The sequence below is a fragment of the Actinokineospora terrae genome (assembly GCF_900111175.1).
GTDB lineage: Bacteria > Actinomycetota > Actinomycetes > Mycobacteriales > Pseudonocardiaceae > Actinokineospora > Actinokineospora terrae.
Genome location: NZ_FOGI01000010.1, coordinates 56,776 through 114,446 on the forward strand (window position 1 = coordinate 56,776; position 57,671 = coordinate 114,446).

A 57,671-nucleotide genomic window follows, 5' to 3' on the forward strand; every position below is an offset into this window, starting at 1 on the left:
GGACTCCGGGGCCTGTGGGCCAGGATCCTTGGCCTGGGTCTCCTGGCCCTCAGACCTCCCCGGTCCGGGAAGCACCGGGTCGACCGGTTGCTCATACCCGGCGTCGGCCAACGCTGCCTTGGCGGCAGCGCGCACCATGTTGCTGTCGTCCAAGGACAGGCTCTCCAGCGTGAGACGAGCAGCGAGCGCCATTCCCCGGTGCTCGCCCGCGAGGAGTTCGCGCACTTCGTGGACGCCCGCGACTGGGACGTTGACGAACCTGCTCTGGAGCAGCTCCAGGATCTCGTCGGGCAACGTCGCCGGTCTCACCGCGGGGTTGCGCGCGACGTGGAACTCGCCCTCCAGCTGGGAGGCCCACCAGCTCGGTGTCTGGCTCGGCGAGCGGCTGCGGACGTGCTCGAACACGTAGTCGTACAGCTCGACCAGGCTGACCAGCCCGTCCCGGTTCTGGTCGGCGTCGCCGGTGCTCAACCCCTCGACGAGGGCGTGGGTGAACACCGAGGGGCTCGGGGTGTCGCCATCGGCCAGGGTGCCCGCCTCGAAGGCGTACTCGAGTGCGCTGGACGCGGTGATGACCGCCCGACCCCGGCCCTGGAAGTCGCCGCGCATGTCGATCGCGCCGCCCGCCCGCGCGGTCATGTTCCTGCCGAACGCACCGGAATAGCAGCAGTCGAGCAACAGCACGACCTGACGGGCCCGGGTTCGGTTCATCAGCTGGTTGACGGTGTGGGCCGGGACGGCCGTGCCCGCCAGCCTGCGCAGTTTCGTGGAGGACGAGGCGAAGTAGAGGTCGCCGTTCTCGTCCTTGATGCCGTGGCACGAGAAGTAGAGCAGGAGCACGTCGGTGGAGAGCCGGTCGTCGAAGAACTCCTCGACCGCCTCCATGACCTCCGGGGAATCTCCGTCCAGGATGGTGCGGACGTCGAACCCGCCGATCCGGGGATCGCGCAGCACCGCCGCGAGTTGCTCGGCGTCCTGCGCGGGCGCGTGGAGTTGGCTGAGACCGGTCTGGTTGTAGGTCGAGTTGGCCACGATCAACGCGTACCTGGTGCGGGTTGCGGGTGTCGCGGTGGCCGATCCCAGGGTGTTCGCCGTGCTCATCGACTACCGGTCTCCTCGGGCATTGTCGGCGCGCGGTTGTGGAAAGTGAAATGCTTTCGCCGCGGGAACCGCAGTCTACCGAGTTGTCCGCGATGACCAGGACTGATTGTCGAAAGGTCGCCTCGCCGTACGAGGAAGCACGTCGTTCGTGCCGGGTTTCGCGTTACTCGCCATCGCGCGTCCATTTGAGTGAAGGTGTCGGATAGCGCGGGCGGGTATGGATGCCGCCAGGTCACGATTGGTCCGAAGGGTGCTTGCGGCGAAGGTCAGGCCGGTACTCTGCGCCGATGGCTGACGATAGCGACAGACGGCGGAAACGAAACCCGGGCGCACTCCTCGGCGAGTTGCTCTGGGCAGGACCCGCGCTCGGCCTGGTGGCCGTCCTGGTGGTCGTCGGGTTCACCCTCTCGAACTCGGGTAGCCGATTGGCGGCCGTGGGAATCGCGGTCACCGGCTTTTGTTCGATCGTCTTCATCGCGGCCTACCGGGTGCGACTGGCGCACGAGGTGGGTGCCGCCTCGATCGCCCGCTGGCGGTGGCCTTCCCTCGGGGTGACCGTGGCCCTCGTGGTCGCGGGCGTCTTCGTGCCCCAGGCCATCGCGGTCGACTCCCCGCCGCACGAGGAGTCCCGCCCAGCAGGCCCGGTCATCGTCAGTTCGGGCGACGACGGCGCGGCGTCCTACCTCGCCGCGGACAAGACGGTCGTGATCGGGATCAACGGACGCCTCCCCGGGTGGAGTTTCAAGGAGTCGAACGGTACGTACACCGGGTTCGACGTGGACCTGGCGGAGTTCCTCCGGGACAAGTACGGATTTACCTTGAGGTTCAAGGAGCTATTTCAGAATAGTCGGGAAACCCAATGGGATGGCAAGACTGTCGATCCGGCTGACCTGGTCATCTCGGCATTCTCGATCACCGAGAAACGGCGTTCCGAGGTTGGCATGGCAGGGCCCTACTATATCGATATGTCGACGATGTGGATCAACGGCGGCAAGGAGGAACGGTACGGGGCGAAGGTGGCGGGCTGTGCGGTGCCGGGTACTTCGGGTTCGGACGAGATGAACAACGTGAAGAACCAGCGAGAGAAGGATTTTCAGGATCCATTTGAAGTCACGACTGAGATGGATTTGGCGGGTTGCCTCGCGCGATACTTTTCCGCTGACGACAAGACGGGCCTCGTGTTCTCCGACTGGAGCATCATTCGAGCGAGCAAGCCCAAGATCCCGCTGGTCAGGTATTCAGACAAGGCGCCGCTCGATGATCTCGGTCCACCGTCGCCGGGTTCGTCGACCGAGAGGTACGGCATCGCGTTTCGGCCAGGGCATCCTCGACTGTGCCGGGATCTCACGAAGGCGATCGACGAGTTCATCGCCAATGAGGGCAAGAGTGCCTGGACGGATGCCTTCACCGCCAACCTGGCAGGGCGTTCCGTCAGCAATACGAGAGAGTGGCATCGTCCTGCCAAGGCTGAGGAAGGCTACTGCGGCCCGGGTGGCTCGGACTAGCGGGCTCGCACATCCCCCCGCAGAACAGCCGCGAGGTCGTAGTTCGCAGGCTCCTCCAACTGGTCATACGTACAGGACTCCGGGGTCCGGTCCGGGCGCCAGCGCACGAACTGGGCGGTGTGGCGGAAGCGGCTCGGGTATCCGCCCTCCGTGTGTTCGTAAGCGACCTCCACCACCCGTTCCAGCCGCAGCGGTACCCACGGCTGTTCGGTGGTCCGCCACCGGGAAATGGCGCCCGGGACCCGGGCCTGGTCGACCTGTTCGCCGCTGATCCACGGGTGGTTGGCCGTGCCCCCGACCATCAGTTCCGCGAGTTCGACCGCGAGCGCGCGCCGGTTGGCGGCCGTGAAGGAGCCCACGACGCCGACGTGGTTGAGGTTGCCGGTGCGGTCGTAGATGCCGAGCATGAGGGAGCCGATGGCCTCGCCGGGGGTGGTGCCCTTGTGCCAGCGAATGCCGGAGACGACGCAGTCGGCGGTGCGGGAGTGCTTGAACTTGAGCATGGTGCGCTTGTTCGGGGTGTACGGGCCGCCCGCGGGTTTGCCCATGACGCCGTCGAGGCCCGCGCCCTCGAAGAGGGTGAACCACTGCCTGGCGAGGTCGGCGTCCATGGTGGCCGGGGTGAGGTGGACCCGGTCGGTCGGGGTGATGGCGTTCTCCAGGAGCCTGCGGCGGTCGTAGCCGGGGGCGTCCATGAAGAGGTCGTCGTCGAGGGCGAGCAGGTCGAAGGCGATGAACCGGGACGGGGTCTTCTCCGACAGCATGGTCACGCGGCTCGCGGCCGGGTGGATGCGCTCGGCGAGAGCGTCGAAGTCGAGCCTGCCGTCGATGTCGACGACCAGTTCCCCGTCGACCACCACCCGGTCCGGCAGCGCCTCCCGCAGCGCCACCAGCGCCTCCGGGAAGTACCGGTTGAGCGGTTTGCCCGACCGCGACTGGAGGGTGACCTCCGGCCCGTCGCGGAACACCAGGCAGCGGAAGCCGTCCCACTTGGGCTCGAACACCAGGCCCTCGCCGTCGGGGATCGACTTCGACGGCTTGGCCAGCATCGGTTGGACCGGCGGGGTCAGCGGTAGCGCCACGGGGCCATCTTGCCTCGTCAGCGCCCGTCGCGCTGCCCCTCGCGGCGGTAGCGCAGCATCAGGAACCCCTCATCGGTCAGCACCGACGCCAGAGATAGCGCTACCGGCACCGTCTCTGGCCCCGTAGCGGCCCGCCCTGAAGAGCCACCGGCCAGCACCGGTGACACGGTCAGACACATCTGGTCCACCAGGTCGGCCGCGATCAGCGACCCCAACAGGCGGGGTCCACCCTCGCAGTTGACCCTACGCAGCCCACGCGCCGACAGCTCCGCTAGCGCTACCCCCAGGTCGACCTCGGTCTCACCCGCCACGATCACGTCGACCCCCGCGTCGACCAGCGCGGCACGACGGTCAGCCGGTGCCTGCAAGGTCGTGATCACCAGAGGCGGCACAACCGTGTCCCGGACCAGGTGCGAGTCCGGTTCTACCGACCCGCGCGCGGTAACCACAGCTATCGGCGGTAGCGCACTCAGCCCCAGTCGAGCCCGCCGCGTCGCGCGCACCTCCGTCGCCTTCACGCCTCGGTAGCGCTCCGCGCGCGCGGTGCCCCACCCGACCAGGATGACGTCGGCCAGGTCCCGGCCAAGAGCGAGGATGCGCTTGTCACCCGGGCTCGACAGCCCTGCCGATCGCCCATCGACCGACACCGCGCCGTCTGTGCTGGTGACGAAGTTGCTCTGCACCCACGCGCGGTCGAGGGCGGGCGGGTAGTCGTAGATCCGCTCCAGCTCGGTGTCGTCCACCACATCGGGTGAAGCCTGACCTGGGGAAACGGGGGTGGGGGGCCACAGCCTGTGCACGGCACCATCAGAGCACGCCGTTACGCTCGCCCGCATGTCCGCTCACCTGGTCGACCGGGAGCCCGTGGTCGGCGCCGAGGAACTGGTCGCCGAGCTGGTGCCGCCGCCGCGCTTCGGCGTGGTCCGGTTCGACACCTACCTGCCCGACCCGCAGGAGCCGTCCCAGGCGGCGGCCGTCACCGCGTGCGCGGCCTTCGCCGACCGGGTGACGGGGGCGGACAAGGGCCGGTCGCTGCTGCGCCGGGTCTTCGGCGGCGGCAAGCCCGACGGCAAGCCCGGCCTCTACCTCGACGGCGGCTTCGGCGTCGGCAAGACGCACCTGCTCGCCTCGGTGTGGCACGCGGTCCCGGGCCCGAAGGCGTACGGCACCTTCGTCGAGCTGACGAACCTGGTGGGAGCGCTGGGTTTCCGGGAGGCCGTTGCCCGCCTCAGCGACCACCGGCTGCTGGCCATCGACGAGTTCGAACTCGACGACCCCGGTGACACGATGCTGGTGACCCGGCTGCTGGCCGAGCTGACCGACGCGGGCGTCTCGGTCGCGGCGACCTCCAACACGCTGCCGGACAAGCTCGGCGAGGGCCGCTTCGCAGCCGACGAGTTCCTGCGGGAGATCCAGGCGCTCTCCGCCCGCTTCACCGTGGTGCGGGTGGACGGTCCCGACTACCGCCACCGCGGCCTGCCCGACGCGCCGCCCCCGGTGTCCGACGCGGAGTTGGCCGCGCGCGCCGAGGCCACCGCGGAGTCCACTGTGGACGATTTTGGGGCGTTGTGCGCGCACCTGGCCCGGCTGCACCCGTCCCGCTACGGCAAGCTCGTCGACGGCGTTCGCGCGGTGCACCTGCGGGGCGTGCGCCCGCTGTCCGGGCAGGACGTGGCGCTGCGCGTGGTGGCCCTCGCCGACCGGCTCTACGACCGCGCGATCCCGGTGGTGGTGTCCGGCGCGCCGGTGTCGGAGCTGTTCACCCCGGACATGCTGCGCGGCGGCTACCGCAAGAAGTACCTGCGCGCGGTGAGCAGGCTCGTGGCGCTCTCCCGCGACGCGGCGACCCTGACCGGCTGAGGTTCGAGCAGCCGCAGGTGAGGTCTCAAGAACTCAAGAACGGCGGCGACCGCCACCGCTGGGCTTCTCCGGCGGGCGGTGCTCGTCGATCAGCGCCCAGACCGAGACGCCGGTGCCGGACTCCGGCTGGCCGCGCTTGCCGCCCTGCGGTGGGGGTTCCTCGGCCTTGGCGCGCAGTTCCTGGCGTATCTGGTCGTAGATGGGTGTGTCGGTCACCGCCATCCTTTCCGTTCGCACGAGGGCACTGCCAGGTTACGCACGGTACGCCTGTTCGCGTCGCAGGCGAAGCGCCGGGTGTCGGCCGGGCAGCAGGTCGAGGACCGCGGCGACGGTGATCACCGCGCCGATGGCCCAGCAGAAACCACCGACCGTGTCAGTGAGGTAGTGGTACCGCAGGCCCACAATCGCGCTCACCGCGGCGCCGGTCAGCACCAGGCACACCGCCGCCGTGCCGGTGGTGGCGCGCAGCCGCCGCCCCGGGGCCGCGTTCGACGCCGTGACCAGCGTGAACACCGTGAGGATCGAGACAAGGGCAGTGGTGTGCCCACTGGGGTAGGCCAGGTACCCGTCGAGTTCGCGGCCGACAACCGGCTTGAGCACCCAGGCGTTGAAGGTGACCGCGGCCGTCGGACCGAACACGGCCAGTAGCGCGACCCGGGGTCGTCTCACCCGATAGGCCACAATCGCCATGAGCATGATCACACCGATCATCGCGACCGGGTGGGTGGCGTAAGAGAGCGGTTCCGCGATACCGGGCACGGCGGTGAACACCCGGTCGGCGGCGGCGAACCCCAGTGAGTCGACCTCGGGCACCGGGCCGCTCACCTCACGACCCACCAAGCCGACGACGCCGAAGCACGCGGTCGCCACCCCCACCGCGGGCAGCACCATGAACCTGGGCATCAACCGGTGCGCTTCCACGCCCTCCACTATGCCCGGCGGCCGCTCTTGCCTGACCGGCTGCCGAAAGTCACTCGCCGCCGCGTCTCGGAGTGAGCGACTATGCACACCGTGGGTCATCTTGAGGCGAACGGACTGTCTTACACCTTGCCGGACGGGCGGGTGCTCTTCCGCGACGCCGGACTCAAGGTCAACGCCAACCAGGTTGTCGCGCTGGTAGGTGAGAACGGCGCGGGTAAGACGACCATGTTGCGCATCATCTCCGGTGAGCTCACCGCGCCTGACGGGTCTGTCTCCGCGCGTGGCGGTATGGCCGTCATGCCGCAGTTCGTGGGTTCCGTCCGCGATGACCGTTCCGTCCGCGACCTGCTCCTCGCCGTCGCACCGGCCCCACTGCGCAAGGCAGCGCAAGAGTTGGACGACGTCGAGTTGGCGCTTATGGAGACTGACGACGAGCCCACCCAACTCCGCTACGCCGCCGCGCTGGTGGACTACGACGAAGCCGGGGGATACACAGCCGAAGTCCTCTGGGACACGGTCACCACCGCCGCTCTGGGCATGCCTTACGACAAGGCCCGGTTCCGCGAGGTTCGCACGCTCTCCGGCGGTGAGCAGAAACGCTTGGTCCTGGAGGCGCTGCTAAGGGGGCGCGAACAGGTCCTCTTGCTCGACGAGCCGGACAACTACCTAGACGTACCGGGCAAGCGTTGGCTGGAAGAGCGACTGGCCGAGACAGACAAGGCCGTTCTGCTCATCAGCCACGACCGCGAACTGCTCAACGCCGTGGCCACCCACGTCGTCACCGTGGAGGCGGGTACCGCGTGGACACACGCGGGCAAGTTCGCGACCTGGGCCGACGCGCGCGAGGCCCGGTGGGACCGGATCGCCGAGCAGCAGCGGCGGTGGGACGAGGAGCACGAGAAGCTCAAGGAGTTGGTCCGCTCGTTGCAGCGCGCGGCCACCATGAGCGACGGCATGGCCAGCCGCTACCGCGCGGCGCAGACCCGGTTGCGCAAGTTCGAGGAAGCCGGTCCGCCGCCGGTGCCGCCGCGCCCGCAACGGGTAACCCCACGGCTCACCGGTGGCCGTACCGGAGTAAGGGTCATTACCTGCGAGCAGTTGGAGCTGACCGGGCTGATGAAGCCGTTCGACATAGAGGTTTTCTATGGCGACCGGCTCGCGGTGCTGGGCTCCAACGGTTCCGGTAAGAGCCACTTCCTGCGGCTGCTCTCCGAAGAGGACTCGGTAGCGCACACCGGTGTGTGCAGGCTCGGCGCCAGGGTCAGTCCCGGGCTGTTCGCGCAGACTCACCAGCACCCCGAATGGGTCGGCCGCACCCTCGTCGACATCCTGTGGCACGGCGACGACACCCGCCCCGGCCTCGACCGCGGCGCCGCAGCCTCCGCCCTGAGCCGCTACGGCCTGGCCGCGGCGGGCGAGCAGCGGTTCGAGACGCTGTCGGGCGGCCAGCAGGCCAGGCTGCAGATCCTGCTGCTCGAACTGTCCGGCGCGACCCTGCTGCTGCTCGACGAGCCGACCGACAACCTCGACCTGCACTCGGCCGAGGCGCTGCAGGACGCGCTGACCGCGTACTCCGGCACCGTCGTCGCGGTCACCCACGACCGCTGGTTCGCCCGCTCGTTCGACCGGTTCCTGGTGTTCCGCTCGGACGGTCGGGTGTCCGAAGTGGACCGCCCGGTGTGGGACGAGCGCCGGGTGGTCCGGGAACGCCGATGACCGGGTGGGGCGGCTCCTGCCACCGCCCCACCCGGCTCCCCACCCCTGACCAGCGCGGGCCGACGCGCTGTCAGACCTTCGTCCGGCCAGTGCCTCCCCCGGCGCACCGTCCGCGCCGGGAGAACCCGGGGAACACGGGCGAGTCGCCCGTGTGAGGGCTCCCGGGTCCGGCCCGGTAGCCGTGCGGTGGGGTGCCTACCACCGCACGGCTACCGCTGATCGTCAGGACTATCAGCGGCGGGCGCAGGTACCGACGCGCTGCCAGTTGTCGCCGTAGCACGCGGTCTGGCTGGTTGTGCTGTAGACGCAGAGCTCGGTGGAGGCGTTGAAGCCCGCCGAGCACATGTTGTCCGGGTTGATGCGGGTGTCGAGCTGCTTGAGCGTGGTCGACGCGCCACCACACCCCTGCTGCGGGCAGGTCTGACCGAAGCCGATGAGCCTGGTCGACGCCTGCGCCGCGGGGGAGGAGTCGTTGATGCTGATCGGCGCCTGCGACACGGTGCTGGACAGCTTGAACAAGGCGGTTCGGAGGGCGGCGGTGCCGCCAGCGCGCTGGGCATGGCCACGGCCGCGGCGGCGAGAACCGCCGGGATGAGGGCAGCCCGCAGCAAGGTGCGGATCTTCATGAGGAGGTTTCCTGTGACGCAGGGAGAAACTCGTCCGCCCGGTACCGGGGTGGCCGGGCGTGGAACCCACTATGTGCGGCGCGTGAACTACCGAAACAATCCCAACGTTGCATAGGGTCCGCCTATGGACATGGAACTGCGCCAGCTGCGTGCCGTTCTCGCCATCGCCGAGGCGGGCACCCTCACCGCGGCGGCGACCAGGCTCGGCGTGACCCAGCCGTCGGTCAGCGAGTCGTTACGCCGCGCCGAACGCGTCGCGGGCGGCGCGTTGTTCCAGCGCGGCCCGGCAGGCGCGGTGCCGACCGCGCTCGGCGAGGTCGTCGTGGCGCACGCGATGGCGGTGCTGGAGGCGATGGACCGCTTCACCGCCACCGCCGAACGCCACCACCCGGCCCAGTTGCCCGCCGCGGTCCGCTTCGCCTGCTCACCGCTCGCCCACCTGCCAGAAGCCCCCATCTCCGCCCTGGCGGGCGAGACCTGGTGCGTCGGCGAGTCCCACGACGACGGCCTCGCCGAGAACCTCGCCGCCGCCTTCGGACCGACGACGGCCCTCTCGACCCCCCACATCAACCGCCTCTCGCTCGAACTCGTCCGAGCCCAACACGAGGTCGTCGAACAAACCCCCGCCCACCGCCAGTGGCTCACCCGCCACCCCGAGTGGACCACCACCCCCGCCGACCACTCGTAACGGCCGTCAGGAGCCGAGCCAGCCGGGGTTGGCGGACCACCAGCCGGGGAGGCGGCCTTGGGTGGGGATCATGGCTCGGTAGGTCTCGACGAGTTTGTCGCGGATGTGGGTGGCGTGGTCGGCGACGACGCCGTTGGTGGGCCACAGGAGTAGGTGGCGCACGCGCAGGGGGGAGCCGCGCAGGGGGCGGACGACGCCGGGGAGGGTGACGCCGCTGCTGATGGCCTGGACGGGGAAGGCGACGGGGTCGCCGCGGCGGATGAGTTGGGCGGCGACGAGTTGGTCGAACTCGCGGACGGTCACCCGGCCCGCCCCCGCGCGGTCGCACTCGGCGATCAGGTGCCGGTTCATCTCGTCGTCGCCACTGGCCCACAGCAGCCAGGTGACACCGGCCAGGTCCAGCAGGTCCACTTCGGACTTACCGGCGGCCGGGTGCGTCTCGGGCAGCAGCACGAAGATCGACTCGGTCCCGACGACCGTCATCCGCGTGCCCGGCGGCGGGACCGTCTCCCGGCCGGGGAAGTCGACGTGCAGCACCAGGTCGACCAGGCCGTTGGCCAGCGCGCTCAGGCAGGGCGCCTGCCGGTCCAGCACGGTCAGGTCGATCAGCCGGTCGCCGAAGACCTCGCCGACCACCTCGCAGAACCGCGACGCCAGCACCGTGGGGCGGGTACCGAGGCGCAGCATCGGGGTGCTCGGCCCGTCGTGGGCGCGGCGCACCGCGGTGGTCAGCGCGTCGAGCGCGGCCAGCACCTCGCGGGCGTGCGGCAGCAGCACCCGGCCCAGCGTGGTCGGCCGCGCGCCGTGCCTGCCCCGGTCGAACACCGGGCTGCCGAGCACCTGCTCGATGCGGCGCAGCTGCGCGGTCAGCGACGGCTGCGACAGCCCGGGCGCCACCGCCGCCTGGGTCACGCTGCCCGCGGTGCCCACGGCGTCGATGTAGCGCAGGTGGCGCACCTCGAGCTCCGTCCGGACCACTATGCCGTGGCGCTCGGACTACTGGAAGCGGCGCAGCAGGAATCCGTGCTCGACGAGGTCGTCGAGGCCGAACTTCTCGACCATCCGGTGCTCGGGGCGCGGCTCGGCCAGCAGGTGGTCGATCTCGAACCGCTCGCCGAAGTAGGCCTCGACGTCGGCGGGGCCCACCGAGAACGGCGGTGACGGCAGCGCGGGCCGGTACTCCAGGGTGTTGATGAAGTACCAGGCGCCCGGCGCGGTCAGCGCCGTCACCGCCTCGACGTAGCGGTGGCGCATGTCCTCGGGGAAGGCGATCAGCGACGCGCGGTCGTAGACCAGGTCGACCGGCCCGATGTCTTCGGGCGCGAGGTCGAACAGGTCGCGGTTGAGGATCGTCAGGTTGCCCGCGGTGAACACGCCCGGCCTGGGCTGCCGCGGGCTCAGGCCGTTCTCGGCGATGAACTCGTCGATGGCCTGGGCGACGAGTTCCACCCCCACCACGCTGCGCGCGTGGGCGGCGAAGAACAGCAGGTCGGCGGTCTTGCCGCAGAGCGGGACCAGGACGGTGGCGTCGTCGAGCAGGCCCCGGTCGGCGAGCAGCCGCGCGTGCGGGTGGACCGAGGGCAGGTGGAAGCTCGTCTTCGAGCCGCCCTCCTGCCAGGAGTCGATCCAGAACTGGGTTTCCACCCGGGGGATTGTGAACATGCGCGGGCCCGACCGGCAGCCCCGGCCGGTTGGACTATCGGGTGACGCGCGGTCACCCGCCGTGATGGGACCGCGTGGCGGCCGGGGCCCTCGTGCCCGGCCGCCACGGGGGGATCAGCGGCCCGCGACGACCTCGGCGATGACCTCGACGCCCCGGTCGATCTCCGCCTCGGTGATCACCAGCGGCGGCGCGACCCGCAGCGTGGTCTCGTGGGTCTCCTTGCACAGCACGCCGCGCGCCATCATCGCCTCGGACGCGGCCCGACCGGACGGACCGCCGGGGGCGATCTCCACCCCGGCCCACAGCCCGCGCCCGCGCACCTCGGCGATGCCCCGGCCGACCAGGTCGTTGAGCGAACGGTGCAGGTGCTCGCCGAGCACCCGCGAGCGCTCCTGGAACTCGCCGGTGGCCAGCAGCCGCACGACCGCGCGGCCGACCGCGCAGGCCAGCGGGTTGCCGCCGAAGGTCGACCCGTGCTCGCCCGGCTTGAGCACGCCGAGCACGTCACCGCGCCCGACCACCGCCGACACCGGCAGGATGCCGCCGCCGAGGGCCTTGCCCAGGGTGTAGAGGTCGGCGCGGACGCCGTCGTGGTCGAGCGCGAACAGCGTGCCGGTGCGGGCCAGGCCGGACTGGATCTCGTCGGCGACCAGCAGCACGTTGTTCTCGTCGCACAGCCGCCGCAGCTCGCGCAGGTACCCGGCGGGCGGCACGACGACCCCGGCCTCGCCCTGCACCGGCTCGACCAGGATGGCGGCGGTGCGGTCGGTGATGGCCGCGGCGACCGCCTCGACGTCGCCGTACTTGACCGCGGTGAAGCCCGGGGTGAACGGGCCGAAGTCGGCGCGGGCCACCTCGTCGGTGGAGAACGACACGATCGTGGTGGTGCGGCCGTGGAAGTTGGACCCGGCCACGATGATCTGCGCGGTGTCCTGCGGCACGCCCTTGACCTGGTAGGCCCACTTGCGGGCGATCTTGACGGCGGACTCGACCGCCTCGGCGCCGGAGTTCATCGGCAGCACCAGGTCGGTGCCGGTCAGCTCGGCGAGCTCCCGGCAGAACAGGCCGAGCTGGTCGTGGTGGAACGCCCGGCTGGTCAGCGTGACCCGGCCGAGCTGCTCGACGGCGGCGGCGACGAGCGCGGGGTGCCGGTGGCCGAAGTTGAGCGCGGAGTAGCCCGCGAGGAAGTCCAGGTAGCGCTGTCCCCGCACGTCGGTCACCCAGGCGCCCTCGGCCTCGGCGATCACCACCGGCAGCGGGTGGTAGTTGTGCGTGCTCCACCGCTCGTCGAGCTCGATGAAGTCGGCCGTGGTGGGTGCGACAGCAGTCATGACCCCAGGCTAGGTCCCCCCGCTGACGATTTCATCCGCTGGGCATTGCTTCTAGCGCCCGTTCGTTGCGCCATCACACGCAGATGAGGTGAAACGTTGCGTCACACCACGATCTGGTGAACGACCTAGTGCGTCAGGGATGGCGAGTTCGCGCCCTCCACCACCAGTTTGGGCTGTCCGGACCCATCAGCGGAAATCGACCACACGTCGTTGACCCCGTCGTCGCGCTGGAGTGCGTAGGCGACGGTGGCGTCATCGAGCCAGATGGCCTGGTCGTCCACACTGCGGGTCTCACCCAGAGGGGTGCTGCTCAGCGTCGACAGGTCCATCACCGACAACCGCCACCCCTTCTTCGGGTCCGCGTCGATAGCGGACTTGTAGGCGATGCGTTTTCCGTCTGGCGAGAGAGAGGGACATTCCACGTTGGCCGTCAGCGTTCGCACTGTCCGCGCCGATAGATCTCCCTCGACCAGATAGCGCTTACCGCCGGTTCCTAGGGTCGCGTAGAAGCGGTTGTCGTCGGCGGTGAACGTGACACCCCAGTAGTTGAAGTCGACGGCCTGGTGCGGCTTGCCCTCGACGGTCGCGGAGAACTCCTCCAGTGAGTGCACTACCGCGTCGGTCTTGGTGTCGAGGATGCCGGTCTGCGTCGAGAAGCCGGTGGTGGCGTAAGAGTGGCCGTCCAGGAATACCGTCCACGACACCATGCGGCCGCTCGCGGACACCTTCAACCGGTTGGGGAACCCGGTCAGCGGCACTGACTTGATCTCGTTGTCCTTGATGTCCAGCAGCGACAACTTGGTGCCTACGAGCGCGTCGACAGGTCGTAGGCACGCGACCGTGCGTGCCGCGTAGTAGGCGCGGTCGCACCGCACGGTGGACAGACCGCGGGGTGCGTGTGGGTCGGTCGCCGAGGCCCAGCCCAACACGCCGTTGGTGAGCACCTGGAGGGATCGCCGGTCGACGCCGTCGTCGGGGGGAGCCACGGACGCCATTCGCGGCAGCTGCGCGGCCGCGGGAGGTGTGGATGTGCGCGCCACGTAGAACACGGCCGCGCCGACCAACAGCGCGGCCGCGGCGAGGGCGACGAGGATCCTGGTCTTGACGGTCATCACGGCTGCACGCTCCGGTTCACCCGCGCGAAGATCAGCGCGGTCACGACGATGGTGACGGCGACAGCGCCACCTGCCGCGGCACACGCCGCGGTCGGCCCCCACAGTTGCCAAGATAGGCCAAACAGCACCGAGGAACCCAGGTACGCCAACGCTTGCCCTGTTTGCACTAGCGCCATGCCGGTGGCCCGTAGTTCCTTCGGCAGGACACGCCCGGCCAGCGCCATCAGCACGCCATCGGTCGCGGCGTAGAAGAAGCCATAGAGAACCAGGACGAGGACGATCAGCGCGATCCCGTCGATAGGCCCGATCAGCGCGAGGTAGACCAAGGCGAGCGCGGAGTAGCCACCGAGCATGACCTTCGCCCGGCCGATCTTGTCCGCCAGAACGCCTAGAGGGGTCGCCAGCAGCAGGTAGACCAGACTCGTGCCGACAGCCAGAAGTGGGAACCAGCCCATGGACAGGTCACCGCGCTTCTGGAGCAGGAGGTAGACGAACCCGTCGCCGACCACTACGAGTCCCAGCAACGACGCGGCGAGCAGCAGCGCGCCCACGCCCTTGTGTCGTACCAACCCCAGTGCCGCACGGATGTCCACGGCCTTCGGTTTGGCCTTCTCGCGGTGGTCGCGCACGAACAGCACCAGGACCACCACGCCGAACGCGGCGACGAGGAAGCTGATGAAGAAGACCGCGTCGAACTCCTGCGAGCCCGCCCACATCAGCACGCCCACCGCCGCCAACGGGCCGATGAACGCGCCAAGGGCGTCCATCGAGCGGTGCACGCCGAACGCGCGGCCGAGTTGGTCCTCCGGCGTCGACAGGGTGATCAGCGCGTCCCGTGGCCCGGTGCGCAAACCCTTGCCCGCCCGGTCGGCGGTGATGGCGGCGCCGATGCCCGCGAGCGAGTTCCCGGCCGCGATCAGACCCAGCTTCGCCAGCGCGGCGAGACCGTAGCCGACGCCCGCGACCGTCTTGTGCCGCCTGGTGCGGTCAGCGACATAGCCGCCGACGAGCCGCAGCAGCGCGGTCGCCCCGGTATAGAGGCCATCGATGGCCCCGTAGGCGAGAGGGCTCATGCCCAGTCCCACCACGAGGTAGAGCGGTAAGACAGCGGTGACCATCTCGGAGGAGATGTCGGTGATGAGGCTGACCGCGCCGAGCGCGATCACATTGCCGCTCACCCTCCTCTTGAGACGGTCGGGCACCTCGGTGACCTCCGGTCGACTCACCGTGGACAGGTACACGCGCAACCTCCGTGGTGGGGTGCTGCCGGGCCACCACGGGAGAACCATGGTGGCCCGGCAACACGGTGGTCGTCTAGCGGCGCTCGCTACCCCGAGGACCCCGCGAAGTTCGGCTCGCCAGGTCGGGAGCGATGCCGGGCGGGGACGAGGGGGGTGGCGGGAGGAGTGTTGCTAGTGACAGGCGTTGGAGCCGCTGTCGTTGTAGGTCTTGCCCGCCTGGGGGACGAACTCCCAGTCGTAGCTGTTCGCGTGCAGGGTGAACTTGAGGACGCCGAAGGTGTTGTTGTTGCGCGCCTCGCTGTTGGGCTGGATGGTGCCGAAGTTGTAGAAGCCCGCACCGCCCATGCCCGCGACGAAGTGCCGGATGCCGCGCGACGAGTCCGCCGAGCCGCTGGGGTTCATCGGCGCGAACCGCTCGTAGTGGTGGTTGTGGCCGGTGACGATGACCTCGGCGTTGTAGTCGTAGAGCGCCTGCACGAGCGGGCCGGTCGCGGTGCTCGGCGCGTGGTCCGCGCCGGAGGTGAACCGCGGCTTGTGCCAGTACGCGAGGGTGCACGGCTTGCTGCTGGCCGCCAGGTCCGACCGCAGCCACTGCTCCTGCGCCGAACCGGTCGACATGCTGATCTCGCTGTTCAGCGACACGACGTGCCAGGTGCCGAGGTCGTAGGAGTAGTAACCGCGACCGGACGGACCTGCCTGCGCGCCGAAGTAGTTGTAGTAGCCAGAGGCGCCGGAGGTGTTGTAGTCGTGGTTGCCCGGCGCCGGCTTCGTGCGCGCCTTGTGCCTACCCCACGTCGGGTTGTAGTAGTTGTTGAACTCGGTGGTGGTGCCGTCGTTGTAGACGTTGTCACCGGTGGTGTAGACCGTGCCCGGGATGTTGTCCAGGAGCGCGGCGGTGGCGGTGTCACCCGAACCGGAGTTGGAGATGTCACCGGCGCCGACCAGCACAGGGTCACCCGACGGCTGCGTCGTCGTGGTCGGCAGGGTGGTCGTGGTGGGGGTGTCAGTGCTGACGACCAGCTGCGGCGCGGTGGCCGAGCCGGACTCACGCGAGTCGTAGTCGGCGCCGTCGCTGTTGGTCGAGCTGATGGCGATGCTGAAGGTGCCGTTACCGGTGACGACGGCGCCCACGTTGACCTCGTACCACGCGTTGCGGCTGACCGCGCCCAGGGTGCCGAGGGTGGCACCGTCGATGGTCGGCTGGTTGGCCCAGGTGGTGCCCGTCTCCGACCAGCTGGTGCTGCTCAGCGCCCGGAAGGTGCCGCCTGCCGGGCTGTTGGACCCGCTGACGTCATCGGTGTGCACGCGCAGCTTCGCGCCGGTGACCTGGCCGGTCACGCCGCTGACGGTGAACCGCAGGAAGGTCCGCTTGACCGGGGAGCCGTCCACCCCGAGCTGGCCGGTGGTGCCGTAGTTGGTGCTGGTGGCGCTGTTGTCGACGGAGGTGTCGGCGACCGGGGTGAACGTGGTGGTGGCCGCCGCGGCGGTGGGTGCGGTGGCGACCGCGACGACGGTGGCCGCGGCGACGGCGACCGCCCCGGCCACCGCCCCGGTGACCCTGGCCGTCCTGGCTCTGCGACTGGACATGTCCAAGCCTTTCCCTGCTTCGGTGGTCCGTTCGGGCCCTCCAACCTTTCTGGCAGCCGCCAAACGATCACCACGTGGTTCCGGACCGTCAGATGACCTGCGGGTGAACAGTGCGGTCGGCGGCAGCGGCGGTGGACGACCCGTACCACGTCAGGGGGTCGCTGGTCCATGACCAGGGATGCTCAGTGATCAGTCGATAGCTCTAGAACTCATATTCTGACAGTTCTAGAACTAATAGCTTGACGACGATGGGTGAGATCGGTGAACATCGCTGTCATGAGCAACCTGACCATGGGGCCGCCGACGACGCGGGGGTACTTCGGGCGCTTCGGCGGGCGGTTCGTCCCCGAGCCGGTCGTGCCCGCCTGCCGCGAGCTGGAGACGGCCTTCACCGAGGCGTGGGCCGACCCCGCGTTCCGCGCCGAACTCGACCACCACCTGCGCCACTACGCCGGGCGGCCCTCGCCGGTCACCGACTGCCGCGGCCTGGGCGCCGCGCTCGGGGTGCGCGTGCTGGTCAAGCGCGAGGACCTCAACCACACCGGCTCCCACAAGATCAACAACGTGCTGGGCCAGGCGTTGCTGGCCAGGCGGATGGGCAAGCGGCGGGTTGTCGCCGAGACCGGCGCGGGCCAGCACGGGGTGGCCACGGCGACCGCGTGCGCGCTGTTCGGGCTCGAGTGCGTCGTCTACATGGGCGAGGTCGACGTGGCAAGGCAGCGGCTCAACGTCGAGCGGATGGAACTGCTCGGCGCCACCGTCGTGCCGGTGACATCGGGGAGCCGGACGCTCAAGGACGCGGTCAACGAGGCGCTGCGGCACTGGGTCGCCGCCGTCGACGACACCCACTACTGCATCGGCTCGGTCATGGGCCCGCACCCGTACCCGTGGCTGGTGCGGGAGTTCCAGCGGGTGATCGGCGAGGAGGCCCGGGCGCAGTGCGCCGACCTGCTCGACGGCGGCACCCCCACGCACGTGATCGCCTGCGTCGGCGGTGGCTCTAACGCTGCCGGGACGTTCGCGGGCTTCGCCGACACGGACGCCGAACTGATCGGTGTCGAGGCGGCCGGAGGCGCTGCAATCGGGAGTGACCTCGTTGGCGTTGTCCACGGCTCCAAGAGCATGTTGCTGCAAGACGACGCCGGGCAGGTTCTTGAGGCTTACTCGGTCTCCGCCGGTCTGGACTACCCGGGGATCGGGCCCGAACACGCGCACCTGTCCGACATCGGCCGTGCGCGCTACCCATCGGTGACCGACGGCGAGGTCATCGAAGCCGTTCGCGTTGTCAGCCGGACAGAGGGCCTCATCCCGGCTCTTGAGTCCGCGCACGCGTTCGCCTACCTGCTTCGTGAAGCCGGTAGGGCTATCCCGCGCGGATCGACGGTGCTCGTCACCCTCTCCGGTCGCGGCGACAAGGACATGGAACAGATCAGCGACCTGCTCGCCCAGCGCAAGGAGTCCCAGTGACCGCCCTCATCGACAGCCTGCGCGAGACCGGTAGGCCTATCCTGATCCCTTACGTCACCGGCGGCGTCACCGAGAACTGGATGGATCACGTGCACGCGGCGGTCCACGCGGGCGCCGACGCCGTCGAGATCGGAATCCCCTTCAGCGACCCGGTCATTGATGGCCCGGTAATCCAAGCGGCGTCCGTCCAAGCCCTCGAACGCGGCACCACACCAGACACGGTGTTGCGCGACCTCGCCTCTTACCGCGGAGCAGTCCCCCTTGTCGTGATGACCTACTACAACCTGGTCCACCGCTACGGGCACGACGCCTTCGCCCGACGACTCGCCGACGTGGGCGTCACCGGTGCCGTGCTCGCGGACCTGCCCATCGAGGAGTCCGCCGAGTGGACCGAGACCGCCGACGCGTCCGGGGTCGCTACCGTGCAGATCGCCGCACCCAGCACCCCGGACGGTCGGCTCGCCGAGGTGTGCGAACGCAGCCGCGGGTTCGTCTACGCGATGGGCGTCATGGGCGTGACCGGAGAACGCGCCGTGCTCGCCGACTCCGCGTGCGCCATCGCCCGCCGGGCCAAGGCGGTCACGGACAAACCGGTGCTGGTCGGGGTCGGGGTGTCCACCCCGGAGAACGCCGCAACGGTCGCCGAGCACGCCGACGGGGTGATCATCGGCGCGCCGGTGATGCGGCGGATCGCCGAGGGCGGGTCGGTGCGGGAGCTGGTCGGCCGGTTCCGGGTGGCGCTGGGCGGGTGAGGCCGCCTGTTCGGTGAAGGGGGTCCAGAGTGGAGCCGACCGGGAGTACGGTGTGCCACGCAGGTGGGTCCCGAGTGGGAGGGTGCGGCCGTGGCGCCGAAGTACGTCGCGATCCAGGACGACCTGGTGCGCCGCATCGCCGCCGCGGAGTTCCGGGCGGGCAGACCGCTGCCGCCGCAACGCGAACTGAGCGAGGAGTACGGGGTCAGCCTGATGACCCTGCGCCAGGCGTTACGCGCGCTGGAGGACGAGGGCGTCGTCGAGCAGGTCGCGGGCAAGGGCACCTACGTGCGCGCCCACCGCGTCCCCTACCTGGCCGCGGGCCTGGGCAGCATCGTCGACGACCTCGCCGCGCAGGGCATCGCGATGACCACGGTCCAACTCCGCGCCGAGGTCGTCACCCCCACCCCGGACATCGCCCGCCGCCTGCGCGCCGACCGCGTCCTGGAGGTCGAACGCCTCCGCCTGGTCGGCGCCCAACCGGTCGTGCACCAGCTCTCCCGCATCCCCGCCCCCCTCGGCACCGCCCTGCTCGACGCCGACTTCCGCACCAAGTCCCTCTACCACCTGCTCACCGAGCTCTGCGGCAAGATCCCCGCCAGAGCCACCGAAACCATCACCCCCGTCGCCGCCACCCCCGACCTGGCCCCCCTCCTTGCCGTCCCCCCGGGCACCCTCTGCCTCCGCAGCACCCGCCTCACCCTCGAACGCGACGCCACCCCCTTGGTCGACGACGAGGCCACCCTGGTCAGCGACCGCATGGAAGTCTGCATCGAACGAGAGACCACCACCCGCGAGTTCCGCTACCGCCTCGGTACCTCCACACAGGACTGATCCCACGCCTCGCCTGCTGCTCGGGAGTGCGCAAAGAACCCCGCGCCTGCTGGTCCCACTACCGCCGTGCGAGCCCAGCCCGTCCCCGGACACGGGGAAGGGCCGTGCGGGTGGGGCGCCCGCACGGCCTGTCCGTCCCCGGGTTGTCAGCTGATCTTGGCGATCACCTCCTTGGCGGTGTCGATCGGGATGCTGAAACCGATGCCGACGCTGCCTGCGGCACCGTCCACGCTGGACACCGGTGAGTAGATGGCCGAGTTGATGCCGATGACGTGGCCGAGGGTGTCGAACAGGGGGCCGCCGGAGTTGCCCTGGTTGATGGAGGCGTCGGTCTGGATGGCCTTGTAGGACACGGAGGTGGCGGTGCTGCCGCGCATGCCGCGGGTGCCGGTCTCCGAGGGGATGGAGACGTCGCGGTCGAGTGCGCTGACGATGCCGGTGGTGACGGTGCCCTGCAGGCCCGCGGGGGAGCCGATGGCGATGACCTCGTCGCCCACCCGCAGCTGGGACGAGTCGCCGAGGACGGCGGCGGCGAGGCCGCTCACGCCCTGGGCCTGGATGACCGCCAGGTCCGCGTTCGCGTCCGTCCCGACCACCTCGGCGGCCGCGGTCTTGCCGTCGGAGAAGGTGACGGTGATCTCCTTGGCGCCGTCGACCACGTGGTTGTTGGTGAGGATGCGCCCGTCCGCGGTCAGCACCACCCCGGAGCCGATGCCCTGGGCGTTCGCGGTGCGGGTGCTGATCTCCACCACCGTCGGCATGACCTTCGACACCACCGCGCTGACGTCGGTCGGTGTGGTGGCCGCCACGGTCTGCGCGCTCGTGGCCACGGTCGCGAACGGGGTCGACGCGCCGTCCGAGCCGAAGTACGCGCCCGCCGCGCCGCCCAGCACACCCGCGCCGAGCACCGCCGCGGCCACCAGGCCCACCGCGCCCCGCCGGATCTTGCTGCGCGGTTGCGGGAGCCCCGGTGTCAGGTACGGCGGCTGGCCGTGGCCCAGCGGGAACCGGGGGTCGAAGGGGCTCCCCGAGCCGTGCGGCCCACCCAACGGCTGAGCACCCGCGGACCGGGTGCCCGGCGACTGCGTGGTGGCGGCCCGCGCGGCCTGCGACTGGGTACCGAGCGGGTGCGTGCCGTGCGTATGCGTATCCGGGTACCCCGCGCCCGACCCCTGCGACATCGGCGGGGTGTACGGGGACTGCGGCGTCTGGGGGGACTGGGGCGGCAGCTGGGGGTGTTCGTTCATGGGTCCAACTCTCGGACCGGCGCATGTGAGGAACCTGTGGAATCCCAAGGGTTTTGCCAAGAACCCGGGCTGGGCCGTCCACCGGGCGGGAGCACGGGCTGCCACGCGGGTGCCGGTGCGGATAGGTTGTCCGGCGTGACCAGTGAGAACTCGTTCCTGCGCCTACAGGCCAGGACCCAGCGCTTCACCCTCGGCTCCCCGAGGGAGTTCCGGATCGCCCCGGACGGCACCCACCTGCTGTTCCTGCGCTCGGGCTCCGGGGAGGACCGCGTCCACGCCCTGTGGCAGCAGGACCTCGCGACCGGGCAGGAGACCCGCCTGGGTGACCCGGTCGCCCTGCTCGGCGGCGCCGAGGAGCTGTCGCCGGAGGAGCTGGCCCGCCGCGAGCGCACCCGCGAGCAGGGTGGCGGCGTTGTGGGCTACGCCACCGACAGCGCGGCCAGGGTCGCCGCGTTCGCGCTGTCGGGCAGGCTGTTCACCGCCGACGCGCTCACCGGTGACACCCGTGAGCTGCCCGCCGCCACCCCGGTCGCCGACCCGAGGCCGAACCCGACCGGCACCCACGTGGCCTACGTCGCCGACAACGCGCTGCGGGTGGTCGCCGTCGACGGCACCGACGACCGCGCGCTGGCCACCCCCGAGGGCGAGGACCGGGCGTGGGGCCTGGCCGAGTTCGTCGCCGCCGAGGAGATGAACCGCACCCGCGGCTACTGGTGGTCCCCGGACGGCACCCGCCTGCTGGTCGCGCACACCGACAAGCGCGAGGTCCAGCGCTGGTACATCGCGGACCCGGCCAACCCGGGCAGCGAACCCGCCGTCGTGGCCTACCCGGCCGCGGGCACCCCGAACGTGCGCGTCAGCCTGGCCGTCATCTCGCTCGACGGCACCAGGGTCGAGGTCGACTGGGACGGCGTCGACCTGCCGTACCTGGTGACCGCGCACTGGTCGGCCGGGGGGCGGCCGCTGATCGCGGTCCAGTCCCGCGACCAGCGCACCGTCGAGATCCGCGCCGTCGACCCCGACACCGGCGCCACCGAGGTCCTGCACACCGAGACCGACGAGCACTGGATCGAGATCACCACCGGCGTGCCCGCGTGGACCCCGGCAGGCGAGCTGGTCCGGGTCACCGCCAGCGACGGCGCGAACCGCCTGGTCGTCGGCGACACCGTGGTCAGCGGCGACCTGCAGGTCCGCTCGGTCCTCGACGTGGCCGACGACGTGCTGTTCACCGCCTCGGCCGAGGACCCCACCCAGGTGCACGTCTACGCGGGCGGCCGCCGCCTGTCCACTGTGGACGGCGTGCACGGCGCGGCCCGCGCCGGTGGCGTGACGGTGCTGACCTCGTGGTCGCTGGAGTGGTCCGGCCCGCGCGTCCAGGTCCTGCGCGACGGCGCGGCGGTCGGTGAGGTCGCCTGCCTGTCGGTGGACCCCGGCGTGGTCCCGAACGTGCAGCTGCTGACCGTCGGTGAGCGCGACCTGCGGGTGGCGCTGCTGTACCCGACCGGTCACGTCCCGGGCAGCCGCAAGCTCCCGGTGCTGATGGACCCCTACGGCGGCCCGCACGCCCAGCGCGTCCTGTCGACCCGCAACGCGTACCTGAACCCGCAGTGGCTCGCCGACCAGGGCTTCGCGGTCGTCGTCGCCGATGGTCGCGGCACCCCGGGCCGCGGCCCGGCCTGGGAGCGGGAACTGGCCTTCGAGCCCGCCGACATCACCCTCACCGACCAGGTCGACGCCCTGCACGCGGTCGCCGCCACCGGCGCCGACCTCGACCTCACCAAGGTCGCCATCCGCGGCTGGTCCTACGGCGGCTACCTCTCGGCCCTGGCCGTCCTGCGCGCCCCCGACACCTTCCACGCCGCCATCGCAGGAGCCCCCGTCACCGACTGGAGCCTCTACGACACCCACTACACCGAGCGCTACCTGGGCCACCCCACCCAAAACCCCGACGCCTACACCCGCAACTCCCTCATCGACGACGCCCCCAAACTCACCCGCCCCCTCCTGATCATCCACGGCCTGGCCGACGACAACGTGGTGGTGGCCCACTCCATCCGCCTCTCCAGCGCCCTCGTAGCCGCAGGCCGCCCCCACACCCTCCTACCCCTCCCCGGCGTCACCCACATGACCCCCCAGGAGGACGACGTGGCGGAGAACTTCCTCCTGCTCCAAGTCCGCTGGCTCAAGTCCGCCCTGGGCGTGGAGTAGTCACACACTCGGGGTGCGGCCTTTCCCTCCCGGAAAGGCCGCACCCCGCTGCCATCCACCCCTGCCCGCGCACGCGGTCTCACCCCCCGCCCCGCTGCGCAGCCTCCCGCTCAAGATCAACTCCGCTCCGGGGACCCACCCTCCCGGGGCCCGGGGCCCCATCTCTGAACCTATCGACCCCGCCGGTTTGTCAATAGGGCTTGGCCGGGAGTTGTGGATGGTTGCAGGGGTTGTGGACAAGTCCCCGCGCTGAACGATCGCCAGCTCATAGCGGCCGGTCCGAGCCGGGTGAAGACTCGGCGACGGTGGTCTCCACCCGGCCTTCACGATCGTTGGCCCCAACACGCCCCTCGCAGGCGTTGGTCCGAACGTGCCCCGCGCAGTCGTTGGCCCCAACGTGCCCTTCTACGACGTTGACCTCCACGTGCTCGCAAACAACGTTGACCCCCACCCGGCCCTCACAGACGTTGGCCCGAACGTGCCCCTCTGCAGCATTGGTCCAACGCGCCCCCAAACGACGTTGGCCCTAGAACGCTCCTCGGAGTCGCTGGTGCCAACCCGGCTCGATGGGGCGGACTTGTTTTGTGTGGGGGAGAACTGCCCGTAGCGTCGTTCGCGGACAGGGCCACGCTCTTCGGCCCCTGCTTTGCGGTCCTGCCACGGGTGGTTCAGGGGCCCCGCACATAACAAGTTCGCCGCATCGAGCAAAGCTCGAAACTCGCGCCTGGGCCAATGCCGAAGGCGAGGTTATGTCGTCGATGCCGCAGGCGAGCACGAGAGCCGCCAGCCCCTCAGCTCAAGATCAAACCCGCCAACGCAGCCCCCGATTTACAGCCTACCGGCGCACACCGACAACCCGCGCCGAGCAAGCAGCCACCCTGTGGACAACTCCCACAACCAACACCCCACGCACCGACACACCCCCCAACCCCCAACGGCGGTTTGTCCAACTTCGGCAATCTGCCCGTGTGTCGTCCTGCCTCCACCCACCCCCCGCGCCGGTAGCGTGCACCGTGTGGTTCGTGCTGGTTGGGAGGGGTGGCATGTCGTCGAGGTGGGGGCTTTCACTGCCGTTGACCGGGATTCCGCTCCCCGCGCACCGCGACCTGGTTCGGGAGTTGCCGGACCTGGGCTACACCGATGCCTGGTCAGCCGAGACCGCCGGCTGTGATGCGTTCACCCCGTTGGTCCTAGCGGCCGAATGGGCGCCGCAACTCAGGTTGGGCACCGCGATCGCGCCGGTCTTCACGCGGGGGCCGGGGGTGTTGGCGATGACTGCGGCGAGTGTCGCGGAGATGGCGCCCGGGCGGTTCACGTTGGGGGTTGGGGCGTCGTCTTCGGTGATCGTGGAGGGGTGGAACGGGGGTGTGTTCCGCAGGCCGTACCAGCGGGTTCGGGACACCGTGGCGTTCCTGCGGGCGGCGTTGGCGGGGGAGAAGGTCAGCGCGGACTACGACACGTTCTCCATCTCGCGGTTCCGGCTGGAGCGGCCGCCCGCGATGCCGCCGGAGATCATGGTGGCGGCGTTGCGGCCTGGGATGTTGCGGTTGGCGGCAAGACTGGCTGATGGCGCTATCACGAACTGGTTGGCGCCGACTGACGTAGCCAAGGTCAAGGCCGAGTTGAAGCCCGACACAGAACTCGTCGCGCGCATCTTGGTCTGTCCGACGACGGACAAGGACGCGGCGCGCGCGTTGGGCAGGTTGCTCATCAGCAGTTACCTCACTGTCCCCGTCTATGCCGCGTTCCACGAGTGGCTCGGGCGGGGTGAGGTGCTGCGACCGATGCAAGAGGCGTGGGCGCGCGGTGATCGAGCGGCCGCGAACGCCGCGATCCCGGACCGCGTGGTGGACGAGTTGATCGTGCACGGCCACCCCGAGGAGTGCCGCGAGCGGGTGTCCTCCTATGTGGACGCCGGGGTGTCGGTGCCGATCCTGTCGCTGCTGCCCACCGGCGACGACCCGGTCGGGCTGGTGCGTGCCCTGGCGCCCGCGCGCTGAGCCAAGCAAGATCCCCAGGAGGGCTCGAACAGGCCGGAGGTGACCGCCGACTATCTTGGTAAGGATAGGCAAACCTAAGAAGGGCGACGGGATGGTCCGGGTGCACGCGAACGGGCTCGACTGGGTACCGGGTGGGGTGAGCGGCGGTGATCGGGCGGCCGACGCCGCGCTGGCGGGTGCGGAGACGGTGGGTGGGCTGGTGTCGGTGGCCCTCGCGGCCCTCGGGGCCGGGGTGCGCGAACGCGGCGGCCCGCTGCCCGCTGGTGGTCCGGCCGCGGTGGCCAGGGCCGTCGCCAGGTTCGACCCGCTGCCGGTGGACGGGGTGGGGGCCGAGGCCGCCATCGCCGAGTTGTCCGCGGTGCTGGCCGCCGGGTCCGCCGACCCGGTCGACCCCTGGTGCACCGCGCACCTGCACTGCCCGCCGCTGGCCGTTGCCGCCGCCGCCGACCTGGTCGCCAGCGTGCTCAACCCGTCGATGGACTCCTGGGACCAGGCCCCGGCCGCCAGCGCGCTGGAACGATCGCTGACCGACAGCGTCGCGCGGTTGTGCTACCCGGCCGCGGAGAGCCCGGACGCCCTGGTCACCAGCGGCGGCACCGAGTCGAACCTCACCGCGATGCTGCTCGCCAGGGAGACCCTCGGCCCCGACGTCGTCCCGGTGTGCGGCGCGAATGCCCACCACAGCGTCGCCCGCGCCGCCTGGCTGCTAGGCCTACCGCGCCCCGTGGTCGTCCGCACGCACCTCGACAAAGTCGACCCACGCGCGCTCGCCGACGCTCTAGCGGAGTTGGACCGACCTGCCGTCGTTACCGCTACCGCAGGCACCACGAACTCTGGCGCGATCGACCCTCTGACCGAGATCGCGGACATCACCCACGCGGCAGGCGCTTGGCTGCACGTCGATGCGGCCTACGGTGGCGCGCTGCTCTTCAGCACCCGCCGCCACCAACTCGCGGGCATCGACCGCGCCGACTCCATCGCTCTAGACCTGCACAAACTGGGATGGCAGCCGATCGCGGCCGGAGTGCTCTCCTGCCGCGACACCGCGCTAACCGCCAGGCTTTCCACCAACGCCGACTACCTAAACGCCGACGACGACACCGAGGCAGGCCTACCGGACCTGCTTGGCCGTTCGCTGCGCACCTCCCGTAGGCCCGACGCGTTCAAGATCGCCGTGACCGCTCGTGCGCTCGGTACCGCCGGCATCGGTGAACTGGTCGACCGCTGCTGCGACACCGCCACCCATGTCGCGCGCGCCGTCGCCTCTCACCCCGCTCTGCGCCTGTGGGGGGAGCCGACGCTGTCCACGATCCTGCTGCGCCCGCGCGTGGCAGACCTGTCCGACGACGGTGACGCGCTGGTCGCCGCTGTCCGAAGAGGACTCCTCGACGAAGGTGCCGCCGTCCTCGGCCGCGCCACCATGCCGGACGACGATGGCACCCCGAGGCTCTGGCTCAAACTGACCCTGCTGCACCCACACGCCACTCCCGGGGACTACCTGCCGTTGCTGGATCTAGTGGCAGACAAGGCGGAACGGTGCCGCTAGACCTCGTCGGTGTCGGCATCGGTCCGGCGAACCTGTCCCTGGCCGCGCTCGCGTCCGGGGTTGGCGGTCTGCGCGCGAGGTTCCTCGACCGGTCGCCCGAGTTCCGGTGGCACCCTGGTCTGCTCATCGACGGCACCACCCTCCAGGTCCCGTTCCTGGCCGACCTCGTCTCTCTCGTTGACCCGACGCACCCGTTGTCGTTCTTGACCTACCTGCGCGACAAGGGCCGCCTCTTCCCCTTCTACTTCGCCGAGCGCTTCCACATCCCCCGCGCGGAGTACGACGACTACTGCCGCTGGGCTGTCAAACGTTTGCCCTCCTGCACGTTCGGACAGAACGTCACCGAAGTCCGCTGGTCGGCAGCACAAGAGGCGTTCGAGATCGTCACCGAGGACGAGACCCTCTTAGCCCGCAACGTCGTCTTCGGCGTCGGCACCGAACCGGTCATTCCCGGCTCACTGGCTGGCCTGGCGCACCACTCGGCGGACTACTTGGACGTCAGAGACAGCCTCTTAGCCCTAGACGACGTCACCGTGGTGGGATCGGGGCAATCGGGCGCGGAGGTCTTCCTCGACCTCTTACGCAGACGCCAAGGTGGTCTGCGCTGGCTCACCCGCACCCCGGCCTTCGCCCCCATGGAGTACTCGAAACTCGGGCTAGAGCAGTTCACCCCCGACTACACCCGCTACTTCCGCGGCCTCCCCGAAGCCACCCGCGACGCCCTCGTCCCCGCGCAGTGGCAGCTCTACAAGGCGATCAGTGCCGACACCATCGCCGAGATCCAGGACGAGCTCTACCAACGCACAGTCGGCGGCGGCTGGCCCGATGTCACTCTTACCCCGGGCGTCGAGGTAACCGCCGCCCGAGGTGATGACGGGACCATCGAGTTGACCCTCCGCCACGACCACCAAGGCGCCACCGCCACCGTGAAGACCAACGCCGTCGTCTGCGCTACCGGCTACGCCGAGCGCGACATCACCGGCATCCTCGGCCCGCTCGTAGGCGCCAAGGACGCGGCAGGCAGGTTCACCGTGGACGCCGAGTTCCGCGTCGGCCTCGCCCCGGGCATCACCGGGTCGGTGTTCGCGCAGAACGCCGAACGGCACACCCACGGGGTCGGCGCGCCCGACCTCGGCCTGACCGCCTGGCGGTCGGCGACCATCCTCAACGCCGTGTCCGGGCGGGCGGTCCACCCGCTGCCCCAGCGCACCGCGTTCACGACGTTCGGACTGGTGCGGGAGACGGGGAGGGCGATGTGACGGTTGCTTGGCGGGACGCGGGTGCGCTGGTGACGCACAAGATGCTGGGGGAGCTCAGCTACGAGGGCCTGCTGCGGCCGGAACCGGACGGGCCGGACGGCTGGCGGCTCGACCTCGGCAGCGGCACCGAGTACCGGTTCAGGGCGCGGCGCGGTGCGTTCGAGTCCTGGGCGGTGCGACCGGGCAGCGCGACCCGCGACGGCGAACCGGCCGACGACCCCAGGACCCTGGTCGTCGACGCCCGCGCCGAGCTGGGCCTGACTGGGCTGCGGCTGGCCGACGTGCTCGCCGAGCTGACCGCGACCGTCACCAACGAGGCGGCCAGGCTCGGCCACGCCCCCACCGCGGCCGAACTGTCCACGATGGACTACGACGAGGCCGACGGGCACCTCACCGGCCACCCCAGGCTGGTGCTCAACAAGGGCAGGGTCGGCTTTTCCGCGCACGACCGCGCCAAGTACGCCCCCGAGTCCGGCGCCGGGTTCGCCCTGCCCTGGCTGGCCGTGCACCGCGACCACGCCACCTTCAACTGCGTGTCCACCCTGACCGAGGAGAAGCTGCTCACCGCCGAACTGGGCGCCGACAAGCTGGCCGCGTTCCGCGCCAAGCTCACCGACCCGGGCGACTACGTGCTGGTCCCCGTGCACCCGTGGCAGCTCGACGAGGTCGTCGGCACCCTCTACGCCAAGGAACTGGCCACCGGCGTCGTCGTCCCGGTCGGCGAGAGCACCGACCGCTACCGCCCGCACCAGACCGTGCGGACGCTGGCCAACGCCTCGCACCCGACCAGGCTGGACGTCAAGACGGCCGTGTCCGTGCGCAACACCCTGGTCTACCGGGGCCTGGCGTCCGCGGCGACGCTGGCCGCGCCCGAGGTCACGACCTGGCTGCGTGCGGTGCACGAGAGCGACGAGCTGCTGCGCGACCACTACCGGTTCGACCTGCTCGGCGAGATCGCCAGCGTCTCGGTGCGCCACCCGCTGCTCGCCTCGGTCGACGAGCTGCCCTACCGCTTCCACGAGACCCTCGGCGCGCTGTGGCGGGAGCCGATCCGCACCCGCCTCGCCGACGGGGAGCGCGCCATCTCCTTCGCCGCCCTGCCCTATCGCGGCCCCGACGGCGTCTCGGTGATCGCGCACCTCATCACCACCTCCGGCCTGTCCACCGAGGACTGGACGCGCGGGCTGCTCGACATCCTGCTGACCCCGCTGCTGCACTGGCTGCTCGAGCACGGCGTCGGCTTCTGCCCGCACGGCCAGAACCTCGTGCTGGTCGTCGGCGCGAGCGGCAAGCCCAAGCACGTCGCCATCAAGGACTTCGCCCAGGGCGTCGACCTGCTCGACGAGCCGCTGCCCGGCTACGACCGGCTCGGCGCCGCCGCGGGCGCCGACATGCTGCGCTGGCCCGCGCACCTGCTGGCCCAGTCGCTGTTCAGCTCGGTGTTCGCCGGTCAGCTGCGGTTCCTGGCCGAGGTGCTCGACGAGGAACTCGGCTTCGCCAGGCCCCGGCTGTGGGCGCTGGTCCGCGAGATCGTCTCCGCCTACCGCGACACCCACCCCGAGACCGCGGCCCGGTTCGACGCGTGCAGGCTCTTCGCGCCGGACGTGGAGCGCGTCTGCCTCAACCGCGAGCACCTGGCCGGTCAGGGCTTCGACAAGGTCGACCGCGACGACGAGTTCGACGTCCGGTTCGGGCGGGCGATCAACCCCCTCGCCGGACCGGATCCCCAGGGGGCGTGGTGAGCGTCGACCACACCAGACCGGTCGGCCCGCGGACCCTGGCCGAGCGCGCCCAGGCGGCGTCCGCGCTGTCCGGGGCGTTGCGCGGCGCGGTCGCGGCCGGGTCGGTGCGCCGGGTCGTGTGCCTGGTGCCGGACCCGCACGCCCGCTTCGCCGCCGTCGAGCTGTCCGCCGGGTACTTCGTCGACACGGTCCTGACCAGCGGGTACGGCATGTGCGCGTACGTGTTCGGCTGGAACCCGGCGCGCCAGGCGGTCAACGCCTCCGCGGTCGACCAGTTCCTCGGCGGATACGGCGACCTGCGCATCCGGCCCGACCTGGCGACCCTGACCCCGGACGGGCCCGACACCTGGCTGGTGGTGTGCGACGTCGAGTGGCCGGACGGCCGGTCGGTGCCGGAGGCGCCGCGGACCACGCTGCGCGAGCAGGTCGTGATGGCGGAGAAGCTGGGGCTCGTCGCGTCGGTGGGCATCGAGCACGAGGTGACGTTCACCTCGCCGGACGGGGTCCCGCTGACCGGCGGCGGGCTCGACTACGCCGTGGGCGGGCTCTCGCCGATGTCCGGGCTGCTGGCGGACGTGCGGTCGGCGCTGGACGGGCTGGGGCTCGGTGTGGAGTCCGCGCGCGGGGAATGCCACCCGGGGCAGTTCGAGGTGGTCCAACGGCACCGGGACGCTCTAGCCGCGTGCGACGACGCGATGCTGCACCAGCTGGTCGTCCGTAGGGTCGCTGCCGAGCACGGGGTGCGCGCGGGATACCTGGCGGCAGAGTCAGCGGGGACCGGTGGGTCCTGCCACGTGCACTTGTCCCTGTCGGACCCGGCAGGCGTGTCGCTTGTGGCCGGAGCTAGACCCGACCAGGTGTCGACCCTGTTCGGACACTTCCTCGCCGGGGTACTGCGAGCAGCCCCGGACCTGACCGCGTTCTGGGCCCCTACCTGGAACTCTTACGTCCGCCTCCGCACGTCACCGTTCTCGCCGCGTTCACTGCGGTGGGGGAGCGATGACCGCACCGCCGCCGTTCGACTGGCCGGGCGCGGGCAGTCGCTACGGATGGAGGCCCGATTCGCGGGCGCTGACGCCCAGGTGCACACCGTCGTCGCCGCCCTGATCGCGTCAGGCCTATCGGGCGTCGAGGAACGGCTGGAGCTAGCTGCGGAGAACAGGCAGGTCGGGGACCTAGCCCGAACGCCGTGGGAGGCCCTGCAGAAGCTGAGTGGGTCGAAGCTGGCGGTGGCCCTGTTGGGCCAGGCTGTCGTGGACCACCGCGTGGCGATGATGGGCGAGGAGCTGGACTCGGGACTAGAGGCCGTGAACTCGTGGCACCGCGAGCGAGGTGACCTGCGGGCTTAGGCCCGCTCGCGGAACACGACCCACCGCATGCAGACGTACATGTAGACCGCCTCACAGGCCCCCGCCGCAAGCCGGGCCAGGTGGTAGTCGACGCCTAGAGCCGCCAACCCACTACCCACGCCCAGGATCCAGGCGAGGTAGTTCACCGTCACCACCACGACGTACCGCCCCACCTGGGGCCCGACGTCCGCGTGCGACCGGAAGTTGAACGCCCGGTTCAACACGAAGCTCAACCCGAACGCGATGACATACCCGATGGTGATGCTCACCGGCAGCGGCCACCCCAACCCGCTGCGCATGACCGTCAACAACCCCATGTCCACGCAGAACGTGAACCCGTTGATCACCGCGAACCCCAACAGGCTCGGCGGCACCACCCGGGACAGCCCGAACGGCAACCGCCGCACCACCGCCACCATCACGGCCGCGAACCGCTCCCCGCGCTCCGCCCGCCTGACTTCCCGAACCGACATGCCGCCATCCTGACCACACCGGGTGTCCGGCCGCCATCGCGCAGGCGAACACAGGGTCACCACGGTGTCACTGCGACCAGATCTGCGCCGCCGCCAGGGCGATCGGCAGCGCCACGAGGGTGAACTGGGTGAACAGCGAGATGGTGCCCATCCGCAGCGGCCGGATGTCGGCGCCCCGGCTGCGGTCGATCTCGGCCAGGTACGGCCCCATCCGCGCGATGTCCTCGCGCACGTCGACGCCGTCGCGCTCGGCGAGCGCCTTGATCTGCGCCACCCGCAGGTCGACCGCCTTCGCCCCGGCCTGCCGGAACAGCACCCACGGCGCCAGCGTGAACACCGGCATCAGCAGCACGTACAGCGCGACCAGCACCCCGATCCAGGCCACATTGGTGACCCCGAGCGAGGCCAGGACCGTGGTCAGGCTCGTGCCGAGCACCGCGTTGGCCCACATCACCGTACGGTAGAACCGCGCCAGTGGGGCCCACCCGAACCGACCGTCTCCGTTGAGCCAGTCGGCACTCGGCTCGACCAGGTAGTGCATGGCGATCGTGACGTAGATGGCGCACAGGCCGACCACCTGGAACGCCAGGATGATGAAGATCGCGTACCAGGCCAGCAGCAGGTAGACCAACCTGGCCAGGTGGTGCTTGCCGCCCGCCCACTAGTGCTGGTACGCGTCTTGCAACCACACCTGGTGCGCCTCGTCGGACAACCCCTGCGGCGCCACAGTCTGGAACAGGCTGTTCTCCATCCCCATCGACAGCAGGACCGCCAGCACCAACGACACCACCGCCATCGGCACCACGAGCAGCGCCCGGTGTGCCACGAGGGTCTCGTTGACGTGCCTGACCAGGTGCCCGAACGCCTCCCGAGTCGACTTGCCCGCCACGATGGCGTCGATGCGCAGCACCCGCGACACTCTGGTCGAGCGGATCTCGTGCTTGGCGATGATGGCCCCGTTCTCGGCCAGCGACGACAGGCACTTCGACAGGTACGTCCAGTGCCGGTGCAGCAGCACCGTGCCCGCCACCACGCTCGCCGACAACAACCACGTGGTGACGTCGCGGACCAGCGGGAACGAGGGCAGGCTCGGCTCGGCCACCGGGATCCGCAGCACCCGCTTGACGTCGGCGACCACCTGGAAATCGGCCGTGGTGCCGATGGCGCCCGCCGACGCCGCCGCGATCAGGACCGCGCCGAGGTAGCCGACGCCGACGATCAACAGCCAGGCCGAGTGCCAGCCCTGGAACCATTTGTAGATCCCGGTGAACCCGAACGGGTCGAGGTCGGCGGTGGCGATCCGGCGGTCGGCGAGCGGGTCGACCTCGTCGGGTTCACACGTCGTCATCCAGTCCACTCCTGATCAGCAGGGTCGCCAACTCGGCGGGGTGCTCGAGCCAGGGCCAGTGCCCGCAGCCCGCGATGACCTCGTCGCGGTGCACGTCGACCAACCCGCGCAGCAGGCGGCGGTCCTCGTCGGTGATCAACCGGTCCGAGTCGCCGGTGATCAGGTCCACCGGCTGCCGCACCGAGCGCAGCATGGTGTCGTAGGCGATCGCCTTGGCGGTGAACAGGACCCGCAGCACCGCCGGGCTCCCGGCGCCGGTCAGGGTCTCCACCAGCAGGTCGCCCGCCAGCGCCCTCGGGTCGGCGACGAAAGGCCGCAGCAGCGCCGAGCGCAGGGTCGCCGAGCGGGCCATGGCGGTGAGCAGCGCGTGGGGGACGGGGATCAGACCCGCCAGGAACTGGGTCGCGACGGTCAGCCCGAGCAGCGGGTGCCGCAGCGCGCGGCTGGGGTGCTGGGTCAGGTCCGACGCCCGCACGAGCGCGCCGCTGACGAAGACCAGCCTGCGGAACCGCTCGGGGGCCAACGCGGCGACCTGCGCCGCCATGACGCATCCGACCGAGTGCGACACCAGCACCGCGTCCCGCACCTGTTTCGCGGCGCAGAACCGCGCGATCGCCGCCGCGGCCGACCCGACGTCGAACGCCCCGGTCGCGGTGCGGCTGCGCCCGAAGCCGGGTACGTCGACCGCCAGCACCCTGGCCGAGCGGCCCACCTGCCTGGCGATCTCGCTCCATTGCTCCAGCGAGCCGCCCAGGCCGTGCACCAGCAGGTACGTCCCACCGTCCACTGGGCCCTGCTCGGTGTAGCGGACGACGTGCTCGGTGTTCGTCCGGCCGTCCATGCCTGGTCTCCCCACCGCTGGTGACTTGCCCGGGAGTCGGCTGCAGGGCGTTCCCTGTTATGCCCAGCGGCGTGAGGGGACCGAAATCCGCGCCAGAAACAATCAAGCATGACTGCTTGAAACTTGCCGCGGCGCGTGCCACGGTGGGGTGGTGATCGAGCTGGCCGTGCTGCTCGCCGACCTGCGGGCCGAGGGTGCCGAACTGGATGCCCTCGTCGCCGATCTGCCTGGGCGGGAGTGGGCGAGGGCGACGCCTGCGGTGGGGTGGACCGTCGCGCACCAGGTGGCGCACCTGGCGTGGACCGACGAGCGGGCACTGCTGGCGGCGACGGATCCAGCGGGGTTCGCGGCCGAGTTGGCGGGCATCACCGAGCGGTTCGTCGATGACGGCGCCGAGTGCGGGGCGCGGCTGGAGCCCGCCGAACTGCTGGCGCGGTGGCGGGAGTCCCGGAGCAGGCTCGCCGAGGTGCTGGCGGGCGCGGAGGGGAAGCTGCCCTGGTACGGGCCGCCGATGAGCGCGGCCTCGATGGCGACGGCGCGGATCATGGAGACCTGGGCGCACGGCGGGGACGTCGCGGACGCGCTCGGCGTGACGCGGGTGCCGACGACGCGGCTCAGGCACGTCGCGCACATCGGCGTGCGCACCAGAGACTTCGCGTACCTGGTGCGCGGCCTGCCGGTGCCCGACGCGCAGTTCCGGGTCGAGCTGGTCGGGCCGGACGGCGTCTGGACGTGGGGCCCCGAGGGCGCCGACCAGCGGGTGACCGGCCCCGCGCTGGACTTCTGCCGGTTGGTGACCCAGCGGGTGCACCGCGACGACACCGGACTGGTCGCCGTCGGCCCGGATGCCGAGGTCTGGCTGGGGATCGCGCAGGCCTTCGCCGGGCCGCCCGGCGCGGGGAGGGGGAGGTCGTGATCAGGATCGGGAACGCGTCCGGGTTCTACGGGGACCGGTTCGACGCGGTGCAGGAAATGCTGACCGGGGGCGACCTCGATGTGCTCACCGGGGACTACCTGGCCGAGTTGACGATGCTGATCCTGGGCAGGCAGCGCCTCAAGGACCCGGCCGCCGGATACGCGAAGACCTTCCTGCGCCAGCTCGAGCAGTCGCTCGGGACGGCGAAGGAGCGCGGCGTCAAGATCGTCACCAACGCCGGTGGACTCAACCCGGCCGGGCTCGCGGAGGCCATCCGGGGCCTCGGTGTTGACGTCGCGGTGGCCCATGTCGAGGGCGACGACGTGCGCGGGCTCGGTTTCGAGGGCGCGCTGACGGCCAACGCTTACCTTGGGGCGTGGGGTATCGCGGAATGCCTGCTGGCCGGGGCCGACGTGGTGGTCACCGGGCGGGTGACGGATGCCTCGCTGGTCGTGGGCCCTGCCGCGGCGCATTTCGGGTGGGGGCGCACGGATTTCGACCGGTTGGCGGGGGCCACGGTCGCGGGACACGTGTTGGAGTGCGGAACTCAGGCCACGGGCGGGAACTACGCGTTCTTCACCGAGTTCGACGCCACGCGCCCGGGCTTCCCCATCGCGGAGATCGAGGCCGACGGCAGCTCGGTGATCACCAAGCACCCGGGCACCGGCGGCGCGGTCACCACGGAAACGGTTACCGCGCAACTGCTCTACGAGATCCAGGGCGCCGACTACCTGGGTCCTGACGTCACGACCCGGTTCGACAGCATCGTCCTCGCTGACGACGGCCGGGATCGGGTTCGGATCAGCGGCGTGCGCGGCGGGCCGCCCCCGCAGACGGTGAAGGTCTGCGTCAACACCCTTGCCGGGTTCCGCAACAGCGCCACTTTCGTCCTGTGTGGACTCGATGTCGAAGCCAAGGCCGCGTTGGTGCGGCAGCAGCTGGACTTCGACGGTGTCACATGGACCTTGGCCCGCACGGACCACGTCGACGCGGAGACCGAGGAAACGGCCAGCGCTTTGCTCCACGCGACCATCAAGACGGCGGATCCCGCTGTGGCCAAGGCCTTTTCGCGCGCGACCGTCGAGTTGGCATTGTCGAGCTATCCGGGTTTCACGCTCACCGCGCCGCCTGCGGATGGGACGCCCGTCGGGGTTTGTCGGCCGGAGTATGTGTCGCCGTCTGTCGTCGAACACGTTGCTGTCCTGGCTGATGGGACTCGCCGCGTGATTCCGTGGACACCAGGGGCGGCTGTTGCGGCGCGAACGGTTGAGGCGGAACCTGCTTCGTTCGGGGCTACCAGGCGCGTGCCACTGGGGACGGTCGTCGGTGCTCGGTCCGGGGACAAGGGCGGCGACGCCAACCTGGGTGTCTGGGTCCGCGATCCGGCCGCTTATCCTTGGCTGGCAACGGAACTGACCGTGTCCCGCCTCCGCGAACTGCTGCCCGAGATCGCCGACCTGGCCATCGACCGGCACCCGCTGCCGAACCTGCACGCCGTCAACTTCGTCATCCACGGCCTGCTCGGCGACGGCGTGGCCGCCGCGACCCGGTTCGACCCGCAGGCCAAGGCCCTGGGCGAGTGGCTGCGGTCCCGGCACCTCGAGGTCCCCGAGGAGTTCCTGTGAGCCTGTTCGACACCCCCGAACGCCGGGAGCTGCGCGCCACGGTCCGCCGGTTCATGGACTCGGAAGTGTTGCCGCACTTGGATTCCTGGGAACGCGCGGGCGAGCTGCCCCGGTCGCTGCACCGGGCGGCGGCCGACCTCGGCCTGCTCGGGATCGCGTTCCCGGAGTCGGCGGGCGGTGAGGGCGGGGACCTGGTCGACGCGCTGGTCGTGGTCGAGGAGATGCACTACGCGGGGGCCTCCGGCGGGCTCATCGCGGGGTTGCTGACCTGCGGGATCGCCGTGCCACACCTGGTGGCGGCCGGTCAGGTGGACCGCTGGGTCCGGCCGACGCTGGCGGGGGAGATGATCGGCGCGCTCGCCATCACCGAGCCGGACGGCGGTTCTGATGTGGCCGGGATCCGCACGACGGCGGTGCGGGACGGCTCGCACTACGTTGTCAACGGGGCGAAGACGTTCATCACCTCCGGAGTCCGGGCGGACTTCGTGACCACGGCTGTGCGGACCGGCGGCCCTGGGGCGCACGGGATCTCGCTGCTGGTCATCGAGAAGGGCACGCCCGGGTTCACTGTGGACCGTCAGCTGGAGAAGATGGGCTGGCACTGCTCGGACACGGCGTCAATGTCCTTTGTCGACTGCCGAGTCCCGGTGGAGAACCTGGTCGGCGCTGAGAACACCGGCTTCATCCAGATCGCGGTCAACTTCGTAGCCGAACGCCTGACCCTGGCGGTCCAGGCCTACGCGACCGCCCAGCGCGCCTACGACCTGACCGTCCAGTGGTGCCGCGACCGGCAGACCTTCGGCCACCCGCTGATCTCCCGCCAGTCGATCCAGATGACCCTGACCGACATGGCCCGCCGCATCGACGTCGCCCGCGCGTACACCAGGTCCATCGCCACCCGCCACCTGGCGGGCGAGGACGTCATCACCGAGGTCTGCTTCGCCAAGAACAGCGCCACCGAAACCGCGGACTGGACAACCCACCAAGCCCTCCAACTCCACGGCGGCGCAGGCTACCTCCGCGACTCCGAGGTGGAGCGCCACTACCGAGACACCCGAATCCTCTCCATCGGCGGCGGTACCACAGAAATCCTCACCCTCCTAGCCGCCAAACGCCTAGGCCTCACCACCTAACCCCCCAGGTCCCCCCAGTCTTCCGCCCCCAGCCCTCCGCCCCGCCTCAGGGCTCCGCCTCCAGAGTTCCATCCCGTCTCCAGAGCCCAGCCCCGTCTCCAGGGCCCCGCCCATGGGCTCCGCCTCGCCCTAGGGCTCCGCCTTCAGAGCTCCACCCCGCTCAAGATCAACTCTGCCCCCGGGGCCCTCCTTCCCGGGGGCCGGGGGCCCATCTCTGAACTTATCGAACCCGGTGGTTTGTCAATAGGGGGTAGGGACGGGCTGTGGATGATCCGAGGGGTTGTGGACAACATTCGATGGTCACACCGATAGCCCTCCTCGGCCGGAACCGACGCCACCCTCTCAGGCCGTGGGCGTACCGCTCCCAACAAACCGACGCGGCCGCCCGAGCCCCACACGCACCCGTTCGCCAATCGCGAACTCGGCCCTCGCCTGCCCCACCACACGCCCCAAAATCCGCCGCCCACCCAAGATCAACTCCGCGGCCGGGGCCCTCCCTCCCGGGGCCCGGGGGCCCATCTCTGAACTTATCGAACCCGGTGGTTTGTCACTAGGGGGTGGGGACGGGCTGTGGATGGTTCCAGGCGTTGTGGATAAGGGGGCGGATTCGCGTGGTGGTTGGCGCTGGCGTACGTGGCCGGGGCTGTGGCGGGCGCCTGTGAGCAACCCTCTCGATCGGGTGGTCTTGCTCGACTGGTGCGGGGTGGCGACTGACGATCGGGGCATGACGTCGTGGGTGGGGGTGGGTGGTGGTCACTGATGCCGAGGTGGCTGAGCGGTTGCGGGTGGGGATCGCGGGTCGGTGGGTGGGGGATGACCCGGTGTCGGCGGCGGCCAGGTACGCGATGTTGCCGCCCGGGCGGTTGATGCGGCCGTTGTTGCTGGTGCGCAGTGCGCTGGCGGTCGGCGGGGTGCTCGACGAGGTGATCCCGGCCGCGGTCGGGCTCGAGTGCGCGCACGTCGGCGGGCTGATCCACGACGACCTGATCGACCAGGGGGAGTCGCGGCGGGGGCGGCCCGCGGTGCACGGCGTGTTCGGGGCGGAGACGGCGATCGTCACCGGGAGCGCCCTGTTCTTCACCTGGTTCGAGGCGCTGGCCGACTCCGGTGTGGCCGCCGAGACGCTGGTCGAGGTGATGCGCGTGCAGGCCGACGCCGGGCGGCTCGCGTGCCGGGGTGCCGCGATGGAGGTGGCGATGGCCGAGGGGGTCGACACGCCGGTGTCCACCTACCTGGAGATGGCCCACTACAAGACCGCCGCCATGACCTCGGCCGCGTGCCGGACCGGCGCCCTGCTCGGCGGCGCCGCCCCGGAGCGCGTGGCGGCCCTGTCCGGATTCGGCGAGGCGCTCGGCATGGCCCTGCAGATCCGCGACGACCTCGCCCCGCACCGCCAGCACTCGGACATGGCGGGCAGGCGCGCCGTCCGCCGACCCACCCTCCCCGACCTGCTCGCCCAACACCGCGCCCAGGTCCTCGTCGACGCCGTCCACCAGGCCACCGACCTCGCCGACCACTACCTCGACCGCGCACACGCCCACCTCGCCCAACTCCCCGACACCCCCCACCGCCGCGCCCTGGAGTCCTGGACCCACCCCGGCCCCGTCCCCGCCCCGCGCTCGAACCAGGACGACTGACCGCACCCGGCGCCCGAACTGCGCCGGCAGCCTGGACGTCGAGCGTGGCTGCCGCGAAAACCCACACCGACCCCGTCCCCACCCCGCCCTCGAATCAAGACGACGGACCCGCCCGGCGCCCGAACCGTGCTGGCAGCATCGGCGTCGAGCTCGGCTGCCGCGACACCCCACCCCGAAGGCCGCGGGTACCGGCACCCCGACGCCCCGACCAGCCGGACGTTCTGCTCCACGCCCGAAGTCGTCGCCCTGTGCCCGGGACGCTCGGAGCGGCCTCGCCCGGGGCTGCCCGATCAGCCGGACACCGGTCCCGAGCCCGCGCCACGCCTGGACACCGACACCCGCCAAGCGGTGAAACAATCAAGCGTGCATGCTTGAAAAGCGGCACCCGGCGTGCCACGGTGGGGTGGTGACGGTGCTGCGCTCCTCGGTCGATCCCGGTGCGGCGGACTTCCTGGCCAATCGGGACGGCATGCTGGCCAAGATCGCCGAGCTCGACGGCGAGCACGCCAAGGCCGTGGCCGGGGGCGGCGAGAAGTACGTCGACCGCCACCGGGAGCGCGGCAAGCTGCTGGCCAGGGAGCGGGTCGAGCTGCTGCTCGACCCCGACTCGCCCTTCCTCGAACTGTCCCCGTTGGCCGCGTGGGGCACCGATTTCCCGGTCGGCGGCAGCCTGGTCACCGGGATCGGCGTCGTCGAGGGCGTCGAGTGCCTGGTCAACGCCAGCGACCCGACCGTCAAGGGCGGCGCGATCAACCCGTGGGGCATGCGCAAGGGCTTCCGGGCCGCCGACATCGCCGCGCAGAACCGGTTGCCGACGATCAACCTCGTCGAGTCCGGCGGTGCCGATCTGCCCACCCAGAAGGAGATCTTCATCCCCGGCGGCCGCACCTTCCGCGACCTCACCCGCTCCTCCGCCGCGAAGGTCCCCACGATCGCCCTGGTCTTCGGCAACTCCACCGCGGGCGGCGCCTACCTGCCCGGCATGTCCGACCACGTCGTCATGGTCCGCGACCGCGCCAAGGTGTTCCTCGGCGGTCCGCCGCTGGTCAAGATGGCCACCGGCGAGGACGCCGACGACGAGTCGCTCGGCGGCGCGGAGATGCACGCCCGCGTCTCGGGCCTGGCCGACCACCTCGCCGAGGACGAGCGCGACGCCATCCGGCTCGGTCGCAGGATCGTCGCCCGCCTCAACTGGCGCAAGCAGGGCCCGGCGCCCGCGGCCGACTACGCCGAGCCGGTGCACGACCCGGAGGACCTCCTCGGCATCGTGCCCACCGACCTCAAGGTCCCGTTCGACCCGCGCGAGGTCATCGCCCGCGTCGTGGACGGCTCCGACTTCGACGAGGTGAAACCGCTCTACGGCACCAGTCTGGTCACCGGCTGGGCCCAGCTGCACGGCTACCCGATCGGCGTCCTGGCCAACGCCCGGGGTGTCCTGTTCAGCGACGAGGCGCAGAAGGCCACCCAGTTCATCCAGCTGGCCAACCAGACCGACACCCCGCTGCTGTTCCTGCACAACACCACCGGCTACATGGTCGGCAAGGAGTACGAGCAGGGCGGCATCATCAAGCACGGCGCCATGATGATCAACGCGGTGTCCAACTCGCGGGTGCCGCACCTGTCCGTCCTCATCGGAGCGTCCTACGGCGCGGGCCACTACGGCATGTGCGGCCGCGCGTACGACCCGAGGTTCCTCTTCGCCTGGCCCAGCGCCAAGTCCGCGGTGATGGGACCGGCGCAGCTGGCCGGTGTGCTGTCGATCGTCATGCGCCAGGGCGCAGAGCGCCGGGGTCAGACGTACAACGAGGAGCACGACGCCGCGATGCGCGCCATGGTCGAGGGTCAGGTGGAAGCCGAGTCCCTGCCGATGTTCCTGTCCGGCATGCTCTACGACGACGGCGTCATCGACCCCCGCGACACCCGAACCGTGCTGGGGCTAGCCCTCTCGGCCGTCCACTCAGGACCGGTCGAGGGCGCCACCGGCTACGGCGTCTTCCGGATGTGAGGCCCGTGCACCCGATCGCCCGCGTCCTGGTCGCCAACCGCGGCGAGATCGCCCGCCGCGTGTTCCGCACCGCCCGGGCGCTCGGACTGACCACAGTGGCCGTCTACTCCGACGCGGACGCGGACTCCCCGCACGTGGCCGAAGCCGACTCGGCCGTCCGCCTGCCCGGGTCCGCGCCGGTCGACACCTACCTGCGTGCCGACCTGCTCGTCCAGGCCGCTGTGGACGCCGGTGCCGACGCCGTGCACCCCGGATACGGCTTCCTGTCGGAGAACGCCGCCTTCGCGCGCGCCGTCCTCGACGCCGGGCTGACGTGGATCGGGCCCGCGCCGGAGGTCATCGAGCAGATGGGCTCGAAGATCGAGTCCAAGCGCTTGGTCGCCGCCGCGGGGGTTCCTGTCCTGTCTGAAGTGGACGAACCGACCGCCGCCGATCTTCCCGTGCTGGTGAAGGCTTCCGCGGGCGGTGGCGGACGGGGCATGCGGGTCGTGCGCGATCTCGCCGACCTGGCGGGTGAACTGGAAACGGCCCGCTCCGAGGCGCTGTCCGCTTTCGGTGACGCCACGGTGTTCTGCGAGCCGTACCTGGAGACCGGGCGCCACATCGAGGTCCAGATCATGGCCGACCGGCACGGCACGGTCTGGGCGGTCGGCGAGCGCGAGTGCTCCATCCAGCGGCGGCACCAGAAGGTGGTCGAGGAAGCGCCCTCGCCGCTGGTCGACCGCACGGAAGGCATGCGCGACAGGCTTTTCGCGGCAGCCAAGGCCGCCGCGGGCGCTGTGGGGTACACCGGCGCGGGCACGGTCGAGTTCCTCGCCGATGAGACCGGCCGGTTCTACTTCCTGGAGATGAACACCCGCCTCCAGGTCGAGCACCCGGTCACCGAGCTGACCACCGGCCTCGACCTGGTCGCCCTCCAGTTCGGCGTCGCCGAGGGCGCCCGGCTGCCCGCTGAGCCGCCGCCGTCGCGCGGTCATGCCATCGAGGTCCGCCTCTACGCCGAGGACCCGGCCAACGACTGGCGCCCGCAAACCGGGACACTGCACCGCTTCGAGATCCCCACCGAGGGCATCCGGGTCGACTCCGGCGTCGAGACCGGCTCGATGGTCGGCGTGCGCTACGACCCGATGCTCGCGAAGGTCATCGCCTGGGCGGTGGACCGGTCCACCGCGGCCCGGGTCCTCGCGGGCGCCCTCACGCGCTCCCGGATCCACGGCGTGCGCACCAACCGCGACCTGCTGGTCCGGGTCCTGCGCCACCCCGACTTCCTGGCGGGCGACACCGACACCGCGTTCCTCACCCGCCACGACCTCACCGCGCCCCTGCTGACCGCCGAACCCCTCGCCGCCCTCGCGGCCGCCCTCGCCGACGCCGCGACCAACCGCGCCGCCGCCCGAGTCCTCGGCCGCCTCCCCAGCGGGTGGCGCAATGTCGTCTCCCAACCCCAGGCCAAGCTCATCGGCGACCACACCGTCCGCTACCGCCTCGGCCGCGACGGCTCACTGGGCATCGACGGCGTCCACCTCGTCGAAGCCACCCCAGACCTGGTCCGCCTGGCCGTCAACGGCGTCGTCCACCGCTTCGAGGTCGGCCGCGCACCCGGCTGGTCCTTTGTGGACACGATGGTCGGCTCGATCGCGTTCGAGGTCCCCGAGCGCTTCCCCGACCCGGCAGCCCGGGTGGCCGCGGGCTCGCTTCTGGCCCCGATGCCGGGGACAGTGGTACGGGTGGCCGCCGCGGTGGGCGACCGCGTCGACGCCGGACAGGTCCTGCTGTGGCTGGAGGCGATGAAGATGGAGCACCGCGTGGTCGCACCGGTCGCCGGGGTGGTCGCCGAACTGCCGGTGGCCGCGGGCGACCAGGTCGACGTGGGCCGCGTGCTGGCGGTCGTCCGTGACGAGTCCGTGCTGGGTGAACCTGTGGAGGGGTCGTGAGCTTCGTCGAGTCCGAGGAACGGCAGGCGCTGCGCAAGGCGGTGGGGGACCTGGGGCGCAAGTACGGGCACGAGTACGTGCTCAAGGCCGCGCGCTCCGGTGGGCACACGACCGAGCTGTGGGACGAGGCGGGCGGGCTCGGGTACCTGGGCGTCAACGTGCCCGAGGAGTTCGGCGGGGGCGGCGGGGGCATCGGGGACCTGGCCGCGGTGTGCGAGGAGTTGGCGGCGGCGGGGGCGTCGTTGCTGCAGGTGGTCGTCTCGCCCGCGATCTGCGCGACGATCATCGCCAGGTACGGCACCGACGAGCAGAAGCGGCGGTGGTTACCGGGGTTCGCCGACGGCACGGTGCGGATGGCGTTCGCGATCACCGAGCCCGACGCCGGGTCCAACTCGCACCGCATCACCACCACCGCGCGCCGCGACGGCGACGGGTGGCTGCTGACCGGCCGCAAGACCTACATCTCGTGCGTCGACGAGTCGCAGGCCGTGCTCGTCGTCAGCCGCACCGAGGACGCCAGGACCGGCAAGCTCAAGCCGGTCCTGTTCATCGTGCCGACCGACGCGCCCGGGTTCACCTACCGGCGCATCGAGATGGACATCGTCTCCCCGGACTACCAGTTCCAGCTGTTCCTCGACGACGTCCGGCTGCCGCTCGACGCGCTGGTCGGGTCGGAGGACGCCGCGCTGATGCAGCTGTTCGCAGGGCTCAACCCCGAGCGGATCATGGCCGCGTCGTTCGCGGTGGGCATGGGCCGGTTCGCGGTGGACAAAGCCGTCGAGTACGCCAAGACCCGGCAGGTCTGGAAGGAACCCATCGGCGCCCACCAGGCCGTCGCGCACCCGCTGGCGCAGGCCAGGATCGAGCTCGACCTGGCCAAGCTGATGACCCAGAAGGCCGCCTGGCTCTACGACTCCGGTGACGACATGGCCGCGGGCGAGGCGGCCAACATGGCCAAGTACGCCGCGGGCGAGGCCGTGGTCCGCGCCGTCGACGCGGCCGTGCAAACCCACGGCGGCAACGGCCTGGCCAGCGAGTACGGTCTCGGTGCGCTCGTCGCGGCGTCCCGGCTGACCAGGATCGCCCCGGTGAGCCGCGAGATGATCCTGAACTTCGTGGCGCAGTTCACCCTCGGGCTGCCCAAGTCCTACTGAGAGGAACGGCATGGGCGAGGCAGTCCGCGAACCGCGCCAGGACCGCAGCCGGGCCACCCGGGGCCGCCTGCTCGCGGCCGCGGTCGACTGCCTCGCCGAGGTCGGCTGGACCGGCAGCACGGTCTCCGTCGTCGCCGAACGCGCGGGCGTCTCGCGGGGTGCCGCCCAGCACCACTTCCCGACCCGCGAGGACCTCTTCACCGCCGCCATCGCCTACGTCACGGACGAACGCGTCGAGTTCCTCCGCGCCGCCCTGCCCACCCTGCCCCCGGGCCCGGACCGCACCCGCTTCGTGGTCGACGCGATCGGCGAGATGTACGCGGGCAAGCTCTTCAAGGCCGCCCTGCAACTGTGGGTCGCGGCCGCGTCGGACGAGCAACTGCGCGCGCAGGTGCTCCCCCTGGAAGCCCGCGTGGGCCGCGAAGCCCACCAACTGACCGTGGAAGCCCTGGGCGCCGACGAATCCCACCCCGGCGTCCGCGAGGCCGTCCAAGCCACCCTGGACCTCGCCCGAGGCCTAGGCCTGGCCAACCTCCTCACCGACGACACCAAACGCCGCCACCGAGTCCTCGCCGAGTGGGCCACCGCTCTCTCCGCCAAACTCGCCACCCTGCCCTGACGCGGCCGCTCGGGTTGTCTGGTGGTCTGGTCCTGTCCGCCACGACCGGCCCGGTGGGCAGGGTCGCGCCCGCGAACAGCAGATCGCGGCTCCGAACACCCGGCACCGGCAACACCCTGCACCGCAGACAGCCCACACCGGCGGACACCTCTCGCCGGCGGGCAGCCCGAACTGGAAGGCCCGCCGCCCAGCCGGATGCCTGAGCAGCCATCCGCCCCCGCACCGGCACACGGTCCACGCTGACAGACCGGCCGTACCCACCAGACATCCCGCACCGTCCGGCGTTCCGCCACCGTCCGGCGTTCCGCCACCGTCCGGCGTTCCGCCACCGTCCGGCGTTCCGCCACCGTCCGGCGTTCCGCCACCGTCCGGCGTGTCCCGCCCCAGCCAGCCCGGTCCGTGGCGTTCGCCCCTCGCGAACCCCACCCCTCACGGCCACCCCAGCCCGCCCCGCACCGCCCGCCGACCAAGATCCACTCCGCGGCCGGGGCCCTCCCTCCCGGGGGCCGGGGGCCCATCTCTGAACCTATCGAACCCGGCCGCTTGTCAATAGGGGGCGCGGAAGGGCTGTGGATGGTTCGGGGCCTTGTGGATGGACCGACCGGCAGGGGGCAGCGCGAAGGGCTGCGATCCGGGCGCGTGAGGCCTGTGGGCGGAGCCCCCACAGTCAACATCAAGTCCTCTATGGACAGACGGAACCGGCTGTCGGGATTCGGTGAAGTACGCCTGGGGGCACGGGTCCGGCGACGAGCCGCGGCGTGGTGTGGAGTGATCCTCATGTTTTCCCCGCGCGGCCGTTCGGGGTGTCGCGGGCGGACTCCGTGGAGTCGGGGGGGTCGACTGGGTACGGTCAGGCGGAGAACGTGACGCGCGGCGTTGTGGTCCCCATCGGCGCGGTGGTGGGCAGGCGGCGGTGGGTCACCACGTGACCGGTTGTGTGCACTCTCCGTGAAGGAGACGACCTGGGGTGCCGCTACTAACGGGTGACGTGGCACCATCTGCGCACGCGCGGGGACCGGGAAGGACGCACGCGATGAACGACCGGACCGAACAGATGGACGACCTGCAACTGGTCGCCCTGCCCACCGCTGTCGGGTGCACGGAGATGTTCGTGCGGTTCTCGGCGACCGAGTGGAACCTCAGGCCCATGCGCGACGCCGCAGCTCAAGCCGGGCGCGCCCTGGCCCAGGCCGTCGTCGGCGCGGTGGACCAGTCCAGTGCGGGCATGCTCACCGCCCGGATCAGGGTCGCCGGTCCCGATCTGGTCATCGAGATCGAGACGCCCAGGGTGGTGCGGACCCCGGCCATCCCGGATGGTCCACGAGTGGGCGTCACTGAATTGGGTGACGGGCGTTATCTGCTGTGGGCGAGCCTCCCGCTCCCGGGCGGGATGAACGCGTCAGCGGTGCCGCTGCCCCGGCGGCAACGCAGGCCCTCGCCCGCCGCGGCGATCGAGGCAGCGCGCGAGCCGGTCAACGACGACGGCGACGACGTGATGCAGCGGATCCTGTTCGGCCTGTCCAACACCCAGGACCGGCACCGCCGCTGACCAGTCGGCCGGGGCACGGGATCGGAGTGAGGATGCGAGGATCGCACGCCCCCACCTTGGAGGCGGTCGCGCGGGTGGCCGGGGTGTCCCGGTCGACGGTGTCGCGGGTGATCAACAACCTGCCGGGGGTCAGCAAGCGGGCCAAGCTCGCGGTGGACACCGCCATCGCCGAGCTGCGGTACGTGCCGAACCAGGCCGCCCGCAACCTGGTGACCCGCAGGACCAACTCGATCGCGCTGGTCGTCTCCGAGCGCGGCGACCGCGTCTTCAGCGACCCGTTCTTCGCCAAGATCCTGCGCGGCGTCTACGCCGGGATGACCGGCAGCCGCAGGCAACTGGTGCTGCTGATGGACCAGGACCGCGAGGACGGCGCCCTGGAGTCGTACCTGTGCGGCGGCCACGTCGACGGCGCCGTCGTGGTCAGCCTGCACCGCGGCGACCCGCTGCCCGCGCGCCTGGTCGAGGCCGGGCTGCCGGTGGTGCTCGTCGGCAGGCCGCTGTCGGGCATCAAGGTCCCCTACGTCGACTCGGACAACTTCACCGGCGCCGCCGCGGCCGCCAGGCACCTCATCGCCACCGGTCGCCGCGCCATCGGCACCATCGCAGGCCCGCAGGACATGGCCGCGGGCGTCGACCGGCTCAACGGCTGGCAGGCCTGCGTGCCCGAACCCGGTCGACGGGTCGCGTACTCCGACTTCAGCGTCGAGGGCGGCGCGCGCGCCATGGCGGAACTGCTGGCCGAATTCCCGGACATCGACGCCGTGTTCGCCGCCGCGGACATTATCGCGGTCGGCGCGTTAAGGACCCTCGCCGAACACGGTAAGCGCGTGCCCGACGACATCGCGTTAGTCGGCTTCGACGACTCCGTGCTCGCGACTACGACAGCGCCACAACTGACCACCGTGCGTCAGGACGTCGAGGAGTTGGGGCGCACCACCACTTGGCACCTGCTCGCGCAACTGTCCGGCGACCAGCCGCTGCCGCCGTCGGTGCTGCTGCCAACGGAGCTGGTGGAGCGCTCGTCAACCTGATTGCACCCGGCGCGCATACCCCGTTGCCACTTATTCACACCGTGAAATTCCACAGTCACCGGTATGAGTGGTATCTGCGCGCCACGCCGCTGCCTCTTATCTCACAATGAGGTCACGTTCATAACATCGGCGGGGGTCGAAACCGATGCAACCTCGTGCAGGGGTCAAGCATCCAGGTAGATGACCGCCCACCACCCCGAGGGGATGACCGACCATGAGTGAGCCCGCCGATCAGCTGAGCCACCGGGCCCGCGCCATGCTGCGCGCGGTCGCCGAGGGCAGGGCGCACCTGGCCAGCGGCACCGAGCCCGACCTCTACATCGACGGTGTCCCGTGCTGCGACCAGTTCACCGCGCACCTGCTCACCCACGACGGGCTGGTCACCGCCACCCACGGCCGCTTCGGCGAGCTCGTGCCCGCGACCCTCACCGAGGCGGGCACCGCCGCCCTCGGCGCGGCGATCCTGGCAGCCTGACCGGGCCAGCTCCCAGCCGCACCAGGGCCATCCGGAACCGAGCCCAGCAGCCCATGGGGCCGCCAGGCGAGGAACCACGCGGCTAACCGAACAGCGGCCCCGAGGCGAGATCAGCGCCCGCGTCGGCCCACCACGTGGCCTGGGCCGGGTCGGTCAGGCCGGTGACCAGGACCGAGATGCCGACCTCGCGCACCATCGGCACCAGTCCCAGGGTCGCCCGGGTGAACAGCGCCGCCGGGTCGGGCTTGGCCAGGCGGCGGACCACGTGCTCGGACATCCGGACCGTCTGGATCGGCAGGTCCTCCAGGCAGGCCAGGTCGCCGCGGCTGCGGCCGAAGCCGGTCAGCACGGAGCGGACGCCGATGTCGACCAGGACCGTCAGGTTCTCCTCGGCGGGCATGTCCGGCGAGCACAGCGACTGCACCGGCATGCCCAGTTCCAGCCGGTCGGCCTCCAGCCCGGTCTCGGCGAGCACCCGGCGCACCACCATGACCAGGTCCGGGTCGGCCGCCTGCTCCGGGGTCAGCTCCAGGTACAGCGCCGAGTCGTCGGCCGCGGCGTGCTGGGCGGCGTGGCGCAGCGCCCAGTGTCCCAAGGGGACACCCAGGCCGGTGTCGCGCAGCACCTGCTCCAGCCGGTCGCAGCCCAGGGTGCCGAACCTCGGGTGCTCCCAGCGCAGCAGCGCCTGGGTGGAGATCCTGGTCCGGTCGGCCAGGGTGACCAGCGGCCACCGGTCCAGGTCCAGCTCGCCGTTCTCCCACGCGCCGGGGATGCCCGCGGCCAGGCGGTAGTGCTCGCGGTAGCGCAGGTTCTGCTCCGGGTCGACCGTGCACCACTGCCTGCGGCCCTGCAACCGCAACCGGCGCCTGGCGATGTCGGTCGCGCGCAGCAGCTCACCGGGGTCGCTGGTCGGCGACGGCAGGCTCATCACCGCGATGGTGGCCGACGCCGCGACCCCCTCACCGTCCACATAGGTCGCCTCGGCGAGCACCTCGTTGATCTCGGCGGCGATCGAGCCGACGTCGAGCCCGCCGGGCCCGTGCACCAGCATGATCCCGAACTCGTCGCCGGTCAGCCGGGCGATGACCCCGGGGTGGTCGCCGACGACCTCGCGTAATCGCTGGGCGACCGCGCGCAGCAGGTGGTCGCCCGCCTCGCGGCTGATGCCGTCGTTGACCACGGCGAAGTCGTCGAGCCCGAGGTGGAACACCGACACGTCCGCGCCCGCGCCGAGCGCCTCCTCCAGCCTGCTGAGGAACGCCTGCCGGTTGGGCAGCCCGGTGAGCGGGTCGTGCGTGCCCTGGTAGCTGAGCCGGTTCTCCAGCAGGTACAGGTCGGAGATGTCCTCGACCATGGTCACGTGGTGCGCGGGCAGGTCGTCGCGGTCGCGCAGCAGCGACACCCCGATCCGCACCCAGGTCGTCTCGCCGTCGGCCCGCACGAACTGGGTGCGCTCGTGCAACTGGTCGCACAGCCCGGCCGCGAGCTCGTCGTAGCGCTCCCGCAGGTACTCGCGCTCCTGCGGGTGGAACAGCTCGTCGACCGAGGACACCAGGAGCGTGCCCTCGCGGTGGCCGAGCATGGTCTCCAGCGCCTCGTTGGCCCGCACCGAGCCGCCGTCGAGGTCGGAGATCACCATGCCCAGCGCGGAGGTGGTGAACAGTTCGCGGAACCGGGCCTCGCTGGCCCGCAGGTCGCGCTCGAAGTCGGCGACCACCAGCGCGTCCGACGGCCGGGTGGCCAGCGCCTCGGCGAACCCGGTCGCCAGCGCCGCGATCGCCGCCGCCGTCTCGTCCACTGTGGTCAGTCGGAGCAACCCGGCGGCCAGCACCGAGGTGCTGACCCGCAGGCAGTCCGCCTCCCGGTACCCGGCCTCGACCAGGCGCGCGCCCGCCCGCGCCGCGCGCGAGGGGTCGGCGACCACCGAGGCGATCAGCTCGTCGAGCTCGCGCGCGGGCAGCGGGTGGTCCGCGTCGACCATCTCGGTCAACGCGGTGGCCCACTCGGTGGCCAACTCAAGCCGGTCCACGCCAGAGAAGTCCTCGCCGCATTCGTTTCCGACTGGGGTGGCGGCCCCGGATGTGCTGCCGGGCCTGTGCCGCCGGTGCTGCCTGAGAAATGCCGTCCTGCCTGAGAAGTGCTGTCCTCGCAAGAGGTACCACTGTGCACCCGAACGTGGAGCCCGCGCCACCCCATCGGCCCAAGTCGACCCGGAGTTGGCTAGGCCGAACGGGTGGCATTTGCCGTCTCAGGGGACTGGGGGCGCGATCGACGACACGCACGGTGGTCCCGGCGGCCGTCCCGGCGCGCGCTGGCGGCGCGCGTGCGGCGGTGCGGGATGGGCAATCGCGTCAAGGGCAACCCATCTGGCGGATTCGACCACGGAGCGCACCTCTGCTTCGGCGTTGGTGCCATTCAGATTACTGACAAACCCCCACGTCCGTTCGGGTCATCCTGCGACGGTGCGTGATCTACCCAGAGTGATCATCATCTGCCACGTGGCAGATCGCCACCTGGCCGTCGATGCCACTGTGGACACTCCACCCGGGTCGGTCGGAGCACCAGGCCGCGCAACCGGATCGCGACGACCCTGGCCAGTTCGCCGACCGCGGCCGCCCGCTCGACCGCCCGGTCGTTGCCCGAGCGGTGCCGCAGCAGCGCCAACACCTCGTCGCGCCCCAACCCGGCCGTGCACAGCGTGAACGGGTGCCCGACGCGCTGCTCGTAGATCAGCTCGGCGCGGCCCAGGTCCGGCCACCGCTCGCGCACCCGGGGCACCTGGTCGAGCAGCGGCAGCACCTCGGCCCAGTCCAGAGTGGCCAGAACGGTCGCGGACACCTCGTCCACCTCGCCCAGCGACCGGAACGGCCGCTGCGCCACCACCGCCCGCGCCCACCTGGCCGACCCGCAGCAGCGCGACAGGTCGGCCACCGCGTCCGCCTCGTCGGCGCCGTTGAGCAGCTCGAGCAGGGACGACATCCCCCCAGTACACCCCGCCGGGCCCGCGCGGCGATACCCTCGCGCGACCGGACCGGGCCAAAGCGGTCCACCGCGATCGCGTTGCCGCGCTTGGGTTCCGCCGGGGTCCACGCCTTCGGCCGGATGCCCGCTGCCGCTCGCGATCTTGGTGCCCTAGGGTCCGGTCCATGGGTAGGGGAGTGGTGGCGCTCGCGGTGGCGGGCTTGGTCCTGGCGGGATGCGGCAGTGCGAACACCGACCCGTGGCGGGAGGTCGCCGTGCCCGGGGCCGCGGGGGACACCGCCGGGCAGTGCGGCCCGGTCGGCGTGATGGACGTCCCCGCGGGGTGGAAGGTGGAGCCGCCGAACCGGACGTACAAGGCGGGCGCGCTCTACATCAAGTGCGTCATCACGACCGGCAAGTCCGAGGACGGCACCCTGGAGGTGTACGACTCGCACTCCGACACCGTGCCGCCGCCCCGCCAGGTCATCCAGGACGGCATCGACCCCGGCAACGACCCCACCAACATCGACATCCGCGACCTCGCCATCGGCACCTCACACGGCGCCGAGGCCACCTGGACCACGGGCTACCAGAACCGCGCCTTCGTCTACCGCGTCGAGTCGACCGACCGCACCATGCTCATCATCGCCACCGGCGCCAAGGCCGAGAAGTACGACGAGGTCCTGCTCCCCGCGTACCTGCTGGCGCGGAAGAGCATCCACGACTGAGATCTTCCCTGCACAGCGGCGAAAAGCGACTGCCCGCCACCGGACGGGCCGGTGACGGGCAGTCGGAGTGCTGATCAGGCGTAGGTCTCGCCCTTCTCGGATTTCTCCACCAGCGACGCCGGCGGCAGGAAGCGGTCACCGTAGGCCGCTGCCAGTTCGCGGGCGCGGGCGACGAAGCCTGCCAGGCCGCCGTCGTAGCCGTTGATGTACTGGATGATGCCGCCGGTCCACGCCGGGAAGCCGATGCCGAAGATGGAGCCGATGTTGGCGTCCGGGACAGTGCGCAGGACGCCCTCGTCGAAGCACTTCACGGTTTCGAGGGCCTCGGCGAACAGCATGCGCTCCTGCATGTCCGCGAACGGGATCTCCGTGCTGCCCGACCCGAACGCCTCGGCCAGGCCAGGCCACAGGCCGGTCCGCTTGCCGTCGGCGTACTCGTAGAAGCCGGCCCCGGCCGAGCGGCCCTTGCGGTCGAACTCGACGACCATCCGGTCCAGCACCTCGGTGGCCGGGTGCTCCGGCCAGGTGCCGCCCGCCGCCTCGATGGCCGCGCGGGCCTCGTCGCGGATCTTGCGCGGCAGGGTGAGGGTCAGCTCGTCGAGCAGCTGCAGCGGCGGCGCCGGGTACCCGGCCTGGGCGCCCGCCTGCTCGATCGACGGGATCGCGATGCCCTCGCCGACCATGGCCAGCGCCTCGTTCATGAACGTGCCGATGACCCGGCTGGTGAAGAAGCCGCGGCTGTCGTTGACCACGATCGGCGTCTTCTTGATCTGCTGCGCGTAGTCGAACGCCTTGGCCAGCGCCGCGTCCGAGGTCTTCGCGCCGACCACGATCTCCAGCAGCGGCATCTTGTCCACCGGGGAGAAGAAGTGCAGGCCGATGAAGTCCTCCTGCCGCTTCACCCCTTCGGCCAGCCCGGTGATCGGCAGCGTCGAGGTGTTCGAGCCCAGCAGCGCGTCCGGCGCCACCAGGTCCTCGATCTCGGCGAACACCTTCTTCTTCAGCTCGGGGCTCTCGAACACGGCCTCCACGACCAGGTCCGCGCCCGCCACGTCGGCGGCGTCCGCGGTCGGCGTGATCCGCGCCAGCACCTCGTCGGCCTTCTCCTGCGTGATCTTGCCGCGCGACACCGCCTTCGCGAGGATGCCCGCCGAGTACGCCTTGCCCTTCTCGGCGCCTTCGAGGGTGACGTCCTTGAGCACGACCTCGATCCCGGCCCGCGCGCTGGAGTACGCGATCCCGGCGCCCATCATCCCGGCGCCGAGCACCGCGACCTTGCGAGCGGTGTAAGAGGGCTGACCGGCCGGGCGGCTGTTGCCCTTGGTGATCGCCTGTAGGTCGAAGAAGAACGCCTGCGTCATGTTCTTCGCGACCTGACCCACGGCCAGGTTCACGAAGTACTGGGTCTCGATCCGCGTCGCCGTGTCGACATCGACCTGCGCGCCCTCGATCGCGGCGGACAGGATGTTGCGCGGCGCGGGCATGGGGGCGCCCTTGAGCTGCTTGCGCAGGTTCGCCGGGAACGCGGGCAGGTTGGCCGCGAACTTCGGGTTCGACGGCGTGCCACCGGGGATCTTGTACCCATCGACGTCCCACGGCTGCTGCGCGCCCGGGTTCGCCTTCACCCAGGCCTTCGCGGACGACAAGAGCTCTTCCGGCGTCGACACGACCTCGTCGACCAGACCGAGCTCCTTGGCCTTAAGGGGCTTGTGTCGCTGCCCTTGCAGCAAGACGTTGAGCAGCGCGTTCTGGATGCCCAGCAGCCGCACGGTCCGGGTAATGCCACCGCCACCCGGCAGCAGACCTAGCGTCACCTCAGGCAGGCCGATCTCACTGCCCCGTACGTCCAAGGCGATCCGGTGGTGCGTCGCGAGCGCGATCTCGTAGCCGCCACCGAGCGCCGCGCCGTTGATGGCCGCGACCACGGGCTTGCCCAACTGCTCAAGCCTGCGCAGGTAGGACTTCATGGTGTTGACCGTCTTGGTCATCTCGGCGGCGTGCTCGGGACGCGCCTGGATGAGCTGGTTGAGGTCACCACCCGCGAAGAAGGTCTTCTTGCCGGAGGTGATCACGACACCGGTGATGCTGTCGCGCTCGGTCTCCAGCCGCTCCACGGTCTCGGCGAACGAGGTGCGGAACAGGTCGTTCATGGTGTTGGCGCCCTGGTTCGGGTCGTCCATCGTCAGCGTGACGATGCCGTCGCCGTCGACGTCCCAGCCGATCATGCTCATGGCCCCTCAGACTCGCTCGATGATGGTCGCGACGCCCATGCCGCCGCCGATGCACAGGGTGACCAGGCCGCGCCGGGCGCCGCGCCGCTCCAGCTCGTCGACGACGGTGCCGGTGATCATCGCGCCGGTCGCGCCGAGCGGGTGGCCCATGGCGATCGCGCCGCCGTTGACGTTGATCTTGTCGTGCGGGATGTCGAGGTCCCGCATGAACTTCAGCACCACCGCGGCGAACGCCTCGTTGAGCTCCCAGACGTCGATGTCGTCCGGGGTCAGACCCGCCAGGCGCAGCGCCTTCTGCGCGGCGGGGGTGGGGCCGGTGAGCATGATGGTCGGTTCCGCGCCGGTTACCGCTGCCGACACGATCCGCGCGCGCGGGGTCAGCCCGGCGGCAGACCCCGCGGCCTCGTTGCCGATAAGAACCAGGGCGGACCCGTCGACGATGCCGGACGAGTTCGCGGCCGTGTGGACGTGGTCGATGCGCTCCACGTGGTGGTACCGCTGCAGGGCCACGGCGTCGAACCCACCGAAGTCGCCGATGCCCGCGAACGACGGCTTCAGCTTGGCCAGGCTCTCCACGGTCGACTCGGGCCGCATGTGCTCGTCGTGGTCGAGCAGCACGACGCCGTTACGGTCGCGGACCGGTACGACTGACTTGGCGAAGTACCCCGCCGACCACGCGGCCGCCGCCCGGCGCTGCGACTCGACAGCGTAAGAGTCGATGTCGTCGCGGCTGAAGCCCTCGGTGGTGGCGATAAGGTCCGCGCTGATGCCCTGCGGGACGAAGTACGTGTCGTAGTTGGTCTCGGGGTCGTTGAACCACGCGCCGCCGTCGGAGCCCATCGGCACCCGCGACATCGACTCCACGCCGCCCGCCACGATCAGCTGGTTCCAGCCGGAGCGGACCTTCTCGGCGGCGATGTTGACCGCCTCCAGGCCCGACGCGCAGAACCGGTCGATCTGCAGGCCCGCGACGCTGTCGGGCAGGCCCGCGGCCAGCGCGGCGCTGCGGGCGATGACCGAGCCCTGGTCGCCGACCGGGGACACGACGCCCAGGACGATGTCGTCGATGGTCGCCGGGTCGAGTTCGGGGTGGCGGGCCGTGAGCTCGTGCAGGAGGCCGACGACCAGCGAGATGGGCTTGACCCCGTGCAAGGAGCCGTTCTGCTTGCCGCGACCGCGCGGCGTGCGGATCGCCTCGTAGATGAAGGCTTCGGTACTCACTCTGCCGATCCTCTCCCGAGCTGACTGGCGCTAATGCCCATTAACATACTCGCCGGTATCAACTGGTTGTCAACGTGCTGGGTTCCGCATACCGTTGTAACTCCGCTCTCACCCCAGGAGGCTGTCGAGTGACTCGCGGTGTTCAGGGTGGGCGGCAGGGAAGTCCGCAGGGTGGGCGGCGCAACCGCAAGGCCGAGCTGGCCGCGGCCGCCGCCGAGCTGTTCGGTCGACGTGGTTTCCACGCCGTGGGGGTCAACGACATCGCCGCCGCGGCCGGGGTGACCGGCCCCGCGCTCTACCGCCACTTCCAGAACAAGCAGGACGTCCTCGGGTTCGTCCTGCTCAACGGCATCGACGCCCTGGCGGAGCGCCTCGCGGGCCCGGTCGAGCTGGCCGAGGCCGACCCCGCCGCGGCGCTGCGGCCCCTGCTGGTGACCGCCGCCGAGGTCTCGATCGAGCAACGGGCGCTCACCGCGCTGTGGCGGTGGCAGGGCAGGCACCTGCACCAGGGCGACCAGAAGGAGATCCGCCGCCGGGTGGGTGCACTGCTCGGCCAGTGGATGACCGGTCTGCGCCGGTTGCGCCCGTCGCTCGACGCGGGCGAGGCCGACCTGCTGTGCTTCGCCGCACTGAGCGTGTTCGGCAGCGTCGGGGATCACCGCGTCGGACTACCCGCGCCGGAGTTCGCCTCGCTGCTGGCGTCACTGGCCGAGGCGGTTGTCCGCGCCCCGATCGCCACCGGTTCCGCCGCACCGGCCTGGCGCGGCGGCCCGGCCCAGACCCGCCGCGAGGAACTCCTAACCTCCGCGACCCGCCTCTTCCGCGAACGCGGCTTCCCGTCCGTCAGCATGGAAGATATCGGTGCGGCCACCGGTATCGCGGGCCCTAGCGTCTATCGGCACTTCGCCTCGAAGTCCGACATCCTCCTAGCCGCAAGCCGCCGCATGGCCGACCGCTTGCGATGGGGCCTAGAGGAGTCGCTGAGCAGCGCCGTTGATGCCTCCGACGCTCTAAGACGCCTCGCCCGCTCCTACGTCGACACGGTGATGCGGTCAGACGACTTGATTGCTGTCTATACGACCGAACTGGTGAACCTGCCCGAGCGCGACGCCAAGGAGTTGCGAGCGCTACAACGGGGCTACGTCGCCGAGTGGGTCCGACTGTTGCAGGAAGCCCGCCCCTCCCTGTCGGAACCAGCCGCTCGCGTTACCGTCCACGCCGCTCTCACGATCGTCAACGACCTGCCGCGCACAGGCCGACTAGCCGGACGGCCTTGCCTGGCAGCGGAGCTCGCCGGGTTGGCCTCGGCCGTGCTCGGGGTTTAGTAGGCGCTCGGCACGCGGGTTCGGCAGCCTGGTCCGGTGCTAGGTTCGGATGGTGGTGCGAGAGCTGGCGGTAGCGCCGACAGGTTTGAAGCCGGTACTGGGTGACCGTGGTTGGCCGGTGCTAGGGCACACGGTTCCGTTGTTGCGGCGCGGTGTGGAGTACCAGCTAGAGCGGTACCGTCAGTTCGGGCCGGTGTCGTGGGCCAACGTGTTCGGCACGAAGATGGTCGCCGCCGTTGGGCCTGACGCCGCGCGGGAGGTGTTCGTCAACAAGGACAAGGCGTTCTCGCAGGACGGGTGGGCGTACTTCCTGGAGAAGTTCTTCCCCCGCGGCCTGATGCTGCTGGACTTCGACGAGCACCTGTTCCACCGGCGGCTCATGCAAGAGGCGTTCACCGCACCGCGCGTGGACTCTTACGTCGCCCGCGTAGCCGAGGTCGTGCGCCGGGAACTTCCCTCTTGGCCCGAGCAGCTCGACGTCTACCCAGCGCTCAAGGCGCTGACCCTGGACGTCGCCGCCGAGGTGTTCATGGGGGAGCCGAGCGATCCCGATGTGAACGAGGCGTTCATCGGCGTGGTGCGCGCGGGGACCTCGATCGTGCGGTTCCCCGTGCCCGGCGGTCGGTGGGCGGCCGGGATCCGGGGTCGACGGCGGCTGGAGGAGTACTTCCGCGCGGGTGCCTGCCAGGACCGTGTGGGTGATGACCTGTTCACCGCCCTGTGCCACGCGCGGCTGGAGGACGGGTCCGCGTTCAGCCAGGAGGACGTGGTCAACCACATGATCTTCCTGATGATGGCCGCCCACGACACCGCCACCATCACCACCACCGCCGCGCTCTACCACCTCGGCCTGCACCCGGAATGGCAGGAACAGGCCCGCGCCGAGGCCCGCGAGATCGGCCCCGGCCCCCTCTCGACCGCCGACCTGGACCGCCTGGTGGTCCTCGACATGGTCATCCGCGAGTCCCTGCGCCTGGTCACCCCGGTCCCGTCCCCCGCCCGCCGCGCCATCGCCGACACCGAGATCCAGGGCCACTTCGTGCCCGCCGGGACCATGGTCACGGTGACGCTCTGGCTCAACCACCTGCTCCCCGAGCTCTGGCCCGACCCGCACACGTTCAACCCGCTCCGCTTCGAGACCGACATCCCCCGCTACAACTGGCTGCCTTTCGGAGCGGGCGCCCACAAGTGCATCGGCCTGCGCTTCGGGATGTACGAGGTTAAGACCCTCCTGCACCAGTTGTTGCTAACCCGAAGCTGGGACCTACCCCCGGGCTACCGAGTCCGCTGGGACCCGACAGCCCTACCCATTCCCGTCGACAATCTGCCGATAGCGCTTAAGAAGCTCCCCGAATAGCTCTTACGCGAAGGTGGTTCGGTGGCACCGGCGATGTCGCCAGTGCCCACCGGGGACCTGGGTCAGGCGGCGTTCTCGTATTGGGTGAGGGCATCCTGGACGCTGGTGACAAAGCGGGACAGGGCGCCTGCTTCGATGATCAGGTGGAAGCCGTCGGAGTGGCCGCCGAAGCGGAGTTGGACTTCGGTCTTGGTTACCTCGCAGCTGATTTCGGCGCCGGGGCGGATCGTGGCGTAGACGTCGATGTCCGGATTGCGCGTCACGGGCA

Annotated in this window: 49 protein-coding genes (1 of these 49 running past the window's edge); 27 read left to right on the top strand and 22 right to left on the bottom strand. The window is 70.7% G+C overall.

Features of this window, described 5'->3' with window-relative positions; genetic code table 11:
- Positions 1-1,101: the 5' portion of a caspase family protein gene (locus BMY07_RS23070; protein ID WP_092782485.1), read on the bottom strand. 966 nt of this gene lie to the left of the window's left edge; only the first 1,101 of its 2,067 coding nucleotides appear in the window; it begins with the start codon at positions 1,099-1,101; the stop codon falls past the left edge of the window.
- A gap of 287 nt (positions 1,102-1,388) precedes the next feature.
- Between BMY07_RS23070 and BMY07_RS23075 the strand changes: the two genes are divergently transcribed.
- On the top strand, positions 1,389-2,606 hold the full coding sequence (locus BMY07_RS23075; RefSeq protein ID WP_143073598.1) for a substrate-binding periplasmic protein: 1,218 nt from the start codon (positions 1,389-1,391) through the stop codon (positions 2,604-2,606).
- Here BMY07_RS23075 and BMY07_RS23080 read toward each other — a convergent pair.
- Both BMY07_RS23080 and BMY07_RS23085 read right to left on the bottom strand, forming a co-directional pair.
- Entirely contained in the window at positions 2,603-3,688 is a 1,086-nt protein-coding gene (locus BMY07_RS23080) for an ATP-dependent DNA ligase (RefSeq protein WP_092782491.1), read from the bottom strand. The two genes, BMY07_RS23075 and BMY07_RS23080, sit on opposite strands and share 4 nt — an antisense overlap.
- A gap of 17 nt (positions 3,689-3,705) precedes the next feature.
- Positions 3,706-4,524 (bottom strand): pyrimidine reductase family protein, encoded by an 819-nt coding sequence (locus BMY07_RS23085; protein ID WP_092782494.1) that lies wholly within the window; start codon positions 4,522-4,524, stop codon positions 3,706-3,708.
- Between BMY07_RS23085 and zapE the strand changes: the two genes are divergently transcribed.
- Positions 4,523-5,548 carry a cell division protein ZapE gene (gene zapE / locus BMY07_RS23090; RefSeq protein WP_092782497.1) on the top strand — a complete coding sequence of 342 codons (1,026 nt, stop codon included), beginning with the start codon at positions 4,523-4,525 and terminating at the stop codon, positions 5,546-5,548. The two genes, BMY07_RS23085 and zapE, sit on opposite strands and share 2 nt — an antisense overlap.
- Positions 5,549-5,581: 33 nt before the next feature.
- On the opposite strand, the gene BMY07_RS23095 is transcribed toward zapE, so the two are convergent.
- Together BMY07_RS23095 and BMY07_RS23100 are read right to left on the bottom strand one after the other, a co-directional pair.
- Entirely contained in the window at positions 5,582-5,764 is a 183-nt protein-coding gene (locus tag BMY07_RS23095; RefSeq protein ID WP_143073599.1) for a hypothetical protein, read from the bottom strand.
- A gap of 36 nt (positions 5,765-5,800) precedes the next feature.
- Positions 5,801-6,469, bottom strand: a complete 669-nt coding sequence (locus BMY07_RS23100) for a phosphatase PAP2 family protein (protein ID WP_143073600.1) — start codon at positions 6,467-6,469, stop codon at positions 5,801-5,803.
- 81 nt (positions 6,470-6,550) lie between these two features.
- Between BMY07_RS23100 and BMY07_RS23105 the strand changes: the two genes are divergently transcribed.
- Complete coding sequence (locus BMY07_RS23105) at positions 6,551-8,185, top strand: ABC-F family ATP-binding cassette domain-containing protein (RefSeq protein WP_218150734.1); 1,635 nt, start codon at positions 6,551-6,553, stop codon at positions 8,183-8,185.
- 231 nt (positions 8,186-8,416) lie between these two features.
- Here the strand turns inward: BMY07_RS23105 and BMY07_RS23110 are convergent, their stop codons facing one another.
- Positions 8,417-8,704: a trypsin-like serine protease gene (locus BMY07_RS23110; protein ID WP_092782510.1), complete on the bottom strand. Its 288-nt coding sequence runs from the start codon at positions 8,702-8,704 to the stop codon at positions 8,417-8,419.
- 231 nt (positions 8,705-8,935) lie between these two features.
- On the opposite strand from BMY07_RS23110, the gene BMY07_RS23115 reads away from it, so the two are divergent.
- Positions 8,936-9,499, top strand: a complete 564-nt coding sequence (locus tag BMY07_RS23115) for a LysR family transcriptional regulator (RefSeq protein ID WP_092782512.1) — start codon at positions 8,936-8,938, stop codon at positions 9,497-9,499.
- A gap of 6 nt (positions 9,500-9,505) precedes the next feature.
- Here the strand turns inward: BMY07_RS23115 and BMY07_RS23120 are convergent, their stop codons facing one another.
- From BMY07_RS23120 to BMY07_RS23145, 6 genes are all read right to left on the bottom strand, one after another.
- Positions 9,506-10,456 (bottom strand): LysR family transcriptional regulator, encoded by a 951-nt coding sequence (locus BMY07_RS23120; RefSeq protein ID WP_143073601.1) that lies wholly within the window; start codon positions 10,454-10,456, stop codon positions 9,506-9,508.
- A gap of 39 nt (positions 10,457-10,495) precedes the next feature.
- Complete coding sequence (locus BMY07_RS23125) at positions 10,496-11,143, bottom strand: class I SAM-dependent methyltransferase (RefSeq protein ID WP_092782517.1); 648 nt, start codon at positions 11,141-11,143, stop codon at positions 10,496-10,498.
- Between the two features lie 132 nt (positions 11,144-11,275).
- Positions 11,276-12,493 (bottom strand): ornithine--oxo-acid transaminase, encoded by a 1,218-nt coding sequence (gene rocD, locus BMY07_RS23130; RefSeq protein ID WP_092782520.1) that lies wholly within the window; start codon positions 12,491-12,493, stop codon positions 11,276-11,278.
- A gap of 125 nt (positions 12,494-12,618) precedes the next feature.
- The gene (locus tag BMY07_RS23135; protein WP_177215722.1) at positions 12,619-13,605 is read right to left on the bottom strand and encodes a TolB family protein; all 987 of its coding nucleotides are present in this window, start codon (positions 13,603-13,605) and stop codon (positions 12,619-12,621) included.
- Positions 13,605-14,849 carry an MFS transporter gene (locus tag BMY07_RS23140; protein WP_245782593.1) on the bottom strand — a complete coding sequence of 415 codons (1,245 nt, stop codon included), beginning with the start codon at positions 14,847-14,849 and terminating at the stop codon, positions 13,605-13,607. Before BMY07_RS23140 ends, BMY07_RS23135 begins: the two co-directional genes overlap by 1 nt.
- Before the next feature lie 171 nt (positions 14,850-15,020).
- Positions 15,021-16,436, bottom strand: coding sequence for a CBM96 family carbohydrate-binding protein (locus BMY07_RS23145; RefSeq protein ID WP_092782529.1), 1,416 nt, complete (start codon positions 16,434-16,436; stop codon positions 15,021-15,023).
- A gap of 276 nt (positions 16,437-16,712) precedes the next feature.
- On the opposite strand from BMY07_RS23145, the gene trpB reads away from it, so the two are divergent.
- The 3 genes from trpB to BMY07_RS23160 all read left to right on the top strand — a co-directional run bounded on the left by trpB (position 16,713) and on the right by BMY07_RS23160 (position 19,489).
- The gene (gene trpB, locus BMY07_RS23150) at positions 16,713-17,903 is read left to right on the top strand and encodes a tryptophan synthase subunit beta (RefSeq protein WP_218150735.1); all 1,191 of its coding nucleotides are present in this window, start codon (positions 16,713-16,715) and stop codon (positions 17,901-17,903) included.
- Complete coding sequence (trpA, locus tag BMY07_RS23155; protein ID WP_092782532.1) at positions 17,900-18,655, top strand: tryptophan synthase subunit alpha; 756 nt, start codon at positions 17,900-17,902, stop codon at positions 18,653-18,655. The genes trpB and trpA overlap by 4 nt, the downstream gene beginning before the upstream one ends.
- 90 nt (positions 18,656-18,745) lie before the next feature.
- Positions 18,746-19,489 carry a GntR family transcriptional regulator gene (locus BMY07_RS23160; RefSeq protein WP_177215723.1) on the top strand — a complete coding sequence of 248 codons (744 nt, stop codon included), beginning with the start codon at positions 18,746-18,748 and terminating at the stop codon, positions 19,487-19,489.
- Positions 19,490-19,635: 146 nt separating this feature from the next.
- Here the strand turns inward: BMY07_RS23160 and BMY07_RS23165 are convergent, their stop codons facing one another.
- Entirely contained in the window at positions 19,636-20,736 is a 1,101-nt protein-coding gene (locus BMY07_RS23165; RefSeq protein WP_245782594.1) for a S1C family serine protease, read from the bottom strand.
- Positions 20,737-20,871: 135 nt separating this feature from the next.
- On the opposite strand from BMY07_RS23165, the gene BMY07_RS23170 reads away from it, so the two are divergent.
- The 6 genes from BMY07_RS23170 (at position 20,872) to BMY07_RS23195 (ending at position 30,840) form a co-directional block, all read left to right on the top strand.
- On the top strand, positions 20,872-22,944 hold the full coding sequence (locus BMY07_RS23170) for a S9 family peptidase (RefSeq protein WP_092782538.1): 2,073 nt from the start codon (positions 20,872-20,874) through the stop codon (positions 22,942-22,944).
- Positions 22,945-23,987: 1,043 nt separating this feature from the next.
- Complete coding sequence (locus tag BMY07_RS23175; RefSeq protein ID WP_092782541.1) at positions 23,988-24,944, top strand: LLM class F420-dependent oxidoreductase; 957 nt, start codon at positions 23,988-23,990, stop codon at positions 24,942-24,944.
- 91 nt (positions 24,945-25,035) lie between these two features.
- On the top strand, positions 25,036-26,490 hold the full coding sequence (locus BMY07_RS23180) for a pyridoxal phosphate-dependent decarboxylase family protein (RefSeq protein ID WP_092782544.1): 1,455 nt from the start codon (positions 25,036-25,038) through the stop codon (positions 26,488-26,490).
- On the top strand, positions 26,481-27,749 hold the full coding sequence (locus BMY07_RS23185; protein WP_092782547.1) for a lysine N(6)-hydroxylase/L-ornithine N(5)-oxygenase family protein: 1,269 nt from the start codon (positions 26,481-26,483) through the stop codon (positions 27,747-27,749). Before BMY07_RS23180 ends, BMY07_RS23185 begins: the two co-directional genes overlap by 10 nt.
- A gap of 41 nt (positions 27,750-27,790) precedes the next feature.
- On the top strand, positions 27,791-29,491 hold the full coding sequence (locus BMY07_RS23190; RefSeq protein WP_092783026.1) for an IucA/IucC family protein: 1,701 nt from the start codon (positions 27,791-27,793) through the stop codon (positions 29,489-29,491).
- Entirely contained in the window at positions 29,488-30,840 is a 1,353-nt protein-coding gene (locus tag BMY07_RS23195) for a type I glutamate--ammonia ligase (RefSeq protein ID WP_177215724.1), read from the top strand. The genes BMY07_RS23190 and BMY07_RS23195 overlap by 4 nt, the downstream gene beginning before the upstream one ends.
- On the opposite strand, the gene BMY07_RS23200 is transcribed toward BMY07_RS23195, so the two are convergent.
- The 4 genes from BMY07_RS23200 to BMY07_RS23215 all read right to left on the bottom strand — a co-directional run bounded on the left by BMY07_RS23200 (position 30,837) and on the right by BMY07_RS23215 (position 33,502).
- Positions 30,837-31,313: a GtrA family protein gene (locus tag BMY07_RS23200; RefSeq protein ID WP_092782553.1), complete on the bottom strand. Its 477-nt coding sequence runs from the start codon at positions 31,311-31,313 to the stop codon at positions 30,837-30,839. The genes BMY07_RS23195 and BMY07_RS23200 overlap by 4 nt on opposite strands.
- A 67-nt stretch (positions 31,314-31,380) precedes the next feature.
- Positions 31,381-31,944, bottom strand: coding sequence for a hypothetical protein (locus tag BMY07_RS23205; protein ID WP_092782556.1), 564 nt, complete (start codon positions 31,942-31,944; stop codon positions 31,381-31,383).
- 30 nt (positions 31,945-31,974) lie between these two features.
- Positions 31,975-32,661 carry a hypothetical protein gene (locus tag BMY07_RS23210; RefSeq protein ID WP_092782558.1) on the bottom strand — a complete coding sequence of 229 codons (687 nt, stop codon included), beginning with the start codon at positions 32,659-32,661 and terminating at the stop codon, positions 31,975-31,977.
- Positions 32,648-33,502, bottom strand: coding sequence for an alpha/beta fold hydrolase (locus BMY07_RS23215; protein ID WP_092782561.1), 855 nt, complete (start codon positions 33,500-33,502; stop codon positions 32,648-32,650). The genes BMY07_RS23210 and BMY07_RS23215 overlap by 14 nt, the downstream gene beginning before the upstream one ends.
- 151 nt (positions 33,503-33,653) lie before the next feature.
- Here BMY07_RS23215 and BMY07_RS23220 point away from each other — a divergent pair, with 151 nt between their 5' ends.
- From BMY07_RS23220 to BMY07_RS23275, 11 genes are all read left to right on the top strand, one after another.
- Complete coding sequence (locus BMY07_RS23220) at positions 33,654-34,418, top strand: TIGR03084 family metal-binding protein (RefSeq protein ID WP_092783029.1); 765 nt, start codon at positions 33,654-33,656, stop codon at positions 34,416-34,418.
- The gene (locus BMY07_RS23225; protein WP_092782564.1) at positions 34,415-36,043 is read left to right on the top strand and encodes an acyclic terpene utilization AtuA family protein; all 1,629 of its coding nucleotides are present in this window, start codon (positions 34,415-34,417) and stop codon (positions 36,041-36,043) included. The genes BMY07_RS23220 and BMY07_RS23225 overlap by 4 nt, the downstream gene beginning before the upstream one ends.
- Positions 36,040-37,176 carry an acyl-CoA dehydrogenase family protein gene (locus BMY07_RS23230; RefSeq protein ID WP_092782567.1) on the top strand — a complete coding sequence of 379 codons (1,137 nt, stop codon included), beginning with the start codon at positions 36,040-36,042 and terminating at the stop codon, positions 37,174-37,176. Before BMY07_RS23225 ends, BMY07_RS23230 begins: the two co-directional genes overlap by 4 nt.
- 746 nt (positions 37,177-37,922) lie before the next feature.
- Positions 37,923-38,813, top strand: a complete 891-nt coding sequence (locus BMY07_RS23235; protein WP_218150736.1) for a polyprenyl synthetase family protein — start codon at positions 37,923-37,925, stop codon at positions 38,811-38,813.
- Positions 38,814-39,219: 406 nt separating this feature from the next.
- Positions 39,220-40,818 (top strand): acyl-CoA carboxylase subunit beta, encoded by a 1,599-nt coding sequence (locus BMY07_RS23240; RefSeq protein ID WP_177215725.1) that lies wholly within the window; start codon positions 39,220-39,222, stop codon positions 40,816-40,818.
- A 5-nt stretch (positions 40,819-40,823) separates the two neighbouring features.
- Entirely contained in the window at positions 40,824-42,752 is a 1,929-nt protein-coding gene (locus BMY07_RS23245; RefSeq protein ID WP_177215726.1) for an acetyl/propionyl/methylcrotonyl-CoA carboxylase subunit alpha, read from the top strand.
- The gene (locus tag BMY07_RS23250) at positions 42,749-43,906 is read left to right on the top strand and encodes an acyl-CoA dehydrogenase family protein (protein ID WP_092782576.1); all 1,158 of its coding nucleotides are present in this window, start codon (positions 42,749-42,751) and stop codon (positions 43,904-43,906) included. Before BMY07_RS23245 ends, BMY07_RS23250 begins: the two co-directional genes overlap by 4 nt.
- A 10-nt stretch (positions 43,907-43,916) precedes the next feature.
- Positions 43,917-44,525, top strand: a complete 609-nt coding sequence (locus tag BMY07_RS23255; protein ID WP_092782579.1) for a TetR/AcrR family transcriptional regulator — start codon at positions 43,917-43,919, stop codon at positions 44,523-44,525.
- Between the two features lie 1,033 nt (positions 44,526-45,558).
- Positions 45,559-46,074, top strand: coding sequence for a hypothetical protein (locus BMY07_RS23265; protein ID WP_092782585.1), 516 nt, complete (start codon positions 45,559-45,561; stop codon positions 46,072-46,074).
- A gap of 32 nt (positions 46,075-46,106) precedes the next feature.
- Complete coding sequence (locus BMY07_RS23270) at positions 46,107-47,105, top strand: LacI family DNA-binding transcriptional regulator (RefSeq protein ID WP_092782588.1); 999 nt, start codon at positions 46,107-46,109, stop codon at positions 47,103-47,105.
- A 214-nt stretch (positions 47,106-47,319) separates the two neighbouring features.
- The gene (locus tag BMY07_RS23275; protein ID WP_177215727.1) at positions 47,320-47,580 is read left to right on the top strand and encodes a hypothetical protein; all 261 of its coding nucleotides are present in this window, start codon (positions 47,320-47,322) and stop codon (positions 47,578-47,580) included.
- Between the two features lie 82 nt (positions 47,581-47,662).
- On the opposite strand, the gene BMY07_RS23280 is transcribed toward BMY07_RS23275, so the two are convergent.
- Positions 47,663-49,609, bottom strand: a complete 1,947-nt coding sequence (locus BMY07_RS23280) for an EAL domain-containing protein (protein WP_092782591.1) — start codon at positions 49,607-49,609, stop codon at positions 47,663-47,665.
- Between the two features lie 458 nt (positions 49,610-50,067).
- Positions 50,068-50,559: a 2-oxo-4-hydroxy-4-carboxy-5-ureidoimidazoline decarboxylase gene (locus tag BMY07_RS23285; protein ID WP_092782594.1), complete on the bottom strand. Its 492-nt coding sequence runs from the start codon at positions 50,557-50,559 to the stop codon at positions 50,068-50,070.
- Positions 50,560-50,726: 167 nt separating this feature from the next.
- Here BMY07_RS23285 and BMY07_RS23290 point away from each other — a divergent pair, with 167 nt between their 5' ends.
- Complete coding sequence (locus BMY07_RS23290) at positions 50,727-51,269, top strand: lipoprotein (RefSeq protein ID WP_143073603.1); 543 nt, start codon at positions 50,727-50,729, stop codon at positions 51,267-51,269.
- 74 nt (positions 51,270-51,343) lie between these two features.
- On the opposite strand, the gene BMY07_RS23295 is transcribed toward BMY07_RS23290, so the two are convergent.
- Entirely contained in the window at positions 51,344-53,494 is a 2,151-nt protein-coding gene (locus tag BMY07_RS23295) for a 3-hydroxyacyl-CoA dehydrogenase NAD-binding domain-containing protein (RefSeq protein ID WP_425426345.1), read from the bottom strand.
- Between the two features lie 12 nt (positions 53,495-53,506).
- Positions 53,507-54,721 (bottom strand): acetyl-CoA C-acetyltransferase, encoded by a 1,215-nt coding sequence (locus tag BMY07_RS23300; protein WP_092782603.1) that lies wholly within the window; start codon positions 54,719-54,721, stop codon positions 53,507-53,509.
- A 128-nt stretch (positions 54,722-54,849) separates the two neighbouring features.
- Here BMY07_RS23300 and BMY07_RS23305 point away from each other — a divergent pair, with 128 nt between their 5' ends.
- Together BMY07_RS23305 and BMY07_RS23310 are read left to right on the top strand one after the other, a co-directional pair.
- Positions 54,850-56,046 (top strand): TetR/AcrR family transcriptional regulator, encoded by a 1,197-nt coding sequence (locus BMY07_RS23305; protein ID WP_092782606.1) that lies wholly within the window; start codon positions 54,850-54,852, stop codon positions 56,044-56,046.
- Positions 56,047-56,095: 49 nt separating this feature from the next.
- The gene (locus BMY07_RS23310; protein ID WP_092782609.1) at positions 56,096-57,403 is read left to right on the top strand and encodes a cytochrome P450; all 1,308 of its coding nucleotides are present in this window, start codon (positions 56,096-56,098) and stop codon (positions 57,401-57,403) included.
- A gap of 62 nt (positions 57,404-57,465) precedes the next feature.
- Here BMY07_RS23310 and BMY07_RS23315 read toward each other — a convergent pair whose 3' ends face one another.
- Positions 57,466-57,666 carry a hypothetical protein gene (locus tag BMY07_RS23315; protein WP_092782612.1) on the bottom strand — a complete coding sequence of 67 codons (201 nt, stop codon included), beginning with the start codon at positions 57,664-57,666 and terminating at the stop codon, positions 57,466-57,468.
- Positions 57,667-57,671 lie beyond the last annotated feature (5 nt).

Excerpts from the sequence above, each read along its gene's own strand:
- BMY07_RS23075 (WP_143073598.1), top strand. The coding sequence starts at position 1,389 with ATGGCTGACGATAGCGACAGACGGCGGAAACGAAACCCGGGCGCACTC.
- zapE (WP_092782497.1), top strand. The coding sequence starts at position 4,523 with ATGTCCGCTCACCTGGTCGACCGGGAGCCCGTGGTCGGCGCCGAGGAA.
- BMY07_RS23085 (WP_092782494.1), bottom strand. The coding sequence starts at position 4,524 with ATGCGGGCGAGCGTAACGGCGTGCTCTGATGGTGCCGTGCACAGGCTG.
- BMY07_RS23105 (WP_218150734.1), top strand. The coding sequence starts at position 6,551 with ATGCACACCGTGGGTCATCTTGAGGCGAACGGACTGTCTTACACCTTG.
- BMY07_RS23115 (WP_092782512.1), top strand. The coding sequence starts at position 8,936 with ATGGACATGGAACTGCGCCAGCTGCGTGCCGTTCTCGCCATCGCCGAG.
- rocD (WP_092782520.1), bottom strand. The coding sequence starts at position 12,493 with ATGACTGCTGTCGCACCCACCACGGCCGACTTCATCGAGCTCGACGAG.
- BMY07_RS23135 (WP_177215722.1), bottom strand. The coding sequence starts at position 13,605 with ATGACCGTCAAGACCAGGATCCTCGTCGCCCTCGCCGCGGCCGCGCTG.
- BMY07_RS23145 (WP_092782529.1), bottom strand. The coding sequence starts at position 16,436 with ATGTCCAGTCGCAGAGCCAGGACGGCCAGGGTCACCGGGGCGGTGGCC.
- trpB (WP_218150735.1), top strand. The coding sequence starts at position 16,713 with ATGAGCAACCTGACCATGGGGCCGCCGACGACGCGGGGGTACTTCGGG.
- BMY07_RS23165 (WP_245782594.1), bottom strand. The coding sequence starts at position 20,736 with ATGAACGAACACCCCCAGCTGCCGCCCCAGTCCCCCCAGACGCCGCAG.
- BMY07_RS23175 (WP_092782541.1), top strand. The coding sequence starts at position 23,988 with ATGTCGTCGAGGTGGGGGCTTTCACTGCCGTTGACCGGGATTCCGCTC.
- BMY07_RS23180 (WP_092782544.1), top strand. The coding sequence starts at position 25,036 with ATGGTCCGGGTGCACGCGAACGGGCTCGACTGGGTACCGGGTGGGGTG.
- BMY07_RS23190 (WP_092783026.1), top strand. The coding sequence starts at position 27,791 with ATGCTGGGGGAGCTCAGCTACGAGGGCCTGCTGCGGCCGGAACCGGAC.
- BMY07_RS23200 (WP_092782553.1), bottom strand. The coding sequence starts at position 31,313 with ATGTCGGTTCGGGAAGTCAGGCGGGCGGAGCGCGGGGAGCGGTTCGCG.
- BMY07_RS23210 (WP_092782558.1), bottom strand. The coding sequence starts at position 32,661 with ATGACGACGTGTGAACCCGACGAGGTCGACCCGCTCGCCGACCGCCGG.
- BMY07_RS23215 (WP_092782561.1), bottom strand. The coding sequence starts at position 33,502 with ATGGACGGCCGGACGAACACCGAGCACGTCGTCCGCTACACCGAGCAG.
- BMY07_RS23255 (WP_092782579.1), top strand. The coding sequence starts at position 43,917 with ATGGGCGAGGCAGTCCGCGAACCGCGCCAGGACCGCAGCCGGGCCACC.
- BMY07_RS23265 (WP_092782585.1), top strand. The coding sequence starts at position 45,559 with ATGAACGACCGGACCGAACAGATGGACGACCTGCAACTGGTCGCCCTG.
- BMY07_RS23270 (WP_092782588.1), top strand. The coding sequence starts at position 46,107 with ATGCGAGGATCGCACGCCCCCACCTTGGAGGCGGTCGCGCGGGTGGCC.
- BMY07_RS23275 (WP_177215727.1), top strand. The coding sequence starts at position 47,320 with ATGAGTGAGCCCGCCGATCAGCTGAGCCACCGGGCCCGCGCCATGCTG.
- BMY07_RS23285 (WP_092782594.1), bottom strand. The coding sequence starts at position 50,559 with ATGTCGTCCCTGCTCGAGCTGCTCAACGGCGCCGACGAGGCGGACGCG.
- BMY07_RS23290 (WP_143073603.1), top strand. The coding sequence starts at position 50,727 with ATGGGTAGGGGAGTGGTGGCGCTCGCGGTGGCGGGCTTGGTCCTGGCG.
- BMY07_RS23295 (WP_425426345.1), bottom strand. The coding sequence starts at position 53,494 with ATGATCGGCTGGGACGTCGACGGCGACGGCATCGTCACGCTGACGATG.
- BMY07_RS23310 (WP_092782609.1), top strand. The coding sequence starts at position 56,096 with ATGGTGGTGCGAGAGCTGGCGGTAGCGCCGACAGGTTTGAAGCCGGTA.